General features: G+C 56.8%; 54 protein-coding genes, 1 tRNA gene and 1 other RNA gene (2 of these 56 cut by a window edge). 26 read left to right on the forward strand and 30 right to left on the reverse strand.

Going from position 1 to position 57,092, the window contains the following annotated elements; genetic code table 11:
- On the reverse strand, window positions 1-366 hold the 5' portion of the coding sequence (locus MWU39_RS10695; protein WP_247159977.1) for a VOC family protein. 72 nt of this gene lie to the left of the window's left edge; 366 of the gene's 438 nt are visible here — the first part of the coding sequence; its start codon is at window positions 364-366; its stop codon lies off the left edge, out of view.
- Window positions 367-580: 214 nt separating this feature from the next.
- On the opposite strand from MWU39_RS10695, the gene MWU39_RS10700 reads away from it, so the two are divergent.
- The gene (locus MWU39_RS10700; RefSeq protein WP_247160363.1) at window positions 581-1,231 is read left to right on the forward strand and encodes an SIMPL domain-containing protein; all 651 of its coding nucleotides are present in this window, start codon (window positions 581-583) and stop codon (window positions 1,229-1,231) included.
- Between the two features lie 102 nt (window positions 1,232-1,333).
- Here MWU39_RS10700 and MWU39_RS10705 read toward each other — a convergent pair whose 3' ends face one another.
- Window positions 1,334-2,257: a TorF family putative porin gene (locus MWU39_RS10705; RefSeq protein ID WP_247159978.1), complete on the reverse strand. Its 924-nt coding sequence runs from the start codon at window positions 2,255-2,257 to the stop codon at window positions 1,334-1,336.
- Between the two features lie 312 nt (window positions 2,258-2,569).
- Between MWU39_RS10705 and MWU39_RS10710 the strand changes: the two genes are divergently transcribed.
- Window positions 2,570-3,373, forward strand: a complete 804-nt coding sequence (locus tag MWU39_RS10710; protein WP_247159979.1) for a metallophosphoesterase — start codon at window positions 2,570-2,572, stop codon at window positions 3,371-3,373.
- Between the two features lie 99 nt (window positions 3,374-3,472).
- Window positions 3,473-4,957: an FMN-binding glutamate synthase family protein gene (locus tag MWU39_RS10715; RefSeq protein ID WP_247159981.1), complete on the forward strand. Its 1,485-nt coding sequence runs from the start codon at window positions 3,473-3,475 to the stop codon at window positions 4,955-4,957.
- Here the strand turns inward: MWU39_RS10715 and MWU39_RS10720 are convergent.
- From MWU39_RS10720 to MWU39_RS14595, 6 genes are all read right to left on the reverse strand, one after another.
- Entirely contained in the window at window positions 4,954-5,742 is a 789-nt protein-coding gene (locus MWU39_RS10720) for a hypothetical protein (protein WP_247159982.1), read from the reverse strand. The genes MWU39_RS10715 and MWU39_RS10720 overlap by 4 nt on opposite strands.
- A 65-nt stretch (window positions 5,743-5,807) precedes the next feature.
- An RNA gene (gene rnpB, locus MWU39_RS10725) (RNase P RNA component class A) lies at window positions 5,808-6,221 on the reverse strand.
- 72 nt (window positions 6,222-6,293) lie between these two features.
- On the reverse strand, window positions 6,294-7,007 hold the full coding sequence (gene aqpZ, locus MWU39_RS10730) for an aquaporin Z (protein ID WP_247159983.1): 714 nt from the start codon (window positions 7,005-7,007) through the stop codon (window positions 6,294-6,296).
- 89 nt (window positions 7,008-7,096) lie between these two features.
- A complete protein-coding gene (locus MWU39_RS10735) occupies window positions 7,097-7,807 on the reverse strand; it encodes an N-acetylmuramoyl-L-alanine amidase (RefSeq protein WP_247160364.1) in 711 nt (236 codons plus the stop codon).
- Between the two features lie 5 nt (window positions 7,808-7,812).
- A complete protein-coding gene (locus tag MWU39_RS10740; protein ID WP_247159984.1) occupies window positions 7,813-8,466 on the reverse strand; it encodes a histidine phosphotransferase family protein in 654 nt (217 codons plus the stop codon).
- Between the two features lie 194 nt (window positions 8,467-8,660).
- Window positions 8,661-9,362 (reverse strand): Mov34/MPN/PAD-1 family protein, encoded by a 702-nt coding sequence (locus tag MWU39_RS14595; RefSeq protein WP_348646385.1) that lies wholly within the window; start codon window positions 9,360-9,362, stop codon window positions 8,661-8,663.
- 51 nt (window positions 9,363-9,413) lie between these two features.
- Between MWU39_RS14595 and MWU39_RS10755 the strand changes: the two genes are divergently transcribed.
- Window positions 9,414-10,358 (forward strand): RluA family pseudouridine synthase, encoded by a 945-nt coding sequence (locus MWU39_RS10755; protein WP_247159985.1) that lies wholly within the window; start codon window positions 9,414-9,416, stop codon window positions 10,356-10,358.
- Window positions 10,359-10,488: 130 nt separating this feature from the next.
- Window positions 10,489-11,391 carry an RNA polymerase sigma factor RpoH gene (rpoH, locus tag MWU39_RS10760; protein WP_218404438.1) on the forward strand — a complete coding sequence of 301 codons (903 nt, stop codon included), beginning with the start codon at window positions 10,489-10,491 and terminating at the stop codon, window positions 11,389-11,391.
- Window positions 11,392-11,460: 69 nt separating this feature from the next.
- Here rpoH and MWU39_RS10765 read toward each other — a convergent pair whose 3' ends face one another.
- Window positions 11,461-12,795, reverse strand: a complete 1,335-nt coding sequence (locus tag MWU39_RS10765; protein WP_247159986.1) for an amidohydrolase — start codon at window positions 12,793-12,795, stop codon at window positions 11,461-11,463.
- 77 nt (window positions 12,796-12,872) lie between these two features.
- Window positions 12,873-13,499, reverse strand: a complete 627-nt coding sequence (locus MWU39_RS10770) for a hypothetical protein (protein ID WP_247159987.1) — start codon at window positions 13,497-13,499, stop codon at window positions 12,873-12,875.
- A gap of 81 nt (window positions 13,500-13,580) precedes the next feature.
- On the opposite strand from MWU39_RS10770, the gene mtgA reads away from it, so the two are divergent.
- The 5 genes from mtgA to MWU39_RS10795 all read left to right on the forward strand — a co-directional run bounded on the left by mtgA (window position 13,581) and on the right by MWU39_RS10795 (window position 17,286).
- Window positions 13,581-14,252, forward strand: coding sequence for a monofunctional biosynthetic peptidoglycan transglycosylase (gene mtgA / locus MWU39_RS10775; protein WP_247159988.1), 672 nt, complete (start codon window positions 13,581-13,583; stop codon window positions 14,250-14,252).
- A gap of 5 nt (window positions 14,253-14,257) precedes the next feature.
- Window positions 14,258-15,226 carry a cation diffusion facilitator family transporter gene (locus MWU39_RS10780; RefSeq protein ID WP_247159990.1) on the forward strand — a complete coding sequence of 323 codons (969 nt, stop codon included), beginning with the start codon at window positions 14,258-14,260 and terminating at the stop codon, window positions 15,224-15,226.
- Window positions 15,226-15,807 (forward strand): sigma-70 family RNA polymerase sigma factor, encoded by a 582-nt coding sequence (locus tag MWU39_RS10785; protein WP_247159991.1) that lies wholly within the window; start codon window positions 15,226-15,228, stop codon window positions 15,805-15,807. Before MWU39_RS10780 ends, MWU39_RS10785 begins: the two co-directional genes overlap by 1 nt.
- Window positions 15,804-16,571: an anti-sigma factor gene (locus tag MWU39_RS10790; RefSeq protein ID WP_247159993.1), complete on the forward strand. Its 768-nt coding sequence runs from the start codon at window positions 15,804-15,806 to the stop codon at window positions 16,569-16,571. Before MWU39_RS10785 ends, MWU39_RS10790 begins: the two co-directional genes overlap by 4 nt.
- Before the next feature lie 151 nt (window positions 16,572-16,722).
- Window positions 16,723-17,286, forward strand: a complete 564-nt coding sequence (locus MWU39_RS10795; RefSeq protein WP_247159994.1) for a fasciclin domain-containing protein — start codon at window positions 16,723-16,725, stop codon at window positions 17,284-17,286.
- Between the two features lie 104 nt (window positions 17,287-17,390).
- Here MWU39_RS10795 and MWU39_RS14600 read toward each other — a convergent pair whose 3' ends face one another.
- From MWU39_RS14600 to MWU39_RS10815, 4 genes are all read right to left on the reverse strand, one after another.
- Window positions 17,391-17,594 (reverse strand): hypothetical protein, encoded by a 204-nt coding sequence (locus MWU39_RS14600; RefSeq protein WP_348646386.1) that lies wholly within the window; start codon window positions 17,592-17,594, stop codon window positions 17,391-17,393.
- Window positions 17,595-17,737: 143 nt separating this feature from the next.
- Entirely contained in the window at window positions 17,738-19,015 is a 1,278-nt protein-coding gene (gene clpX, locus MWU39_RS10805; protein ID WP_247159996.1) for an ATP-dependent Clp protease ATP-binding subunit ClpX, read from the reverse strand.
- Window positions 19,016-19,220: 205 nt separating this feature from the next.
- Window positions 19,221-19,925, reverse strand: a complete 705-nt coding sequence (locus MWU39_RS10810) for an ATP-dependent Clp protease proteolytic subunit (protein WP_247159997.1) — start codon at window positions 19,923-19,925, stop codon at window positions 19,221-19,223.
- An 83-nt stretch (window positions 19,926-20,008) separates the two neighbouring features.
- Window positions 20,009-21,343, reverse strand: coding sequence for an acyltransferase family protein (locus tag MWU39_RS10815; RefSeq protein ID WP_247159999.1), 1,335 nt, complete (start codon window positions 21,341-21,343; stop codon window positions 20,009-20,011).
- 71 nt (window positions 21,344-21,414) lie between these two features.
- On the opposite strand from MWU39_RS10815, the gene MWU39_RS10820 reads away from it, so the two are divergent.
- On the forward strand, window positions 21,415-23,016 hold the full coding sequence (locus MWU39_RS10820; protein WP_348646387.1) for an amidase: 1,602 nt from the start codon (window positions 21,415-21,417) through the stop codon (window positions 23,014-23,016).
- Here MWU39_RS10820 and MWU39_RS10825 read toward each other — a convergent pair.
- The 3 genes from MWU39_RS10825 to MWU39_RS10835 all read right to left on the reverse strand — a co-directional run bounded on the left by MWU39_RS10825 (window position 22,982) and on the right by MWU39_RS10835 (window position 26,729).
- Window positions 22,982-24,790: a HAMP domain-containing methyl-accepting chemotaxis protein gene (locus tag MWU39_RS10825; RefSeq protein WP_247160001.1), complete on the reverse strand. Its 1,809-nt coding sequence runs from the start codon at window positions 24,788-24,790 to the stop codon at window positions 22,982-22,984. The two genes, MWU39_RS10820 and MWU39_RS10825, sit on opposite strands and share 35 nt — an antisense overlap.
- Window positions 24,791-24,945: 155 nt before the next feature.
- Window positions 24,946-26,568: a trigger factor gene (gene tig / locus MWU39_RS10830; protein ID WP_247160002.1), complete on the reverse strand. Its 1,623-nt coding sequence runs from the start codon at window positions 26,566-26,568 to the stop codon at window positions 24,946-24,948.
- Between the two features lie 76 nt (window positions 26,569-26,644).
- Window positions 26,645-26,729: transfer RNA gene (locus tag MWU39_RS10835), tRNA-Leu, on the reverse strand.
- Between the two features lie 144 nt (window positions 26,730-26,873).
- Between MWU39_RS10835 and MWU39_RS10840 the strand changes: the two genes are divergently transcribed.
- From MWU39_RS10840 to MWU39_RS10850, 3 genes are read left to right on the forward strand one after another with little or no spacing between them, the layout of a single operon-like run.
- Window positions 26,874-27,185 (forward strand): DUF3297 family protein, encoded by a 312-nt coding sequence (locus MWU39_RS10840; RefSeq protein ID WP_247160003.1) that lies wholly within the window; start codon window positions 26,874-26,876, stop codon window positions 27,183-27,185.
- 51 nt (window positions 27,186-27,236) lie between these two features.
- Window positions 27,237-28,691, forward strand: a complete 1,455-nt coding sequence (gene der / locus MWU39_RS10845; protein WP_247160004.1) for a ribosome biogenesis GTPase Der — start codon at window positions 27,237-27,239, stop codon at window positions 28,689-28,691.
- The gene (locus MWU39_RS10850; RefSeq protein WP_247160005.1) at window positions 28,691-29,173 is read left to right on the forward strand and encodes a DUF2721 domain-containing protein; all 483 of its coding nucleotides are present in this window, start codon (window positions 28,691-28,693) and stop codon (window positions 29,171-29,173) included. Before der ends, MWU39_RS10850 begins: the two co-directional genes overlap by 1 nt.
- 58 nt (window positions 29,174-29,231) lie before the next feature.
- On the opposite strand, the gene bfr is transcribed toward MWU39_RS10850, so the two are convergent.
- The 4 genes from bfr to MWU39_RS10870 all read right to left on the reverse strand — a co-directional run bounded on the left by bfr (window position 29,232) and on the right by MWU39_RS10870 (window position 32,603).
- Window positions 29,232-29,714 (reverse strand): bacterioferritin, encoded by a 483-nt coding sequence (gene bfr, locus MWU39_RS10855; protein WP_247160007.1) that lies wholly within the window; start codon window positions 29,712-29,714, stop codon window positions 29,232-29,234.
- A gap of 160 nt (window positions 29,715-29,874) precedes the next feature.
- The gene (locus MWU39_RS10860; RefSeq protein ID WP_247160008.1) at window positions 29,875-30,078 is read right to left on the reverse strand and encodes a ferredoxin; all 204 of its coding nucleotides are present in this window, start codon (window positions 30,076-30,078) and stop codon (window positions 29,875-29,877) included.
- A gap of 128 nt (window positions 30,079-30,206) precedes the next feature.
- A complete protein-coding gene (locus tag MWU39_RS10865; RefSeq protein ID WP_247160010.1) occupies window positions 30,207-31,502 on the reverse strand; it encodes a DUF418 domain-containing protein in 1,296 nt (431 codons plus the stop codon).
- 105 nt (window positions 31,503-31,607) lie between these two features.
- Complete coding sequence (locus tag MWU39_RS10870) at window positions 31,608-32,603, reverse strand: SPOR domain-containing protein (RefSeq protein WP_247160012.1); 996 nt, start codon at window positions 32,601-32,603, stop codon at window positions 31,608-31,610.
- A 230-nt stretch (window positions 32,604-32,833) separates the two neighbouring features.
- On the opposite strand from MWU39_RS10870, the gene MWU39_RS10875 reads away from it, so the two are divergent.
- Genes MWU39_RS10875 through MWU39_RS10885 form a run of 3 tightly spaced genes read left to right on the forward strand, consistent with a single transcriptional unit; the run spans window position 32,834 to window position 35,590 of the window.
- Window positions 32,834-33,553, forward strand: coding sequence for a ParA family protein (locus tag MWU39_RS10875; RefSeq protein WP_247160013.1), 720 nt, complete (start codon window positions 32,834-32,836; stop codon window positions 33,551-33,553).
- Between the two features lie 15 nt (window positions 33,554-33,568).
- On the forward strand, window positions 33,569-34,159 hold the full coding sequence (locus MWU39_RS10880; RefSeq protein ID WP_247160014.1) for a hypothetical protein: 591 nt from the start codon (window positions 33,569-33,571) through the stop codon (window positions 34,157-34,159).
- Window positions 34,160-34,183: 24 nt separating this feature from the next.
- Window positions 34,184-35,590: an SPOR domain-containing protein gene (locus tag MWU39_RS10885; protein WP_247160015.1), complete on the forward strand. Its 1,407-nt coding sequence runs from the start codon at window positions 34,184-34,186 to the stop codon at window positions 35,588-35,590.
- Between the two features lie 58 nt (window positions 35,591-35,648).
- Here the strand turns inward: MWU39_RS10885 and MWU39_RS10890 are convergent, their stop codons facing one another.
- Complete coding sequence (locus MWU39_RS10890) at window positions 35,649-36,878, reverse strand: dihydroorotase (protein ID WP_247160016.1); 1,230 nt, start codon at window positions 36,876-36,878, stop codon at window positions 35,649-35,651.
- Window positions 36,875-37,891: an aspartate carbamoyltransferase catalytic subunit gene (locus tag MWU39_RS10895; protein WP_247160017.1), complete on the reverse strand. Its 1,017-nt coding sequence runs from the start codon at window positions 37,889-37,891 to the stop codon at window positions 36,875-36,877. The genes MWU39_RS10890 and MWU39_RS10895 overlap by 4 nt, the downstream gene beginning before the upstream one ends.
- 135 nt (window positions 37,892-38,026) lie before the next feature.
- Here MWU39_RS10895 and sppA point away from each other — a divergent pair, with 135 nt between their 5' ends.
- On the forward strand, window positions 38,027-39,907 hold the full coding sequence (sppA, locus tag MWU39_RS10900; protein ID WP_247160018.1) for a signal peptide peptidase SppA: 1,881 nt from the start codon (window positions 38,027-38,029) through the stop codon (window positions 39,905-39,907).
- A gap of 56 nt (window positions 39,908-39,963) precedes the next feature.
- On the opposite strand, the gene MWU39_RS10905 is transcribed toward sppA, so the two are convergent.
- From MWU39_RS10905 to MWU39_RS10925, 5 genes are all read right to left on the reverse strand, one after another.
- Window positions 39,964-41,160 (reverse strand): ABC transporter permease, encoded by a 1,197-nt coding sequence (locus MWU39_RS10905; RefSeq protein ID WP_247160367.1) that lies wholly within the window; start codon window positions 41,158-41,160, stop codon window positions 39,964-39,966.
- Between the two features lie 8 nt (window positions 41,161-41,168).
- Window positions 41,169-41,894, reverse strand: a complete 726-nt coding sequence (locus tag MWU39_RS10910) for an ABC transporter ATP-binding protein (RefSeq protein WP_247160019.1) — start codon at window positions 41,892-41,894, stop codon at window positions 41,169-41,171.
- Window positions 41,891-43,210: an efflux RND transporter periplasmic adaptor subunit gene (locus tag MWU39_RS10915; RefSeq protein ID WP_247160021.1), complete on the reverse strand. Its 1,320-nt coding sequence runs from the start codon at window positions 43,208-43,210 to the stop codon at window positions 41,891-41,893. Before MWU39_RS10915 ends, MWU39_RS10910 begins: the two co-directional genes overlap by 4 nt.
- Window positions 43,207-44,556 (reverse strand): TolC family protein, encoded by a 1,350-nt coding sequence (locus MWU39_RS10920; protein ID WP_247160022.1) that lies wholly within the window; start codon window positions 44,554-44,556, stop codon window positions 43,207-43,209. Before MWU39_RS10920 ends, MWU39_RS10915 begins: the two co-directional genes overlap by 4 nt.
- Before the next feature lie 454 nt (window positions 44,557-45,010).
- Window positions 45,011-45,664, reverse strand: coding sequence for a TetR/AcrR family transcriptional regulator (locus tag MWU39_RS10925; protein ID WP_247160023.1), 654 nt, complete (start codon window positions 45,662-45,664; stop codon window positions 45,011-45,013).
- 124 nt (window positions 45,665-45,788) lie between these two features.
- Here MWU39_RS10925 and MWU39_RS10930 point away from each other — a divergent pair, with 124 nt between their 5' ends.
- From MWU39_RS10930 to MWU39_RS10945, 4 genes are all read left to right on the forward strand, one after another.
- A complete protein-coding gene (locus MWU39_RS10930; protein WP_247160025.1) occupies window positions 45,789-48,134 on the forward strand; it encodes a TonB-dependent receptor in 2,346 nt (781 codons plus the stop codon).
- A gap of 101 nt (window positions 48,135-48,235) precedes the next feature.
- Complete coding sequence (gene serS, locus MWU39_RS10935) at window positions 48,236-49,513, forward strand: serine--tRNA ligase (protein WP_247160026.1); 1,278 nt, start codon at window positions 48,236-48,238, stop codon at window positions 49,511-49,513.
- Window positions 49,513-50,277: a 5'/3'-nucleotidase SurE gene (gene surE / locus MWU39_RS10940; RefSeq protein ID WP_247160027.1), complete on the forward strand. Its 765-nt coding sequence runs from the start codon at window positions 49,513-49,515 to the stop codon at window positions 50,275-50,277. Before serS ends, surE begins: the two co-directional genes overlap by 1 nt.
- A gap of 20 nt (window positions 50,278-50,297) precedes the next feature.
- Window positions 50,298-51,395 carry a potassium channel family protein gene (locus MWU39_RS10945; protein ID WP_247160028.1) on the forward strand — a complete coding sequence of 366 codons (1,098 nt, stop codon included), beginning with the start codon at window positions 50,298-50,300 and terminating at the stop codon, window positions 51,393-51,395.
- An 11-nt stretch (window positions 51,396-51,406) separates the two neighbouring features.
- Here MWU39_RS10945 and MWU39_RS10950 read toward each other — a convergent pair whose 3' ends face one another.
- Window positions 51,407-51,826 carry a DUF1761 domain-containing protein gene (locus MWU39_RS10950; protein WP_247160029.1) on the reverse strand — a complete coding sequence of 140 codons (420 nt, stop codon included), beginning with the start codon at window positions 51,824-51,826 and terminating at the stop codon, window positions 51,407-51,409.
- A gap of 79 nt (window positions 51,827-51,905) precedes the next feature.
- Between MWU39_RS10950 and rimO the strand changes: the two genes are divergently transcribed.
- The gene (gene rimO / locus MWU39_RS10955; RefSeq protein WP_247160030.1) at window positions 51,906-53,282 is read left to right on the forward strand and encodes a 30S ribosomal protein S12 methylthiotransferase RimO; all 1,377 of its coding nucleotides are present in this window, start codon (window positions 51,906-51,908) and stop codon (window positions 53,280-53,282) included.
- A 14-nt stretch (window positions 53,283-53,296) separates the two neighbouring features.
- Window positions 53,297-54,097: a transglutaminase family protein gene (locus tag MWU39_RS10960; protein WP_247160031.1), complete on the forward strand. Its 801-nt coding sequence runs from the start codon at window positions 53,297-53,299 to the stop codon at window positions 54,095-54,097.
- On the opposite strand, the gene MWU39_RS10965 is transcribed toward MWU39_RS10960, so the two are convergent.
- A complete protein-coding gene (locus MWU39_RS10965; RefSeq protein ID WP_247160032.1) occupies window positions 54,094-55,113 on the reverse strand; it encodes a LacI family DNA-binding transcriptional regulator in 1,020 nt (339 codons plus the stop codon). The two genes, MWU39_RS10960 and MWU39_RS10965, sit on opposite strands and share 4 nt — an antisense overlap.
- Before the next feature lie 244 nt (window positions 55,114-55,357).
- Here MWU39_RS10965 and zwf point away from each other — a divergent pair, with 244 nt between their 5' ends.
- Window positions 55,358-56,821: a glucose-6-phosphate dehydrogenase gene (gene zwf / locus MWU39_RS10970; protein WP_247160034.1), complete on the forward strand. Its 1,464-nt coding sequence runs from the start codon at window positions 55,358-55,360 to the stop codon at window positions 56,819-56,821.
- Window positions 56,814-57,092: the start of a phosphogluconate dehydratase gene (gene edd, locus MWU39_RS10975; protein ID WP_247160035.1), read on the forward strand. It continues 1,527 nt past the right edge of the window; only the first 279 of its 1,806 coding nucleotides appear in the window; the start codon lies at window positions 56,814-56,816; its stop codon lies off the right edge, out of view. The genes zwf and edd overlap by 8 nt, the downstream gene beginning before the upstream one ends.

The following is a 57,092-nucleotide window of genomic DNA, read 5'->3' on the forward strand; positions in this document are numbered from 1 at the left end:
AATCGACACACCATCAGGTGATTTGACGAATGCCATATGTCCATCGCGCGGTGGACGGTGAATGGTATGCCCCGCATCGGCAAGCCGCTGACAGGTATCGTAAATATCATCCACGCGATATGCGAGATGCCCGAAATTGCGCCCGCCATCATAGGCTTCAGGCGCGCTGCCATCTTCAGCCGGCCAGTTATAGGTGAGCTCCACCTCGGCCACACCTTCCTGACCAGGGGCTGCGAGAAAGATCAGCGTAAACCGCCCCGCTTCAACATCGAAGCGCCGTACCTCTTCGAGTCCTATCAACTTGAAGAAGTCGACCGTGGCATCTGGATCGGTGACTCGGATCATTGAGTGGAGATATTTGACCATTTCGGCTCCTGCGGGTTCATCTGGCAGCAATTCAAACTCGGTTCATCGACGCAGTAGCACAACTCATCGCAGGCTTAGCGAAGAGGAGGACACGATGAACGGAGCAGACAAGACTACTCAATCAGACATGGAGGCCAATGCGCCCTCGCGCAAGGGCGGCCTTGGCAGGACTACAACGCGCTGGTTTGGAACCGCCGCAATTGCATCAATCGGCATGGTGCTTGGCGGGTACCTTTTGGGTGATGGACTGTTACGCGCAAAAGAAGCCGAACGGTCGGTAACGGTTCGCGGCTTGGCTGAGCGTGACGTCACCGCTGATCTTGCAACCTGGACGATATCCTATTCGGCCAGCGCCACCGATCTTGGCGAAGCTCAAGGCAAAGTGCGAAGCGACACCAATGCAATTGAGAGCTTTTTCGAAGACCTTGGATTTCCCGAAAACGCACTTCAGCCCACTGGCGCCAATGTTTCAAGCTACACCAATCGCGGCGTCACCACCTATACCGTGCGTCAGCGGCTTTCATTGCGAACAAATGACATCGAGCGGGCGCAACAGGCAGTGGCCCAGCAATTTGATCTGGTGAGCCGCGGAGTCTTCCTCGAAGAAGGGTCTGGCATGAGCTACACCTTCACGGGCCTCAACGACATCAAGCCTGAAATGGTGGCAGAGGCGACGAAGAATGCCCGCGATTCGGCACAACAGTTCGCGCAAGATTCAGGAGCCGGTGTCGGCGCGATCAAGGATGCGACCCAAGGATACTTCTCCATCGAGGCGCGTGACGGTGATGGAGGCGGATGGGGTAAGTCTGACAGCCCTTACAAAAAGGTCCGGGTTGTCACGACAGTCAATTTCAGTCTGGACTAAACGAAAAGACGCGGGACCGTTTCCGATCCCGCGTCTCTTTAGAGGTCCCGCTATTCCGCTTATACGCGGATAGGGCGTTCGCTCCTGCGACTGAGCAACTGTTTAGAAGCTGGCGCTGAGCGTAACGACGAAAGCGTCGTCGGTGAACGTGCCGGTCGGATCAACCAGTACATCGCCTTCGACACCGACATAAGCGGCGCTAAGCGTTGCTGGACCGAATGACACGTCGGCGCTGATCGACCAGTCGATCGCTTCGCTGTCTGTGGTGAAGGTCAAGAAACCATCAGTGTAGCCGACATGGCCGTTCAAAGTGATCGGTGTGTCCGGGATACCCACACTGACGTCTGTATAGAGATACAGGTTGTCTGTACCACCGAGCGAATCCTGATCAGGCGCATAAGCAATGCCCCCGGTTAGCGAAGCTGGGCCAATACCGAAGCTAAGCGAGCCGTAGAATTCGTAATAGTCAAAATCACCGGCACCGGCATCGGGATAGAGGTAGAAGATACCACCGACATCGGCTGAGATTCCGTCGGTCAGATCGCCGCTCCAGCCGCCGTAAAGGTCGAGCTCAATTGATCCGTAGCCGACTGTTTGTTCATCAAGGTTCGATGCCCAAGTGCCAACATACAGACCAGATTCGTGCGAAACATCAAAGCCACCTTGCACCGCAAAGTTGCCGTCTGTCAGCGCGACACCGCGAAAACGATACTCGGTCGCCATCGCGATATTGGCAGAGAATGTTAGCGGGCTTTCTTCATCTTCTTCGCCCTGGATGTTGCTGACTTCGAGCTCATCAATCGGCGCATTTGCGCGATCGAAAGCCGGGGTCAGCACCAAGCCAGCTTCGGTTCCGTCGATCTCTACAGAAGCTGCGAGGAGCTCCGCATTGATTTCAACATCACCGGATTCAATTGAAGTGTTTGCCTCTTCCGAAACTGTGTCAGAGGCGAATGCGGGTGCCGCAGAGAGGAGGAAACCCGCAGAGAGAGTAGCGGCCGAGAGACCGCGGATGGACGTGAGCATTACAACTTCCTTAGTTTTGTTGTTGCCTCGTCCCACCTGCACATTCGCCGGTCATCATTTTAGGCGACGATCTCATCCGAATGCGAAACAATCGTGCACAGAATTGATGCAGTGCACAAGAGAAATTGCGCCACCTCACTATGAGCGGAACAAATGTGTGATTTCTGCATCACTCGGCTTGGCATGCTCACAGAGTTTGCGGTTCGGTGACACGATGGCTATGTCGAACGTCCGTATCGCATTGCTAAAGGTCGCACACTGCCGAACGGTCGCGCGATGCGATCGGGACGTTGCAAATTCAAGAACCAAGTCATGCTGAAAAAGCTTAGCAAAATCTTCACGGCCCGGTCCCGCCCACAGCTTCCCAGCGTACCGGAAGGCACACGCTATTACGTGATTGGCGACATTCACGGCCGGCTCGACCTTTATGCAGCGCTCATCAAAGCGATTGAAGAAGACGACAACGCAAGAGAGCAAGCAGACACGCACATAATCCTGCTGGGAGATCTGGTGGATCGCGGACCGGACAGCGCCGGTGTGATCAAACTGACCCGCAAATGGCAGAAAAAGCGCAATGTGCGCGTGCTCGCCGGCAATCACGAGGAAATGTTTCTGCAGTCGTTCGAGAAGCCGGATATTCTCAGGCATTTCCTGAAGCATGGCGGCCGAGAAACAATTCTGAGTTATGGCATTTCCAAGAAGCAATTCAACGCGATGACATTAGAAGAAATGCACGCAATGCTCCCGAAAATCATCCCGCAGTCAGACCGCGACTATATCGAGGCCTTCGAGGAAATGATCATCGCTGGCGACTATGCGTTCGTGCATGCTGGTGTCGATCCGACACAACCATTGAACGCGCAAAAGCGCAGTGACCTGTTCTGGATCCGCGACCGTTTCCTCAACCACGAAGGCCCGCTCGAAAAGGTCGTGGTGCATGGCCATACAATTTTTGACAGTGTGATGGATTGTGGCAACCGTATCGGGGTCGATACTGGCGCATTCCGTTCTGGCGTACTGACTGCCCTCGTTCTCGAAGGAGAGGACCGGCGGATCATCCAGACCGATGACGGTGGCGACACAATCGAAATTCGCTCCGCTGATAGCACGCGCTAACCTGTTTGATAGTGGACAGCCGCTGAGCGGTTCGCAATGTAACCCGAATGCCGTGGCTGGCGAACCACGGGCTGTAAATACTTTTGGGAGGGAAGCACGATGACTGCCATACTTGATGGGCTAACCAGCCTGTTCATCTTTGTTGTAGGATTGGTGGTTCTTTCCCTGATCGTGCTGTTCTTTATCGATCGCTACCAGACCAATGACACGGTGCGCCGGAACTATCCGGTGATTGGGCGGATGCGGCATATTCTGTCCGAGCTTGGCGAGTTTTTTCGCCAGTACTTCTTTGCGATGGACCGCGAAGAAATGCCGTTTAACCGCGCACAGCGGGATTGGGTCGACGACGCATCAAAGGCCAAATCAACCAATGTCGCTTTTGGCTCTACCCGTAATCTTGATCCGGTTGGCACGCCGATTTTTGTCAATTGCCCTTGGCCCACATTGGAGCGGGATGCCGTCAAAGCGCCGCCAATGCGCATTGGTGAGGGCGCAGCCCGTACCCCGTACGATGCACCTTCGATATTCAACATATCGGGGATGAGCTACGGTTCGCTATCCACGCCGGCGGTACGCGCGCTTTCCAGTGGCGCGGCGAAAGCAGGGTGCTGGATGAACACCGGTGAGGGCGGGCTTTCTCCGTATCACCTTGAAGGTGGCTGCGACATTGTATTTCAGATCGGTACAGCAAAATACGGCGTTCGCGATGACGACGGAAACTTGTCCGACGAAAAGCTTCGCGAAGTGGCCGCTCACGAGAAGGTCCGCATGTTCGAATTGAAGCTCTCGCAGGGCGCAAAGCCAGGCAAAGGCGGCATATTACCTGCCGCCAAGGTCAATGCAGAAATCGCCAAAATCCGCGGTATTCCAGAGGGCGAAGCATCGATCTCTCCGAACCGGCACACGGATATCGGCAGCATCGAAGAGCTGCTCGATATGATCGCCCGCATCCGCGAAGTGACCGGGAAGCCGGTGGGCTTCAAGACGGTCATCGGTGCCTATGGCTGGCTGCAAAATCTATTCGAAGAAATCAACAAACGCGGCCCACAAAGCGCGCCAGATTTTATCACTGTAGATAGCGGCGACGGTGGAACAGGCGCTGCCCCCATGCCTTTGATCGACAATGTCGGCCTCACTCTGCGTGAAGCCCTTCCGATGCTAGTCGATTTGCGCGACGAAGCTGGTCTGAAAGATCGAATCCGGATCGTCGCAAGCGGTAAGCTAGTAACTCCCAGCGAGGTCGCATGGGCGATTTGTGCGGGTGCAGACTTCACCATTTCGGCGCGAGGTTTCATGTTTGCACTTGGCTGTATTCAGGCGATGAAATGCAACAAGAACACCTGCCCAACAGGCATCACCACGCACGACCCGAGCCTTCAGCGCGGCCTCGATCCAGCCAACAAGTCTGTGCGGGTCGCGAATTTTGTGAAGCAAATGCGTAAAGAAGTCGGCGTGATCGCCCATTCGGTCGGCGTTACCAACCCCCGCGGGATGAAGCGATACCACGTGCGCCTCGTTTGTGCTGATGGTCGCTCACGTCCGTTGGATGAGCTATATCCTTCGGCCACCAAGCAGGTGGCTTAGAAGCCAAGCCAATGCTTGCGATTTCTGGTCTTAGACAACCCTAGGAACGCAGCAAGCACGACCAGTATACCTGAACCAATACAGGCCCATGCAATTGCTTCGTTCTCTTGCCCCCCGCGAAAATGGATCGCGGTGAGCGCCCAGCAGAACACCGCAGCATACCACGGGTTACCGCGGCTTCTCACAACGGCAAGCGCAGCAATCACACCGCTGATTGCAACCATGCCTGCGGTAACAAGCGGGAATGTCCCCCCATCTGCGAACCCGTAAAATTTGAGCGTCGCCGACACATTCACGATGCTTGCTGCGGTCAGCCAAGCCGCTAGCGCGCTAAAGACGGGAGCCACCAGCCAGCGCTCCTTCGAGGCGAATTCGTCATGCTGCACCAATGTGCGGAGAACGGCGAGCAAGCCGATCAGAGATACAAATATGATGATCGCTGAAATTGCGGTGAGATTGTTGTAGCCTGTATACGCCGCCCAAATGCCCTGCGCGCCAAGAGCAATCGCTGCGGGCCAGCCAATCCGATCAAGCAACGCATTGCTGCGCTCGGCGGGGAGCGCCTGCCAGATTGCGAATACCGCTGAGCCAAGAAACAGCAATCCCCAGATCGAGAAAGCCCAGCCCGATGGCGTGATCATTGTTCGCACCGAATCCGAGCGATCGCCGATTTGTTCGCCAAATCCCAAGGCTGGCAGGAAAGACGACCCGATCTGGCAGACCACGGCAAGAATGATAACGGCGCGCTGAACAGCGCTGCGATTGGCTGACAATGTTGCTTGCATGGAACTTTAACGGCTGGCGCTGCTCGGCGTTCCAGCAATTGCGGGAAACCTTGGCGAAACGAAATATGTCAGGGGGCTTCATAAGCCGGGTTCTGTATCCGCGCGCGGTATCCCCGAGGGGACCGGCCACGCGGTGGCAGCCATTCATCTAGGCCATCCGTTGCCGAACAGCTCAAGCAGCCAACCCGGACCTCTCGGAGCGAAACACTCCTGCCTAAAAGGCGCGAGACCCCTATTTGGCCTTGCTCCAGGTGGGGTTTACCATGCGGACGCTGTTACCAGAGCCCCGGTGCGCTTTTACCGCACCCTTTCACCCTTGCCTGTGACCGTTAGGTCCATCGGCGGTACACTCTCTGTGGCACTTTCCCTAAATGCCTGCCCAAAAGCAGACACTCGGCGGGCGTTACCCGCCACCTTTGCTTCGTGGAGCCCGGACTTTCCTCGCGGTCTTGCGACCCCGCGACTGCCTCGGCCCCCTGACGGATCTGCGCATACAGAAAGGGCCGGCTTTAGGAAAGCCGGCCCTTCACTCTTGCAATATTTGGCGAAGCTTATTCTTGCCCGCCAATGTTATCGATTGGCTCATCTGGCGAAATCAGTTTCCAAATCACCGCGCCAATGGCTGCGCCAATTAGCGGAGCGACCCAGAACAACCAAAGCTGCGGCACGGCTGCCGTATCGGCGTAAAATGCCACGCTGGTTGAACGCGCCGGATTGACCGACGTGTTCGTCACCGGAATGGAAATCAGGTGGATCAGCGTCAGCGCAAGACCGATTGAAATCGGCGCAAAGCCCGCTGGTGCCTTTGACGATGTCGATCCGAGGATCACGATCAGGAAGCCTGCGGTCAGGACAATCTCAATGATCAAAGCGGCCGTCATGGAAAATCCGCCCGGCGACAATTCGCCGTAGCCGTTGGAGGCAAAGCCGCCTGCTTCAAAGTCGGCCACTCCGCTCGCGACAAGAAACAGAACGCCAGCCGCTGTGAATGACCCAAGCAATTGTGCAACCCAATATGGCACCAATTCGCCCCAGCTAAAGCGTCCACCCAATGCGAGGCCGAGCGAAACTGCCGGGTTAAAGTGCCCTCCGGAGATGCCGCCGACCGCGTAAGCCATGGTCAGAACCGTCAAACCAAATGCCAGCGAAACGCCAACAAAACCGATGCCGAGTTCAGGAAAGGCTGCTGCGAGCACTGCGGAACCGCAGCCTCCAAACACCAGCCAAAATGTGCCGATAAATTCGGCTCCCAGTTTTCTCATCATTTCAGATCCCTCCCATTGTTGATGGTCTTTGTGGCAGCAGAGCATATTTCCCCCATGCCTGCTGAAAACCTTTGTAAACTGCTTTCTCTCTACCGCGCGTCTCCCCGGTCTCGCTCCAACAGCAAATGCCACAGGATAGCGCCCAGTTGCGCGTCATAGCGACCTTCGATCTTGTCAGGTCGCCAGCGCCGCTCGAAAGCCTCGATGGTTTTGCGGCCTTCGGTAATGTCGTATCCATACCGTTCCAGACCGAGGATAAATGCGCCTTCATTATGGAATGGATCGACCTGCTCGATCTTCTCGGGTTTTGGCAAACACAGCCCATATTCCGCCAGCCTGTCCCACGGAAACAGCTCGCCCGGATCAATTTTGCGCAACGGCGCAACATCCGAATGGCCGACGACGTTGGCACGAGGAATGTCGTATTGCTTCACGATCCGCGCGGCTAGCGGCAGCAGCGCTTCGAATTGAACGTCCGCAAATTCGCGATATCCACCCGCATGGCCGGGATGATCAAGTTCAATCCCGATGCTGGCAGAATTAACGTCCTTTGTGCCGCGCCAGAATGACGTACCCGCATGCCATGCACGTTTTTCTTCGGGCACCAGCTGGGTAACCACCCCCTCTTCGCTGATCAAATAATGCGCAGAAACACCGGCTTCCGGATCGGTCAGGCGGTCCAATGCTGTCTCGACCGGTTTCATTTCGGTGTAATGCAACACCAGCATCGTGATGGGAGATGTGCGCTCGTTGTAATTCGGTGAGGGCCTCACCGCATGAACCAGCTCATTGATCTCCATTTCGCTCATCCAATCATGCCTTCAGGCTCTGGGAGAACAGCTCCAAGCACAAGCGCTTCGTCAGTGACCGCATATTGCAGCCCTCCTCCTGTCTCCTCGGCCAGCAACGCGATCATATGCGCCGCTGCTGTCCGGCTGGAGATGTCGGCTTCCGAAAGTTCGCCTTGCAGCGCCTTCCCGATTGTCTCGTCGAATGCGATTTTGGGTCCGGTGGCGCGGGCCACAATCTCAACATTGCCGTCCCGCTTCTCCGCTCCGATGTCCAGCGTTCCGCCGCGTACCAGAGCATCAAGTGCGATCTGGGACAGGTTGAGCATCACTTTTACGGCAGGCTTTGGCAGACTGCTTTCGGCAATAGCCCAGTTCAGTTCCACCCGCTTGGCATCAGAAGCGAGCGCGTTCACAACATCCTGCGCTTCTTCGACTGGCACGTTTTCGCCAAACCCTCCGGCGGCACCGAAAGCAAGACGGAAGAATTTGAGTTTGTCTGTGCTGATCTTGGCGCTTTGTTCAAGCAGCTCGACGCAGCGGGCCCGCATTTCCGGGTCTTGCTCGTCAGCGAGAAGTTCCAGCCCGTTGGCCAACGCCCCAACGGGCGAAAGCATATCGTGGCACAGCCGCGAGCATAGCATGGAAGCAAGATCGGTTTGCGAGGTCATTCAGAAATCTCTTGATCAAATGTGTAGGGGAAAGGTGACACAGAACGCAGTCGCCGAATTCTTGCCGATGATTGATAAGCCATTGTTATTGCTCTGATCCCATCAATTCATTCGGTGCCAAGTGTGACTTTAGCGCTGCGAGGGGTGAATAGAGCAAAAAATCGGCCCGCATGCACCCACTGATTTAGCGGACCCTAGCCGCTTCCAACATCGTAGGAAAGCGCATGAAACCCATCCTTGTCGTCCGCCCAGAACATCACATCGTCATCTGCAACGATTGCCCATATTTTTCCGTCATGCGCGGCCATGGCCTTGTCAGTTTCGGAAGGGGACGGGCTGCCCGTCGGATGCGAGTGGAAATATCCCATAACGCGCAAACCGCCTTCGCGCTCTGATCTGTAGGCGTCGATCAAAGCCTGCGGATCAATCTCGAAATGCGTTTCGGGGCTTGGGTGCACATTGCGCGTCTTGAGAGCCGCAGTGATGCAGTCCCCCTCGCCCAGCAATAATCCGCAGGCCTCGCGCGGATGGGCGGTTTGGGCCGCCGATTGCATCGCTTCAAAGGCATCTGCGACGATAGAAACCCGCTCACCCTGAGCCTGTCGAAGGGTGAATTGCGACTGTGAGCGCGCCAATCGGCTTAACTCATCCCAACGTCGGTCAATCAGTGCTTCTTTCTTCGCCCGGCTCCACCCTTTGATTTGTCTTTCAGCGCGCAACGCTTCATATCGCTCACCAAATTCCTGTGACCAAACGAGGCGCACAGGCCGCCGAGATTTGGTATAACCACCGAGATTGCCGGCGTGATGCTGGGAAATTCTCTGTTCGAGATCATCCGTATGACCGGTGTAATATGACCCATCCGAGCAATGCAGCATATAGGTGTAAAACGGCATGGCCGAACCGTAGCGCAGTTTCGTCCTTCGACAAGCTCAGGACGAACGGACATGGCTGAGATTGCAACCATCACTGGCACAATCACCGTCCCTACCCGCCTCGACAAGGCGCTGGCGGATGCCACCAATCTGTCGCGCGCGCGGGTCCAGGCTCTGATTGCGGAGGGACATGTCGAAGTGGGAGGCACAACCGCCTCATCTCCGTCAGCCAAGGTTAGCGAAGGTGATGAGTTTCTGATCTCGATCCCTGCTGCCATCGAAGCCGAAGCGAAGCCGCAGGACATTCCGTTGAATGTCGTATTCGAAGACGAGCATCTGATCGTGGTCGACAAGCCCGCTGGCATGGTGGTCCATCCAGCGGCGGGCAATCCAGACGGGACTCTCGTCAATGCGCTATTGCATCACTGTGCAGGCCAGTTGTCCGGCATTGGCGGCGTTGCCCGGCCCGGTATTGTGCACCGGATTGACAAGGACACTTCCGGGCTGCTGGTCGTGGCCAAGTCCGATGCTGCGCATGAAGGTCTCGCCGCGCAATTCGCGGACCATTCCATCCATCGCCGGTATCTGGCCGTGGTTGGCGGCCATCCGTCCCCGTCCGAAGGCACGATTGATGAGCGAATCGGTCGAAGCGACGCGAACCGAAAGAAAATGGCTGTGCTCGACAAGAATTCCTCGCGCGGGAAGCATGCGGTTACCCATTATAAGGTTTTAGACCGGATGAATGGGTGCGCTCTGATCGAGTGCCGACTCGAAACCGGTCGCACACATCAGGTGCGCGTTCACTGCGCATCAATTGGTCATGCTTTAATAGGAGATCAGACTTACGGAAAAACACCCAAGGGCTTGAAAACTATGATTTCACAGCTCGGATTTGCCCGTCAGGCACTGCACGCAGCCGAATTGGGCTTTTTGCATCCAATCTCGAACGAATCCGTATCTTATTCGAGTGATGTTCCCATCGATATGAGGGAACTAATCGACCAACTTGGGCGTTGAATTAGATGAATGACATGTAATCCGGTTCAAACCGGCGAAAACACGTCTATATGTAACCATGTGGCCCGAAAAGACGGATGCCCATTAGGGGTCCATCAACAGAGGTCGACGCAAGAAAGGTTAGGGAAAAGTGAGTAAAGCAAGAACGACGGTCCCGTCCCTGAGTGGTGAGCAAGGCCTCAACCGCTATCTGTCGGAGATCAAGAAGTACCCGGTGCTTACGGCTGAGAATGAGTACATGCTCGCCAAGCGTTATTCCGAACATGAAGACCCCGATGCCGCAGCGCAGCTGGTGTCGAGCCACCTGCGGCTCGTGGCCAAGATTGCGATGGGCTATCGCGGTTACGGCCTGCCTGTGTCCGATCTCATTTCCGAAGGGAACGTGGGATTGATGCAGGGCGTCAAGAAATTCGAACCCGATCGCGGTTTCCGCCTCGCGACTTACGCGATGTGGTGGATCAAAGCCTCGATTCAGGAATATATCCTTCGCAGCTGGTCGCTCGTCAAAATGGGCACGACCGCGGCGCAGAAAAAGCTGTTCTTCAACCTTCGCCGGATGAAGAAACAACTCGAAGCTTACGAAGATTCCGATCTGCACCCTGAAGACGTGACGAAAATCGCCACTGATCTGGGCGTGCCAGAGCAGGAAGTCGTCAACATGAACCGCCGGATGATGATGGGCGGCGATGGCTCGCTCAACACGCCGATGCGCAATGGCGAAGACGGCTCTGGTGAATGGCAGGATTGGCTGACCGATGACGGTCCGCTGCAGGATGAGCTTGTCGCAGATGCGCAGGAATCCGAAGTGCGTCACGATATGCTGGTCGAAGCGATGGATTCGCTCAATGACCGCGAAAAGCACATCCTGACAGAGCGCCGCCTGACGGAAAAGCCGCAGACACTCGAAGAATTGTCACAGGTTTACGAAGTCAGCCGCGAACGTATCCGCCAGATCGAAGTGCGCGCCTTTGAAAAGCTGCAAAAGGCAATGCAGCGGATCGCGGGAGACCGCTTGCTGCCGGGAATGGCGTAAGCACCTGCGCGATTTGAAATAATAGAAACCGCCGCAAACCTCCCCGGTTTGCGGCGGTTTTTCTATGGGCTACTCTACCGGCGCCAGATCCATCACCGCTGCGACCATCGCGCGGGTGCCGAGCGTTACGCTTTCACGCGGGGCGATTTTGAACAGCGGAGAATGGTGTGAAGGCACCCGGGGGCCGCCATTGTCCGCTGCTTCGAATGCTTCGGCGGGCGTTCCGCCCACAGCGAAATAGTATCCAGGGACGCCGTATTCTTCCGCGACGAAATAGGCGAAGTCCTCCGCGCCCATGCCACCCTGTTCAAATGGCAGGAAGGTTTCCTCGCCGAGATCACGTTTGATGACATTATTCAGTCTGCGGGCGAGCACCGGATCATTGTTCGTCACCGGCGTGCCTTCGCTCACTTTGACTGTCACCGGCAGATCATCGGGGAGGCCGTGTGTTTTGCCCATATTGATCGCAATCCGCTCAATCGCGGCAAGCAGTTGCGCGCGGGTCTCTTCGTCATTGGCGCGAACGGTCAATTGAAGGTCAGCACGGTCAGAAATGATGTTGTGCTTTGTGCCTGAATGGATCGAACCGACTGTAATAACCGCTGGCGAGAGTGGTCCGACTTCGCGGCTAACAATACTTTGCAGCGCGGTGACGATTTGCGAGGCAATGTAGACTGGATCGCGGCCAGTATGCGGGCTGGCTCCATGAGCACCGATGCCGGGCACCATGATGTCGACCGAGTCCGCGCTGGAATACTGGATGCCCTCAGATGCGGTAATTTTGCCAGTCTCTAGCTGCGAGCCGACATGAAATGCCAGCGCATAGTCTGGCTTACCGAACCGGTCATAGAGCCCGTCTTCGAGCATAGCCTTTGCCCCGCCAACACGCTCTTCAGCGGGCTGAACAACGAACATGATCGTGCCGCTCCACTGGTCCTTCATGGCTGCCAAACGCCGCGCGGTGCCGACCATGGACGTGATATGCACATCATGGCCGCAGGCATGCATGACAGGGTATTCCTTGCCATCTTGGCCAACCTGAGTGGCAGTGGAAGCGTAATCGAGGCCCGATTTCTCTGGCACAGGCAGACCGTCCATATCCGCGCGCAGCAGGATCAGAGGGCCATCGCCATTGCGCATCATGCCAACCACACCCGTGCCGCCGACGCCTTCAGTCACTTCCATCCCGACAGCGCGCAATTCCTGCGCCATGCGGGCTGCGGTTTTGGTTTCCAAGAAGGACAGCTCAGGGTTCTTGTGAAAATGCACAAACAGCGGCGCGAGATAGCTGTCGTAATCTGCCTCAATTGCATCCGACGCGCTGTGATCATCAGCGAAAGCCGGAGCCGATAGTGTCGCGCCAGCCAGAGCTATGGCAGCGGCGGCGTTACGGAAAGTGCGCATTGGTAAGTCCCCTCAAAAGTGCTTTGGCCGCACCCAAGCACGGCATCCAGCCGTCCGCAAGGGAATGCCGATCTGTTCTATGCCGGCAAAGCCTCGATCAATCTGTCGAAGGCACCGACGTCAAAGCGATAACGACTGCGCTTTGCACCGCGCTGCTCAGTTTCCTTCAAAAGATCAGCCATATTGGGAAAGCCAAATCGCACGTGCCCCGGCAATGATCGAGACATCGCTGCGAACCAGTCGATCAGATGCGGTTGCAATGCGAGATGCTGATCAAAATTGCTTCGGCGGCGGGTAACATCGCCCTCTTTTTGTGATCGCACCGCAGCCTCGTCTATGCGCTTTACGAGATAGAGATCAGCAAATCCGAGCCTTTCTTCTGAGATGGCTCTCCGCACTTCCTGCGCCGCAAGCTCAAACCGGTCCGGCCAATCAAAGCCCGCACGCTCCATGCACCACGCATAGTGAATCTTGAGAGGGTCCGTATCGCATATGACAAAACCGTGTTCGCGCTCAATCTGAATGGCCATCTGAAACCGCGCGGCGTTGTTATCCGCCCAAAATTTCGCATGCTCCCGAGCGGGGGCATCGTCTGGTGGGCGCTGCGCTTTCACAGGTATTTCAGGGAGCCACCGGCCTTCGCCAAACTGACTGGCGAAAGTGGTCTTGCCTGCGGCGCTGATCCCTTCTGCAACGATAATCATTTCGGCTGTGTGAGAGGCCGAGTGTGTGCAGTCAATCGTGCAGGCAATTGCGCTGCCAATCTGGGATGCTATCGACCAGTCATGGTCATCAAACTTGCTCGCATCCTTGCCAAAATCATATTGTGGTTCGTCGGCCTAAGCCTGCTGCTTGTGATTGCATTCAAATGGATCCCGGTGCCCGTCACCGCGACGATGTTGATGGATGAGAACGGCATCACGAAAGATTGGGAAAGCCTCGACAATATCGATCCCAACCTGGTCGCTGCCGTGATTGCGGCAGAGGATTCGAAGTTTTGCGAGCATTCAGGTTTTGACACCCAAGCAATCGAAAAAGCGATCAAGAACAACGCGCAGGGCGGGAAAATTCGCGGCGCCTCCACGATCAGCCAACAAACCGCCAAAAACGTCTTTCTATGGCAGGGTGGCGGCTATTTCCGCAAAGGATTGGAGGCATGGTTCACGTTCTGGATCGAAAACATCTGGGGCAAAGAGCGGATTATGGAAGTCTACCTCAATGTCGCGGAAACCGGCATCGGCACATACGGCGCAGAGGCAGGTGCACAGCGATATTTCAATAAGTCCGCCGCGCGTCTTTCCGCCGATGAAGCGAGCCGTATGGCGGTCGCGTTGCCCAGCCCCAAGACGCGCTCTGTCACCAATCCCGGCGGCTGGCTATCGCGGTATGGCAACACAATCGAAGCACGGATGAGGGTCGTGAAGGGTGACGGCCTCGATTCCTGCGTCTACGATTGAAGCCGATGGGGCACGCACACTCTCACAGCCAGGATCACGGGCATGATCATTCGCCGGGCCGGGGCGACGGCGATACCGATTGCCATGGCCTGCACGATCACCATGGGCACCATCACGCGCCGGCTGATTTCGGCAATGCGTTTCTGATCGGAATCGCACTGAACACCGTATTCGTTGTGATCGAAGCTGTGTTCGGTTTTCTCTACAACTCGATGGCTTTGGTCGCGGACGCTGGACACAATCTATCCGATGTCTTGGCTCTGCTGCTCGCATGGGCGGCCAGCGTCGCCGCTAAAAGACCGCCCTCCGAACGCTACACTTACGGTTTCAAGAGCTCGACAATTCTGGCGGCAATTGGAAATGCTCTTTTGCTAGCCGTCGCGATTGGAGCGATCCTGTTTGAGACGCTCCACCGCTTGATGGAACCGCAAGAGCCGCAAGGCATGGTTATGGTGATCGTCGCGGGCATCGGCATCGGGATCAATGCCTTTACGGCCTTCCTCTTCATGCGGGGTCAGGAAGACCTCAATATCAAAGGCGCCTACCTCCATATGGCGGCTGATGCGTTGGTTTCGGCCGGTGTTGTTATCGCTGGTCTTGCCATTCTTTTGACGGGTTTCTGGTGGATTGATCCCCTTGTCAGCTTCGGCATTGTTGCAATGATTGCATGGGGGACTTGGGGGCTGGCTAAGGACAGCCTCAAACTTGGATTACTTGCAGTTCCTGCAAGGATTGACGTGGGCGAAGTGCGCGGCCATCTGGCAGGTCTTGAAGGGGTGGAAGCCGTGCACGATTTGCATATCTGGCCAATGTCGACGACCGAAACGGCCTTGACCGCGCATCTGGTGATGCCCGGTGCGCCCTGCAGTGACGAATTCCTTCACAAGATCGCCCATTCGCTTGAGGATAAGTTCGGTATCGGACATGCGACAATTCAGGTTGAGCGCGGCACCGATTGCGAGACGGATTGCTGATGGTAAGCGGCCCAACACCGGCAACCACGGAAGCGCGCGAAGCGCTTCGCGATGCGATGGTTCGACTTGCGGATGGGGACAGCGCGGCGCTCGAACAGATTTACTCCGCCACTCGCGTGAAACTTTACGGGATTTGCTTCCGTATATTGGGGGACACAAAAGAGGCAGAAGACGCGTTGCAAGACGTATACGTAAATCTATGGCAGCGGGCTGACCGCTACGATCCGGAGCGCGCAAGCCCCATTTCGTGGCTGGCGACGTTTGCGCGCAACCGCGCGATTGACCGGCTGCGCACTGGCAAAGTTCGCGGCGGCGCGGTGCCAGTTGAAGAGGCCGCTCCTCTGCCAGACGCCGCGCCGCTTGCCGATCAGTTGATGATTGACGGTGAACGTGCAGCGCGCGTTCACACCTGTCTTGAGACATTGGAAGACCCCGCGCGCAGCAATATCCGCTCGGCATTCTTCGACGGATTGACCTATGCCGAATTGGCAGAGGCCGCTGATGTGCCGCTCGGCACGATGAAAAGCTGGATACGCCGCGGCATGATGAAGCTGCGCACCTGCCTGGAGGCGGGCGAATGACTGATAAGAGTGAAATCAAACGCGACGATGCGATGATCGCACTGGAGTACGGCCTTGGCCTGCTCGACGGTGAAGAATTGATGACGGCGCGCGGCCGTGTGGCGACTGATCCTGCTTTCGCAGCCGAGGTTGCTCTGTGGGAAGAGCGTTGTGCGCCGCTGCTTGATGAGATTCCTCCGATGGAGCCGAGCAGCGATCTGTGGCCGCAAATCGCAGCGAGTATTGAAGCCAAGACGGAGGCACAAGCAAGCGAAGGCACCGAAGCGGCATCCAATGTTATCGACCTGCAATCGCGCTTGCACCGCTGGCAGTGGACCGCTGGCCTGACATCTGCAGCCGCAGCGATCGCCCTCGCCTTTGCCGCATTCGGCCCGGGCGCAACCGAAGCGCCTAATGACATTCCGTCGACCCAACTCGCATCTGCCGATCCGCTGGTCGCTCAGGTCCCGATTGGCGACACTGGGCTCCGTCTGGATGTGACCTACATTCCCGAAAGCGAAAAAATGCTGGTCGGGGCTATCGGTCTAACCGCCGACGGCGTGCATGATCATGAACTGTGGCTAGTTCCCGCCGATGGCAGTGATCTGCAATCGCTTGGCGTGGTCGTTCCGGGCGAAGTGCTTTCAATGGAACTGCCAGAGACGATTGCGCGCAACGTTGATGACGGTGTGCAACTGGTGCTTACCCGCGAACCTATCGGCGGAAAGCCGGAAGGTGTCGATGCGGGCCCGGTTGTTGCCGAGGGCGCATTTTCTCAGGTTTGACCGGATTCTCTCAGCGACCATTTTCCGCTGAGAAATCAATCAATTCAGCAATTTTTTCAAATATTTGTGATTTTTTCGCATCCGCAGTTACAGGCGATGCGTAGCTCCACATGCAAGATCCGGGAGGGGCTTGCAGACAAAGGAGAAACCAATGCCTGTGACCCCGAAGACACTTAAAGCTGCAGCATTTGCTGCGATTGCTGCAACCACTGGAATCGCCGCAGTAGCGACCACACCAGTAGCTGCGCATCATCACAACAAGAAAGCCGCGCCAAACATCGTTGAAACCGCTCAAAGCACTGGCGTGCATAACACGCTCGTCGCAGCTGTGACTGCTGCCGGGCTTGGCGAGACGCTGTCGAGCCCCGGCCCGTTCACCGTCTTCGCACCGACCGACACCGCATTCGCAAAGCTGCCCGACGGCACTGTTGCAACGCTGATCAAGCCAGAGAACAAAGGCACGCTGACGAACATTCTCACCTACCACGCCGTCGCGGGCAAAGTGACCGCCGGTGATCTGGTCGCGCTGATCAAAAAGCACGGCGGCAGCGCCACAATCGACACAATTTCCGGCGGCAAGCTGACCGCGCGCCTTTCCGGTGACACCGTTGTAATCACCGACGGCGCAGGCCGCGCAACAGCTGTCACCACAACAGACGTCATGACATCAAACGGCGTGATCCACGTGACCGACGGAGTATTCCTCCCGGCATAACGCCTTACCCCCCACCGCGTCGCTCCATCGTTCCCCCCTCCCATCGGGGCGACGCATTTCACGACCCCGTCTGGCCATTCCTCCGGCCAGGCGGGGTTTTGTGTTTAGGTATCGGGAAGCCAGCGCCGCATTTTCGTTTCAAGGATGTGAATCAGAGCAGGGTCCATAAACCTGTATTCGTCAGGAATACCCAGGACGGCGATGCGTGTGTCTTTCAAGGCAACACGGTGCTTGCTCTGTATTTTGGCGCGATGGGCGCGCTCCATCACAAAGATGTGATCCGCCCATTCTATCAGTTCATCTGTCAAAGGCTCTTCGGCATCGCGGCTGATACCAGCCGAAAACGCCTCGATGCCTTCGATTTGTGAGAATACCTGCTCCGCAGTCGGACTGCGGAGCTTATTTTTGGTGCATACGAACAGAAAGCGGCGCGGGCCGCGCGGCGGCTCTATCAGGCCGCTTCTTCTTTCTCGCCCTTATCGTCATCGTTGGAAACGACACGGATAGGGTCTTTCTTGCCTGATACGACGTCTTCATCGATCACGATTTCAGAAACATCGTCCATATCCGGCAGATCGAACATCGTATCGAGCAGGATGCCTTCGACGATTGAACGAAGCCCGCGAGCGCCAGTTTTGCGCAGAATTGCGCGTTCGGCGATGGCGACCAGTGCTTCGTCGGTGAAGGTCAGTTCGACATCTTCGAGTTCGAACAGCTTGCCATACTGCTTCACGAGAGCATTTTTCGGCTCTTGCAGGATTGTAACCAGCGCATCGACATCAAGGTCATGCAAAGTCGCAATCACTGGCAGACGGCCAACGAATTCCGGAATCAGGCCGAATTTCAGCAGATCTTCCGGCTCGCTCTTTTCGAGGAGTTCGCCAACCTTGCGCTTGTCCGGGTCGGCAACATGCGCACCGAAACCGATTGAGCGTTTCTGAAGACGGTCAGCAATAATCTTGTCGAGACCCGCAAACGCGCCGCCACAGATAAACAGGATGTTCGTCGTGTCGACCTGCAGGAATTCCTGCTGCGGATGCTTGCGCCCGCCCTGCGGCGGAACAGAGGCGGTCGTGCCTTCCATCAGTTTCAGCAGAGCCTGCTGAACACCCTCACCCGATACGTCGCGCGTGATCGATGGGTTTTCCGCCTTGCGGGTGATCTTGTCGATCTCGTCGATGTAGACGATGCCGTGCTGCGCCTTTTCGACATTGTAGTCGGAGGATTGCAGCAGTTTCAGAATAATATTCTCGACGTCTTCACCGACATAACCGGCTTCGGTCAGGGTCGTGGCATCAGCCATCGTGAACGGCACGTCGAACGTGCGCGCCAAAGTCTGAGCCAGCAATGTTTTACCCGTACCAGTCGGGCCTACGAGCAGGATATTGGATTTCGCAAGCTCCACATCGCCGCCAGATTTGCCGGAATGCTTCAGTCGCTTGTAGTGGTTGTGAACCGCGACGGAGAGGTTCCGTTTCGCGCTGTTCTGGCCGATCACGTAATCGTTGAGCGTTTCGAAAATCTCGCGCGGCGAAGGCACTTCGCCTTCTTTTTTGCCCGCGATGCCCGCCTTCGTTTCTTCGCGGATAATGTCATTGCACAGCTCAACGCATTCATCGCAGATGAAAACGGTAGGGCCGGCAATAAGCTTGCGCACTTCGTGCTGCGACTTCCCACAGAAGCTGCAATAGAGTGTGCTTTTGCTGTCAGATCCGCTCAATTTGGTCATCCTGTAATCCTCGAATCCCTCGCTCCGACACGCCAGCCAGCCCAAGGGGATTCGTCAACATTATCTCCCATGCCGAATGAATCAACTCAAAGGCATGGTTTTTCGGTCCGCATGGGAGGGGAAATCGCTACCCATGTGGCCGAATTGTCTACTTCAATTGCCGATTGTCCCGCCATGGGGCGGAACCGACCGGAACGTAACCGACTTACTCGGGTGCGCCGCCGGAACCTTCTTTATCATCGCCCTCTTCATTTTCAGGACGAGTCTCGAAAACCTTGTCGACGAGACCGAATTCCTTGGCCTCATCCGCTTCGAGGAAGGTGTCGCGGTCCATCGCTTTTTCAATCACATCGAGCTTTTGCCCGGTATATTTGACGTAAAGATCGTTCATGCGCTTCTTAATCCGCAGGATCTCATTCGCCTGAATTTCAATGTCTGAGGCCATGCCGCGCGCACCGCCTGAAGGCTGGTGGATCATGATGCGGGCATTTGGCAACGCGACGCGCATGCCCGGCTCGCCAGCGGCGAGGAGGAAACTGCCCATCGATGCAGCCTGGCCCATGCACACGGTCGAAACGCGCGGCTTGATGTATTGCATCGTGTCATGGATCGCCATGCCAGCGGTCACAACGCCGCCGGGTGAATTGATATACATCGAAATCGGCTTGGAAGGGTTTTCGCTTTCAAGGAACAACAGCTGCGCAGTGATAAGCGAGGCCATGCCGTCTTCGACCTGACCGGTCACAAAAACGATGCGCTCGCGCAGCAAGCGCGAGAAAATGTCGAAGCTGCGCTCGCCCCGGCTGGTCTGCTCGACCACGACCGGCACCAATGCGCCGGTAAGTGGATCGCGCGTGAATTGGCCTTGCGAGCCGTATGTTTCGCCGGAATTGCCGAGCAGATCGATCATATGGAAAACCCTCTTGAATATCGGACAAACAATGTCGGGTCAGGCCGCTTGGGATTCAAGGGCTTTAACCTTTCAGATGGCAATCATCTGGGGGAAAGAGACGCGCCGGAGCCAGTTGCGCCGGATTGAGCGGGTGATTTTACCGGTTGCGCGCTTGCGCTGAAAGCCGCGATCAGACCGGGCTGTTTCTTCACAGCCGCGATGTCGGTCTTGCCGTTGAACAACAGCCGTATAATTGCAAAACGGCGGACCAATCCTTCGTGGATGGCAATCACAGTACCCGCCGCTGCGATGGTCAGCACGCTGAATTCAACCGCGATGGGCCATTCCACCTCTGTCAGCATCTGTCCGTAAATGTACACGAAGCAGTGGTGGAACAGATACATCGAAAGCGCGCAATCGGCGAGCCACTGGGTGCGAGGTCCGCCCTCGCTGAAGAAGCGGTGGAAAAACTGAAGAATGAACAGCACAATCGTCCAGATCGCGAGCTGATTGAGGAACAGCATAGTGATGCTGACTTCAAAGCTCTGTGCAGCGTCAGGATAAGGCTGGAAGAACAGCGCCGCCGCCGCCGCGTAAGGCATCCACCAGCGCCACTCAAACAGAGCGCTGAGAAGGCGCGGTGAAAGCGCCGCCATGACGCCAATGACAAAGAACGGGAATTCCGAAACGAGTTTGTACCAGCTTTGGAAACCCGGGAAGATCAGGTCATAGCTGCCCGGCACCAGCGCCGCTGCGGAATAGTTTGCTGTGTTGGCGAGCGCGAACACCAGCAGCGCGACGGCAAAGGCGGCGCTTCCTGAAATCCAACCGGCAAGCTTGTCAGAAAACGCCACTGCGAGGCTGCGCAGGCGCGATTCTTTCGGCAGTAATGAATGGACGACCACCGCCAGCAGGAACATCGGCAGCAGACTCACAAGAAACCAAAGATGCAGTTGCCACGTACCGTCGGCCCAGATTGCTACAAAAGCGGGACTGCCGATCCAATCGAGCATCGATCCTTGGCCGCCGCTATCAGTCCAACGCAGATAGTGCTCGATCATGTTAAATGTCAGCGCGATCGCGACTAGCGGCACCGCCGTACGCAGCAAGCGGTTGGAGATGAAATCGCCTGCGGCGCGCCGTGTCAGCAGCAGCACAGCGAAGAACCCTCCAACGAAGAAAAACGTCGGGGTCACAAACAGGTGAAAACCAAAAATCAGCCAGTCAAAAAAATCTGCACGGTCTGTGTTGCCAGTTATCCAAGGCCGCGCGGGAGCGTAAACAGTCCCTGCATGGAGAGCTACTGAAAGAAACATCAGAACCGAACGCGCGCCATCAATATCATGATAGTGTTTGCGTGCAGGTGGTGCTTGCATTGAATTTGACATGTCGATCCAGATGAAGGGGTGGCTGGAAGATGCCGACTTACGCGGCATGAGGCGAGCGACAATGGCACGAATTCATGCGTCCATTATTGAGACGTGAGCCTTCCAAATGGTTACCAAGCGTGTCTGCGGTCCTCTTGCGCGCTAGCCATAAAACCGCGATCAATGCTTCCATGAAAAGCACACTCGCAACCATCGCCGCCCTCCTCGCCAGCACATCAGCGCTCGCTCAAGACCAAACTGCGAAAGGCGACTATGACGCCGCCCAAGCGATTGCCGAGCAAGTCGAACGCATCGAGACCCTCGATTATGGCGAGAATGGTATTCAGGCAGTGCTCGTGCATTCGCTTACGGCAGGCTTCAAAGCGCGCGCAGCGCAAGAAACAGGTATCCTCAAAGGGCGCTCGGTCCTGGTGAAGGACAATATCGAGACCGAGGAATGGGCCACGACTGCAGGTAGTCTTGCCTTGCGTTACAACTTCACGAAACGCGACGCCCCCCTGATTGCCAATATCCGGCGCAGTGGCGGGGTAATCCTCGGCAAGACCAACCTGTCTGAATGGGCCAATATCCGTTCGAACGATTCAACGAGCGGCTGGAGCGCCGTCGGCGGGCTGACCCGCAATCCGCATGCCATTGATCGCAACTCATGCGGTTCTTCTTCAGGCAGCGGTGCTGCGGTCGCAGCGGGTTTCGCTTGGGGCGCAATCGGGACAGAGACGAACGGATCGATCACTTGCCCTGCTTCGGTCAACGGAGTGGTCGGTTTCAAGCCCAGCGTCGGAGTGGTCAGCCGAACCCACATTGTGCCTATTTCCAGCACACAGGACACGGCCGGGCCAATGACGCAAACGGTGCACGATGCGGCACTGCTTCTAACCGCGATGGCCGGAGAAGACCCATCCGACAGCGTTACCTTAACGGCACAGAACCGAACCAATTATGCCGAAGGTCTGCGCGATTACTCGCTGCAAGGCGTTCGTATCGGCGTGATGCGCAATCAAATTGGCAACAGGGATGATGTGCGCGCCGTCTTCGAACAATCCCTTACCGATCTGGAGCGCGCAGGCGCCGTCCTGGTCGACATCGAATTTGATCTCAACACTCAAGTTTTCGAAGACAGCTTCACCGTCCTGCTGTTCGAACTCCGCGAAGAGATGGGCGAATACCTATCCTCAATTCCAGAGATACAAGGACAGGCAACGCCGCGCAGCCTTGCCGATCTGATCGCGTTCAACGAAGCGAATGCGGACGCGGAAATGCGTTGGTTTGATCAAGGGATATTCGAGGTTGCCGAGCGGACCACTGACCGCGAAGCTTATGAGAAGGCGCGAGAGAGTGCGGTGCGGATTGCAGGTGAGGAAACACTCGATGCCCTGCTCGCCGACAACCAAGTTGAATTCCTAGTCGCCCCGACGCGAGGTCCGGCATGGGTCAGTGACTTGGTGATTGGTGACAATTTCAACGGTTCTATCGGCTTCGGATCACCCGCAGCGATTGCGGGCTATCCGCACCTCACCGTGCCAATGGGAGCGATTGAAGGCTTACCTGTTGGCATCAGCTTTTTTGGAGCAAAGTGGGATGACCACAAAGTCCTAAAGCTGGGCGCAGCCTATGAGAAAGCCCGAACCGCAAAACTGCCGGTGCCTTCTTTCAAGCGATGGGAACCGGCGCAGCGCCCGAGTGCTCTTACGCTGCGCGAACCTGTTTCAGAAAATCGCTGACCTGCTCGCGTAGCAATTCTGCCTGATCGTTCAGTCCGGACGCGCTTTCCAAAACCTGCGTAGCAGTCGAACCCGATTGATTCGTGACTTTGCTGACTTCGTCGATGGTCGCGCTCACATTTTCAGTGTTGCGGGCCGCAATGTCGATGCTGCGGGCGAGATCCTGGCTGGCGACAGCCTGTTGATCGACCGCTGTCGCAATAGCAGAGGCTGCAGACTCGAGTTCGACCACCTCTTCGGAAATTTGCGACAACGCCGATGCGCTCTCGGCAGTAACAGATTGCATTTCACGGATCAGTGTTTCGACCTCTTCGGTCGCCCGTCCAGTTCGCATCGCAAGCTCTTTGACTTCCGATGCGACAACGGCAAATCCGCGACCAGCCTCACCGCCGCGTGCGGCTTCGATGGACGCGTTCAATGCAAGCAGGTTGGTGCGTTGAGCAATGCCTGCAATCACTTCCACGATCTGGCTAATCTTCCCAGCGGAATCGGTTAGGCCGGCGATTGTCTTATCCGCTTGTTTGGCGGCTTTGGTCGCGCGTTGAGCCCTTTCAGAGGATGAACCCGCCTGCCGGCTGACCTCGTTGATCGACAAAGAAAACTCGTCTGTTGCTGATGCTGCACCGGTGATTCCGGCAGACGATTGCTTAAGGTTGGAATTGGCGTTCTCGACCGACGTTGACGAGCTTTCGACGTTTTCGGCGAGAGTATTGGCAGCGAGATGCATTTCGCTGGATGCTGCTGCAACCTGGCTGGCTACGCCGCCGACAGTCTCTTCAAACTGGTCTGCGAGAGATTGAAGCAACTGGCTATGCGCTTCACGTTGGTTCTCGCGTTCCTGTTGGAGCTCGCGTTCACGTTCCAATTCTTGATCGTGGTCTAGCTTGGCTTGTTCCGCAGACCGTTCCTGCACTTTGCGGAGAATGGTCAATGAATCAGCAAGTTTACCGATTTCATCGTCCCGATCCGCCTCTGGCATCGCAAGCGCGGTTTCGCCCGCTGCGATCCGCTCACTTGCATCGGCAATATTCACAATCGGTGACACAATTCTGCGCGCCACGAGCCGCTTGCCAAAGAAGACAAGGCCCAACGCCACCAAAGCGCCAAGGGCCAGTGCAGCAATAAGGAACTGAATTTCATACAGTCCTTCGCCCGAATATTGCTCGGTCCGGGTCGCTGCAATGTCGCGCAATTCAACGATCTGCAGCGCAGTCGTATCAATCTCATCATAGCGTGGGCCAAGGAAAGATTCTTCTACAACAATCGCGCGCGGTGCATCCCGCACTTCTTCCAAAATCGTAACGATGCGTTGGAGACTGTTTTCGAGATCGTCGACCCGTGCAACAAATGCCGGGTCAATTGATCCAGCGGAGTCGCGCAGTTCGCCATTCATTGCAATCGCATCGCGAGCGTGCTGAATCGAGGCTTCAATAAGCTCAGGCTCATACCCACGAGCGCGATATGCCCCCATATCGTCCTTGGACAGCGCCACACTACGGGTCATGTTGGCAGTAAGAAATGCAACATTTGTAAGGTCAGCAAGGGTCGTAGAGCGTTGCTCGATCCTTATAGCGCCGACGGTCGCAATTGCGCCCAGCGCCAATACGAGGATCGCAAACAGGTTGAAAACTTTGCCAACTTGCTGGGTGATTGAACCCTGCTGAAGCCAGCCCAGAATCCGTCCCTCGGACCCGCCATTACCATCGACACCCATTTCCATCACATTTCCCCAGTCCGACAACGTAACGTTCCGGACTTTGTCTGACGTTGTCATTGCCAGTTTGTTAGGATCACAAGGTTAATTTTGAGTAACACTGTTCCGACGCGCAATGCGTCCAGCTAATGAATCAAAAAGAGCTGCGTCTCGAATGAGACGCAGCTCTGATTTTGTTAGCATTTCGGGGCTCGGTACAGCCCTGAACAGCCTGCTTAGTCAGCTTTCTTGGCTGCAGCCTTCTTCGCAGGTGCTTTCTTCGCTGCTGGCTTCTTGGCGGGCGCTTTCTTCGCAGCGGCTGGCTTGGCTGCTGGCTTTTTGGCCGGAGCCTTCTTAGCCGGGGCCTTTTTCGCAGGTGCTTTTTTGGCAGCTGGCTTTTCCTCGGCCGCAGCTTTCTTCGCCGGCGCTTTTTTAGCGGCTGGCTTCTTGGCTGGCGCCTTCTTCGCCGCTGGCTTCTTGGCCGCAGCTTTTTTCTTCGGCGCAGCTTTGGCCTTGTCGACTTCTGCCTCGTCGTCTACCTCGATCGCCGCTTGCAGTTCTTCCTGCGTCACTTCGCGCTCGGTTACGTCGGCTTTGTCGAACAGGAAGTCGACAACTTTGTCTTCGTAAAGAGGTGCGCGCAGCTGAGCCGCAGCCATCGGGTCTTGTTGCACGTACTGGACAAAGCGTTCGCGATCTTCTTCGCGATATTGCTGCGCAGACTGCTGGATCAGCATCTGCATTTCCTGCGCACTTACCTCAACGCCATTGGCCTGACCGATTTCCGATAGAAGCAGCCCAAGACGCACGCGGCGCTCGGCAATTGCACGGTAATCGTCTTTTTCGTCTTCGATCTGCTTGAGAGCCTCTTCAGGGCTCTCTTCGCCAGCAGCTTCCTGTTGAAGCTGCTGCCAGATCTGTTCGAATTCAGCATCGACCATAGTGGCAGGAACATCAAAATCGTGACCTGCTGCCAATTGATCGAGCAGTGCGCGCTTCATTTGTGTGCGCGTGAGGCCAGCGGTCTGCTGTTCGAGCTGGCCTTTCATGATCTCTTTCAGCTTATCGATGCTGTCGAGACCGAGCTGTTTCGCAAACTCATCGTCGATCTTGGTTTCGGTTTCGACCTTCACCGCTTTCACGGTCACATCGAAAGTCGCTACTTTGCCAGCGAGGTGATCGGCCTGATAATCTTTCGGGAAGGTCACAGTGATGGTTTTCTCATCACCAGTCTTCACACCGACCAACTGCTCTTCAAAGCCCGGGATGAATGTGCCCGATCCGATAACCAGCGCAGCATCTTCGGCTTTGCCGCCTTCGAACTCTTCGTCACCCAGCTTGCCGACAAAGTCGATGATCAACTGGTTGCCGTCGGCAGCCTTTTTGGTTTTGGCGGCGTCTTTATAGCTCTTGCTCTGGCCCGCGATGTTCTGGATCGCTTCGTCGATCTGCTCGTCTGCAACCGGAACAACCAGCTTTTCAAGCTTCAGACCATCAGTGCTTGGCGTTTCAATCGCAGGAAGCACTTCCAGCTCGACCGTGATTTCAGCGTCTTTGCCTTCCTCATAGTCTTCGCTCAGCGCGATCGATGGCTGCATCGCCGGACGCAATTCTTCGTCCTTCATCAGCTGGTCGACCGATTCGCGGATCACGTCATTGACGGTTTGCGCGTGGATTTGTTCGCCGTGCATCTTTTTGACGAGATTGGCAGGCACTTTGCCCGGGCGGAAACCCGGCATCTGCACCTGCGGAGCAATCCGTTTGATCTCGGCATCGATCTTATCGCTCAATTCCTTGGCGGTAATGGTGATCGTGTAGGCGCGCTTGAGGCCTTCGTTTGTTGTCTGCTTGGTTTGCATGGGGTTTTAACTACAGCCTTCTTGAGCAAAAATTCGTTTGTGTGTCTTCGTTTATCCGGAGTCCGGGGCGAGGCATTGGTGCGGGCGAAGGGACTCGAACCCCCACATCTTACGATACTGGTACCTAAAACCAGCGCGTCTACCAATTCCGCCACGCCCGCATGCCCAGACGAAGCCGCGCGGAAGACTTAAGGTCCCCCGCGCGCATCTGCGCTGGGCCTGTATCGCCGCTTGAGCAAAAGGGCAAGCTTAGCTGTGATATTGGATGCTTGTTTAGGACAGCCTTGCAGACTAATGGGCGGGTCATGTCTGAAGAAAACACACCTACACCGTCACCGGCACCGTCTGCAAACGACGTCCCGCCCAATCACCTTTCGGTAAATCCGCGCAGCTCCGCCTTTGATGCGGACGCTTTGCAACGCGGCGTCGGCATTCGGTTCAAAGACCGCGTGCGCACCGATATCGAGGAATATTCGATCACCGAAGGTTGGGTCCGCGTTCAGGCCGGGAAGACTGTCGACCGCAAAGGCCAACCGCTGACAATCAAGCTGACTGGCCCTGTAGAGGCGTGGTTCGAAGATCTCGGCGACAATCCACCGGTTGCTAAGAAGGACTAAGAGCGCCCATTTCTTGCCAAGTGGCAGGATAGGGGCCACTTGATTGGCGCTATGAAACCTCAGGTCATCATCATCGGTCGTCCCAATGTGGGTAAGTCGACGCTGTTCAATCGGCTCGTCGGCAAAAAGCTCGCGCTGGTTGATGATCAGCCGGGTGTGACCCGTGACCGGCGCATGGGCGATGCCGAGATTGCTGGTCTGCAATTCACCATCGTCGATACAGCCGGCTGGGAAGACGAAGATGAGCTAACTCTGCCCGGTCGGATGCGCAAGCAGACCGAGGCAAGTCTTGAGGGAGCAGATGCAGCGCTTTTCGTGGTCGATGCGCGCGCAGGCCTAACCCCGCTCGACGAAGAGATTGCGCGGTATCTGCGCGAGAATGAAGTGCCGATTGTGCTCGTGGCCAATAAAGCGGAAGGCTCCGCTGGCGAATCGGGCGTGTTGGAAAGTTATTCGCTGGGCCTTGGCGAGCCCGTCGCACTGTCTGCCGAACATGGAGAAGGCATCGCCGACTTGTTTGGCGGTCTATGGCCGATTATTGGCGAAAAAGCCGACGCAGCTGAGCAAGCTGCCGAGTATGACGCCGAGTTCGATGAAGACGCTCCGATGGGCCCATTGAAGCTGGCCATTGTCGGGCGCCCGAATGCAGGCAAATCGACTTTGATCAATCGACTGCTCGGTGAAGACCGTTTGCTGACCGGCCCGGAAGCCGGGATTACACGCGATTCGATCGCAATCGATTGGAAATGGACCGATCCCAAAGCCGGGCCAGATGATGATGGCGAGCGGGAAATCCGCCTTATCGACACCGCCGGTATGCGCAAAAAGCGCAATGTGACCGAAAAGCTGGAAAAGCTATCTGTCGCCGATGCACGGCGCGCGGTGGATTTTGCCGAAGTTGTCGTGCTTCTGCTCGACGCCACTCAAGGGTTGGAGCACCAAGACCTTAAGATCGCGAGCCTTGCGCTCGAAGAAGGCCGCGCTCTGATGATTGCCATCAACAAGTGGGATATCGCGGGTCAAGGCGGCCACGACACGCCAAGCGGCCTGTTCAACGGTATCAAAGCCGCACTGCACGATGGCCTTGCGCAAGTCCGCGGCGTTCCGCTGTTCGCGGTGAGTGCGAAGACTGGCAAAGGGCTCGACACGATGCTCAGCGCAGCATTTGAGCTGCGCGAAAACTGGTCAAAGCGTGTCCCTACAGCGGCTCTTAACCGTTGGTTTGACGATGCGATGGAGGCCAACCCGCCTCCCGCGCCAGGCGGACGCCGGATCAAGCTGCGCTACATCACTCAGGTTGGCACACGCCCGCCGCGCTTCGTTATTTTCGGCACACGGCTCGATGATCTTCCCAAGAGCTATGAGCGGTATCTGGTCAATGGCATCCGCGCGAAGCTGGGCTTTGACGCCGTGCCGGTTCGCGTGAGCCTGAAGAGCCCGAAAAACCCCTACAACGCCAATAAAGGCGGAGGCGGAAACTACAGCGGCGGATCGGACAAGACGTGATGCTGGATCTGTTTGCAGCCTCCGATATCGCCGCAGAAATTCTGGAACGGACATCGAGCACGCCGGATACGCTGAGCGCGGTTCAGCTGAGCCTCGCCCCTGCATTCCTGTTGGTCGGTATTGGCAGCATCATGAACGTGATGGTGACCCGTCTGAACTGGATCGCGGGCCGGATCGAACGGCTTTCTGAAGCCGTTGAAAAGCAGCAGAGCGAAAAGACCGAGGCCGAGATCGATTGGCTCTGTTCGCGCCGCTTATTGGCGCGGCGGGCAATCATGCTTGCGACGGCTGCAGCGGTTGTGATCAGTGTTGTGATCGCCGTGTTGTTCAGCTCGGTCTATATCGACACAAAGATCGGCACTGTCGTTGCGGTGCTTTGGATTGTGACGATGGGCTTGCTCATCACCGCGCTATTCCACTTCTTGCGCGAGACTTGGCTGGCTGCGCGCGGTCCGGATCACACCCAGCGTGAGGGCAAATAGAAAAGGCGAGACATCACTGTCTCGCCTTCCCATAATTTTCGCGATGCGCTGAGGCGGATTATTCCTCGCCAGCGGCCTTGCTCTGCAACTGCACGTAATTCTGCAGACCCATATTCTTGATCATATCAAACTGGGTTTCGAGAAAGTCGACATGCTCTTCTTCGTTATCGAGGATGTGCGCGAACAGATCGCGGCTGACATAATCGCGCACGCTCTCACAATACTCGACGGCATCACGCAGCAGAGGGATAGCGTCTTCTTCCAGAGCCATATCGGCTTTCAGGATTTCTTCGACGTTCTCGCCAACACGCAGATTATGAATGGCTTGGAAGTTCGGCAATCCGTTGAGGAATAGCACTCGCTCAGCAAGCTTGTCGGCGTGCTCCATCTCTTCGATGGATTCCTTGCGTTCATATGCTGCAAGTTTGGTCACACCCCAATCGTCGAGCACGCGGTAGTGCAGCCAATATTGGTTGATAGCAGTCAGCTCGTTGGTGAGCGCCTTATTCAAAAATTCGATAACCTTGGCATCGCCCTTCATGGCGTTGTTTTCCTTGAATTATGGCTGCGATAGACGCAGCGAATGGTGTGATTGAGCACACTCTATATGCGCGCTCAAACCCCATTCCGCAAGGTCGTGTTCAAAATTTCTCGTTAGAAATCAGGTGCTTGCGATCAATTCGCAATAACGCTTCGCTAACTTATACTGCGACTTTTTCGCAAGAAGCAGCGACACCTGCGAGAGCCCGTTCTTGATCGATGATTTCGCCCGCTTTTCCAAGGCATTGGCCGCAATTGGGCCGTTTTCCCAAGCACGCATAGGTCGCCTCTGCATCGCCGCCGCTCGTCAAAGCCGCCTTACGAAGGTCCGTTTCACGGATTGCGTTGCAAATGCAGATATACATTGGGCTTAAGAATCACTCCTGCGAAGCGTTTGCAAAAGCAATTTATGAGAATTATTCTCAATAGCAAGGGGCATGTGCAGTTTTTTTGGTTACAACACCGCCTCTGCTCCCACGCGAAAGAAGCGACTTTACCGCTTTAACGGAAAGATCTTGCCATAGGTCAGGCATCGCCACAGCCATTCAAGCGGACCATAACGATACCGATCAAGCCACGGCTTTGACCAAACGAGCATCAGTCCGCAGGTAAACAGCATCACGATGTAAAGCTGCGGGCGGGTAAGCTCACCGAATAGCCCCAGCGCCCAGCCCTGAAACACAAACAGCAAGACGATCGATGTCCCGATATAATTTGTGAAAGCGGCGCGGCCCGCCGCCCTGACCCGTTCAGCAAACCAGCCGTTCCAACCAGATGAATATTCAACCATCAACGCCGCCATTCCCAGCATCATCAGGAATTGCGGAACAGCGGTCCATCCAACGAATGCCGCCAGCATCGCATAGTAGGTAAAGCCCACGGATTTCAGCCAGAGTCCAAGGCCAAGATACCAAGCAGCGCCAACCGCCAATCCGATCCAGCCCCAGAGCCGCATTTTTCGCGACGAGAAACCGCCACTGAAAAAGCCCATCCGATACAGCGCCACGCCCAGCAACATCAGAGGCAGCGTTTCCAAGGCAAACAGCAGCACATTCCCAATCGGGTCAGCCCAGTGTTCAGAGACCCGGTGAGCGACCTGCGCTCCATAGTCCCCCGACTGGATGAGCTCGGCTTCAACCGCGCTATCCTTCAACGCGACATCCTTTGCCGCATTCATGCCGTCTCTCATTTCTAGAAACGGTGCTGTTTCCCCCATGCTCGTATCGGCGGCCAGATACGGCATCGAAAGCATCGCTGCATACAGAATGGCGCCCGAGATATAACCAAGGAGACCCATCACAAACTGGGTCTTTGCCGCCCATTTCAGGCATGGAACCACCACGAACCCGATCAGCGCATAATACATCAGAATATCGCCGTACCAGATCAGGAAAAAGTGGATCAGGCCGAAAAGCAGGAGAGCGAAAAGGCGCCACATCTGGCGCCAGCGGGTTCCGCCCCGCGCCCATGTCCGCTCCATGAACAGATACATTCCCGCGCCGAAGAGCAACGTGAACAGCGCACGCATCTTGCCATCAATCAGCACGAATTGGGCAATCAAGAGCCACTCGGACGTTTCACCGTGCGGGGTGAGAAAAGCCTCGGGGAACATATAGGCCGCAGTCGGCTGTCCAAACGCGACGATGTTTGCCGCGAGGATACCCATCACCGCGATCCCACGGATGAAATCTAGGCTGGATATACGTTCCTGAATAGAAACAGGCGCGATTTCCGCTACTGCGTCTTCCGCAATATCTTCTGCGGCTGCCACGGCTGGAGCGTCGCTCATGATATATTCCCCAAATGATCCCTGCCTCTAATCTAGCAGGGCCTCACATGAGGGAAAGCGATATATCAAAGCGCCACGATCATGCCGCTAAATCAAAGCGATAAATTAGGGCTTGGCGACGATGCAGCCCTGCCCTTGCCGCTTGAGCGAGGCGCAAGCAGCGGTGGCTTCGGCGCGCGAGGCAAATCCGACAGCCTGTAGGCGGGTTACTTTACCGCCGGGCACAAGGACTTTGCGCGTGCCCGATAGAGCAGGATTGCCGGAGAGCTTTGTCCAAAGGCGATCTGCATTGCTGGACACACCGAATGCGCCGAGCTGAACTTTCCACTTGCCCCCAGAATGCGAACGCTGAGTTGCTGGCAGAGGTGCAGGAGCGCTTGGCCGCGCGACTGGCACCGGCATTGAAACGGCAGCGATGCGTGTGGGCTGAGCCACGGGTGCTGGCGACGAAGCAGGCGTGCGCGTTGCAAGGTCAACTGCTGCCAATTCGGCTGAACGGCGCTTTCCTGCCTCGATTTCAATCTCGCGCGCGACAATTTGCGCCTTCTGGCGATCTTCGTCAGGCACATACTGATCCATCTGCGACAACGCCGCCCGTGCTTGCGGCAGATCTGCGGACTGAGCCAGGGTTAGAAACGCATACGCCCTGACCCAATCTTTATCGGCATAATCGCCGTTGAAATGGGCAAGGCCCAAAACATATTGCGCACGCGGATCCCCGCGTTCAGCAGCGGCCGTGATAAGCGGCATGGCGTTTCGTTGCTCGCCCTGCTGGAACAGCAGCAGGCCATAATTGTCGGCAGCTTTCACATGCCCTTTTTCAGCAGCCTCAGCGTAGAGCTGTTTCGCACGTGACACATCTGCTGCAACACCGCGGCCAAGACGGTATGCCTGGGCCATATTGAACAAAGCATCGGGGTCACCTGCACGCGCAGGCTCCTGCCATTCGGCAACAGCGCGGTTAAAGTCTCCGGCGCTCCATGCATCCACGCCCGCTTTTACATCAGCCAGCGCCGGGCCAGCGATCAAAGCCAAGCCAGCTGCACCGATTAATGCGGTACTGCGGATCAATCCGGATGAGTCTTTGATGCGTTTTGCCATGTGCAGTGCGCTCCTGAATATAAAGCCAACCCTTAGGTCGCGTGGCGATTATCTCGCGTTGTCCGCACTATAGTGAACAAACAGTTAGGATTTCGTTGCCGCCTTTTTTGCCTCGGGAAGCGCCGATTGCAGCCGCGTCGTTAACCTAAAATTAGGGGTAGTCTGCGATCTCAAGGTCACTCAGTCGCAATTGAGCGGCACAAATGGTCACAATTAGGGGGACCCTGGCGTTGCGTGTACTCGCTTTGGCATCACAGAAAGGTGGATCGGGTAAAACGACCCTTTCCGGACATCTGGCCGTACAGGCTCAGCGCGCAGGCGCTGGCCCGGTCGTACTCATTGACATTGACCCTCAAGGTTCATTGGCTGATTGGTGGAATGAACGCGAAGCGGAATATCCCGCTTTTGCGCAAACCACCGTTTCACGCCTCGCAAATGACCTTGCTGTTCTGCGTCAACAAGGTTTCAAACTGGCGGTCATTGATACGCCGCCCGCGATCACAATGGCTATTCAGTCGGTGATCAGCGTTGCGGAACTTATCGTAGTACCGACCCGCCCAAGTCCTCACGATTTGCGCGCTGTTGGTGCAACTGTTGATCTTTGCGAACGCGCTGGCAAACCGCTGGTCTTCGTAGTCAACGGTGCAACGCCAAAGGCGAAAATCACATCGGAAGCCGCCGTCGCGCTGTCGCAGCACGGCACTGTTGCTCCGATCACTCTTCACCATCGCACAGATTTCGCAGCCTCTATGATTGATGGCCGCACAGTGATGGAAGTCGAACCGGAAGGCCGCAGCGCCGCCGAACTGACTGCGCTCTGGAAGTATATTTCAGACCGTCTTGAAAAGAATTTCCGACGCACTGTCTTCGCCGCACCTCCGGGTGGTGGTCAGCCGCAAGCTGCCGCCGCGCGTCAGGGTGGTGGTTTCGGCCGCCGGGTCGCTCAGTAAAAGGCTGTTCGAACCATGTCCGAAGCCAGCTTTGCCTCTCTAAACCCGGCTCTGCTCGCTCGTAAGGGCGGGGCGAAGCCTGCCATGCGTCCACAACTTGCCCCGCTTCCGGAAGATCCGGCGGCGATGGCGGCTATGGCAGACGAACAGCTCGAAGATCTCGGCTGGAACGACATGGGTAGCGAAAACGCAGAGAACGAGAATTCGGATGCCGAAACCGGCGCCGATGTTGTCTCGATCACGGCGAGCGCAGCCAATGAAGACGTCATCGAGGCGCCTAGTCCGATTGTGCGTCGCCAGCAAAAAGACCTGTCCGAACGCGTGCTTGCCGATGCGGCAATGCCAGCGAACGAAGAGGTCACGGCCGAGCCAGTCAAACCGGTCAAACGCAAAGCCAAGAAGGCAGCGAAGGCCAAGAAATCAAAGGCATCCGGCAAACGTGCGGCGTTCACGCTGCGACTTGACGCCGACCGTCATCTCAAACTGCGTCTGGCATCGACCATGAAAGGTGTGAGCGCACAAGCGTTCGTCACCGATGCGCTGGACGCAATGCTTACCGAATTTGAAGAACTTGATGCGCTCGCCGAGCGTATGAAACGCACCTAAGCGATACGATAGGGAACCAAGACAATGGCCATGACAAAGCAAAGCAGCACCAAGAGCCGCATTAGCACGCCGAAAATCGGCCTTGTCGTCACGACAGCGCTCGCAAGCGTCGTTCTTTCGGGCTGCACCACGTCTGCCGCAGCTCCAGCTGCGACTTCCTTTAACAAAGCGCAGGTCGCGCTTGAAAAGGGTCAGGTTGATAAGGCCATCGCTTTTGCGGAAGAGGCTGTTTACGCCGAACCTCGCAATTCCGGTTTCCGCGCCATGCTTGGCGCTGCCTATCTTGAATCGGGTCGCTTCCAATCGGCAGCGACCAGCTTCGAAGACGCGCTTGAACTCGGTGACGAAGATCCTCGTACTGTTCTCAGCTATTCGCTTGCAAAAGTGGCACTGGGTCAGAACAAGGCCGCACTGGCCAAGCTCAGCGATTGGGAACGCGCAATCAATCCAGCAGATTACGGTCTGGCCGTTGCGCTTGCCGGCAATCCAGAGCGCGGCATTCACGTGCTGACGAACACTCTCCGCGAAGGTCAGAACACCGCTAAGGTGCGTCAGAACCTAGCCTATACTTATGCACTTGCCGGAAACTGGCGTGCTGCCCGTGTTATGGCTGCAGAAGATGTGCCGGTCGACCAGCTCGATGGCCGCCTTTCAGATTGGGCTTCCAATGCCCGTCCAGAAGACTACCAGGTCCGCGTTGCGAACCTGCTCAATGTCACTCCGGTTTCAGACGGCGGTCAGCCGCAGCGTCTTGCGCTAGCAAATTTCCCAAGCCAGCAAATGATGGTCGCAGAATCCGAAGCGCAAGCTCCGGTTAAAACTGCTCAGGCCGCTCCAGCATTGGCAACGGTTCCGAATTCGGCAGCAACGTTGACTGATACCTCGGCAGGCCTCAAACGTGCAGCGCCAAGCCGTCCTGTACGCGTCGCCGCAGCAACTCCCGTTCCCGCTCCCAAAGCAAAGCCTGCTCCAGCAGCAGTCGCCAAACCAGTGAGCAAGCCTGCACCGCGCTTTGTTTCAAAAGCGGTCGTGCAAGACGTTTCAAAGTCATTCGCGGCACCGGCAGCTGACGCTCCGACACGCGTCGAAAAGAAATCGTCGCAGCGCCGCATGGCCGTCGCAGCCAAACCAGCTGGCACACACCTCGTCCAACTTGGCAGCTTTAGCAAGCGCTCTGTTGCCGAAGCAAAATGGGACGAAATTCAGCGTAAGCACCCTGAGCTGAAGGGTCACGATGTTGTCATCACCGAAGCTCGCGTGAACGGAAAAACATACTTCCGTGTAGCAGCGGCTGGCTTCACATCGAAAAGCGCGCGCAGCATGTGCGGCTCTGTCAAATCTGCCGGTCGCGGTTGCTTTGCCTATGCCGCATCAAGTCCACCAAAAGGCGCGGTTGATCGCGGTGTCCGCATCGCAGCGCGTACACGCTAAACCAGATTTACAGTTTTCAGCGAGACTGCCCTCGGAGCGCGAGCTCCGGGGGCATTTTTTATATCTGAACGCCGCCTTTGAAGAGAGCCTTCACCCGGCCCTGAACGCCTTGGCGATCAAACGGGGTATTATCGGAATTCGCCTCCATTTTGGTCCGGTCGACGAACCAGGGGGCGTCAGGGTCAATGATCGCGATGTCTGCTTCAAACCCTTCAATCAACGCGCCAGCTTTCACTCCCAGCAATCCGGCCGGATTGGCTGCGAGCAGTTTGAGAGCGCGAGCCGTACCGATCACATCATCTCGGACCAGCCCGAGCGTCATCGCCAGAAGAGTTGCTGCGCCGGCCATTCCCGGATCGGCATCGGCGAATGGCAAACGCTTGCCCTCTGGACCGCGAGGATCATGGCCGCTGCAAATGACATCGACGACGCCATCGGCAATCGCCTCGCGTGCAGCCAGGCGATCCGCTTCGCTGCGTAGTGGCGGAGACAAGCGGGTGAATGTGCGGAAGTCGGCGCTGGCGAGATCGGACAGCATGAAATGCGCCGGAGTGATCCCGCAGGTCACGTTCACCCCGCGAGCTTTCGCATCTCGTACCAGTTCAAACCCCCGCGCGGTCGTAACCTGACGGAAATGCACCCTCGCCCCGCTCATTTCTGCCAGCGCGATGTCGCGGGCAAGAGCGAGAGTTTCGGCCTCTGCTGGGGCGCTTGGAAGACCAAGCCTTGTGGCGATCTCTCCGGCGGTCGCCGCCGCTGCGCCTGTCAGATTGCCATCTTCGGGATGGGATACGACAACCAGATCGAGCATTGCCGCATATTGCAGCAGCCTCAGCATCACACCGCTATCTGCGATCCAGCTGCGCCCCGTCGCGACGCCGCGCGCGCCGGCATCTTTCATAAGAGCAATTTCGGCGAGCGCCTTGCCTTCTAGGCCGGACGTTGCCGCTCCCAATGGATGAACCCAAAGATCGGGCTTCCCGCTTTTGGCGATAAAGTTCACGCGGCTTGGATAATCGAGAGGCGGCGATTGATCGGGCATCAATGCCGCACGGGTGATCCCGCCGAAATGAAAAGCAGGTTTGTCGATTGCAAACACACCAAGATCGACAAGGCCCGGTGCGATCAGCTTACCTCTTGCGTCGTAGGTTTCGTCGCCATCTTGCGCGCTGACATCCGCGCCCAAAGCGGCAATCGTGCCATCAACAATGCGGAGAGCACCTTTGATAATCCCCTCTGGCGTGACAAGCTGGCCATTGGCGATGGTGAGAGGCTTAGCCTGTTTCATGCCCAGCCCTCCACCTTGCGCGCGCTGCGCGTGAGAATATCGAGACAGGCCATCCGGATTGCGACGCCCATTTCAACCTGCTGTGTGATGATTGACCGGTCGAGCAAGTCGGCGACTTCGCTGTCGATCTCGACGCCGCGGTTCATAGGGCCCGGATGCATAACAATCGCTTCGGGTGCAGCTTTCTGAAGCCGCGCTTTCGTAAGCCCGTAGAGGTGATGATATTCGCGCTCAGACGGGATGAATTGACCAGACATTCGCTCCGATTGAAGTCGCAACATCATAACAACATCCGCGCCCGACAATGCTGCGTCAAAGTCGTAGAATGGCTCCGCGCCGACCGCTTCGATCCCTGCAGGCATTAAAGCAGGCGGAGCGCATACTCGCACTCTCGCACCCAGCGCTTGAAGGCAGAGAATGTTGGAGCGCGCGACCCGGCTGTGAAGAATATCCCCGCAGATCGTGATCGTCATGCCGGTAAAGTCTTCGCCGCTCTCCCCGCGCTCTTTCAGCTTATGTCGTAGTGCAAGTGCGTCGAGCAGCGCCTGTGTAGGATGTTCGTGCTGGCCATCGCCTGCATTGAGAACCGGGCAGTCAACTTTGTCCGCGATCAGCTGGGTTGCGCCGCTTGATCCGTGGCGGATGACAATGGCATCCGCGCGCATCGCATTCAACGTGATCGCGGTATCGATCAGCGTCTCCCCCTTTTTCACCGAACTTTGCGCGGCATGCATATTGACCACATCCGCGCCCAATCGCTTGCCCGCGATCTCAAAACTCAGCAGCGTTCTGGTGGAGTTTTCGAAGAAGGCGTTGATGATTGTCATCCCGCTCAGCAGCCCGGCATGCTTGGCGCTTTGGCGGTTCAGATCCACCCATTGCTCTGCCTGATCGAGCAGATAGAAGATTTCATGTCGCTCTAGCTGACCGATGCCGGTGAGATCGCGATGCGGGAATGCCAGACGACCCGCTGGAAAGCGGTTTTGCGCCTGTGAAGAATCCGAAGCTGTCATTAAAGCCATGCCTTTAGTCGAGCCGTATCTGTCACTCAACCCATTGCGCGAAGCCTATGGCATGGAATTTCATGCAAATGGTGGTTAGGTGGGGTGAACAAGCGCGGCTAAGGTGCCGCCAAAGGGGCTAAATCTATGAGTTTTGTCGGCAAAGTCTGGAAAGTTTTGGTCGGAGTGAAGGACGGTCTTGTCCTGATCTTTATGCTGCTTTTTTTCCTCGCTCTCTTTAGCCTTCTTTCCGCCAGCCCGAACCCCGGCCAGGTCCGCGACGGTGCGCTGTACATCGATATGTCTGGCTACGTTGTCGAAGAACGGTCTCAAGTAGATCCGATCGCGACCTTGCTCAGCGGCCAAGCCCCGCCAATTGAGCATCAGGCCCGCGATCTTGTCCGCGCATTGGACGCCGCCGCAGGCGATGACCGGATCAAAGCCGTTGTGATGGATCTCACCACTTTTATCGGTGGTGGTCAGGTTCACATGCAAGAAATTGGCGAAGCGATGGACCGCGTTCGCAAAACCGAAAAGCCGGTTTTCACATACGCCCTCGCTTACGGTGATGATCACATGCACCTCGCCGCCCATGCCAGCGAAGTCTGGGCCGACCCGCTTGGCGGCGCGATGATTGCCGGCCCCGGCGGCAGCAACCTGTATTACGCCGACCTTCTCGAGCGACTGAATATCAACGCTCGCATCTACCGCGTCGGCACATTCAAGGCGGCTGTAGAGCCCTATTCGCGCAGCTCCATGTCTGATGAAGCTCGCGAAAATATTGGCGCGCTCTACGGAGCGCTGTGGGAAGAATGGCAAGCCAATGTCAAGAAAGCGCGCCCGTCAATTGATCTGGACCGTGTCACGAAAGACCCGGTCGCCTGGGTCGAAGAAAGCAGCGGCGATCTGGCCAAGGCCGCGCTCGCTGCGGGATTGGTGGACAAGCTCGGCGACAAAGTCGAATTTGGAACACGTGTCGCCGAAGTCGCTGGCGAAGATGATTGGAGCAAGAAGCCGGGCGCCTATGCCAAAAGCGATCTGACACCGTTTCTCGCCGACACAGCACCTTCCAAAAGTGGCAAAGCAATCGCGGTGGTGACTGTCGCCGGCGTGATCGTTGATGGAGAGGCTGGACCAGGAACTGCTGGCGGCACCCGCATCGCGAATTTGCTTGATGACGCTCTTGATGATGACATCGCCGGGCTAGTGGTTCGCGTAAATTCGCCGGGTGGTTCGGTTCTCGCATCTGAAGAAATCCTGCGCGCCATCGACAGACACCGTGCCAAGGACATCCCAGTCGCGGTTTCCTTTGCCAATGTCGCGGCGAGCGGCGGATACTGGGTCGCCACATCGAGCGACCGCATTTTCGCCCAGCCGGAAACAATCACCGGTTCGATTGGTGTGTTTGCCGTGCTGCCAACCTTCGAAGACGCGGCTGGCGAAATCGGGGTGAACGCCGATGGTTTCCGCACAACTCCACTATCGGGTCAGCCCGATTTGGTCGCGGGTTTGACGCCGGAAGTCGATGCTATCCTTCAAGCCTCGGTCACTGACACGTATAGCGATTTTCTGGACCGCGTGTCTAAGGCGCGCGGCAAGACCAATGCAGAAGTGGACACGATCGCACAGGGCCGCGTCTGGGACGGCGGCTCGGCGCGTCAATTGGGACTTGTCGATCAATTCGGCGGTCTTGACGATGCGCTCGCATGGGTAGCTGGCCAAGCCGAACTCGAAGAGGGAGACTGGCATCCCGTTTTCCTTGGTGAACAAGTTGCCGACTACAATTCGCTCATCCGCCAGCTCGTTTCAGCCGATGCGGCTCCAGCGGCCCGCTCCACTGACCTGTTCGCCCGTGCGGCAATCAATCGCGAAATGATGCTTTCGCGCATTGCGGCGGACGTCGAACGCCTCACCGATGCGAGGGGAATTCAGGCCTATTGCCTCGAATGCCCGACAGATCTTCGGCCCAAATCTGGCAAAACTGCAGCGGGAATGATCGAAGTTTTTCGCGCTCTGGTGGCCAACTAAAGAGCCTTAGTTCGTTCGGAGTTTCGCGCTGCTTTCGCTCCGCTTACTCCGGACGGCTACTCGTGACGCAATGCGTCGATAGGATCGAGCTTTGAGGCTCGTCTGGCAGGATAATATCCGAAGACAATTCCCATTGCAGACGCGAAAACAAAGCTCAGAATGTTGATGGTCGGATCGAAGACGAACGGCACGTCGATCACTCCCGCCAGAGAGACCGATGCGACAAACGCAAGCAACAGCCCGACGAGGCCCCCAAGCGCACAAAGCACAACCGCCTCGGTCAAGAATTGCAGCCGGACCTCGCGGGCGAGCGCACCGATAGCCAATCGTATGCCGATCTCGCGAGTTCTCTCTGTTACCGAAACCAGCATGATGTTCATGATCCCGATGCCGCCAACGAGCAGGCTGATCGATGCAATCACCGCGACCATCGCAGTAAGGGCGCCGGTCACTGCGCCCAGAGCATCATTGACCTGCGCCGTATCGATCACGTTGAAATCATTGGCCTCTTCCGCCTGCAGCAATCGTCGCTCGCGTAGCAAATCAACCAATGATTTTTGGATAGCAGACGAGAGATAGGCGCTGTCATATTTCACCACGAAATAGTCGACTGTGTCCGTCCCACGGAATCGCCGCTGCACAGTTTTCATGGGCATCATGACGGTATCATCGTCATCAGCCCCGTTGCCGCCTTGGCCTCGCTCTTCGAGAACACCGACGACCGTACAAGACACCCCGCTCAGGCGCATCCTCTCACCGACCGGGCTAACATCGGGTAGGAATATCTCCTCGCGGACTTTCGGGCCGAGCAAGCACACATTCTTGCCCGACGTTTCTTCATCGCTCGTGAACGCGCGCCCTTCAACCACTTCGATAGCTTGCGCCTGAAGGAATGCGCGATCCGCTCCGGTTATGCGCGTGTCCCAATCCTGACCGTTAAAAAAGGCCGTGGCGTTCGTGCTTACATTACCGGCAGCAACCTCCACTCCAGCAATCTGTTGCTCCACTGCGTCGACATCATCCTGATCGAAAGGCCGAACAGTCCCGCGATCGGTTCTGACCGGGAAAACGATGAAATTGCTGGCGCCAAGCGACGAGATTTCGTCTTGCACCGATGCCGTCACACCATTCCCGAGTGTCACCATCGTTACGACCGCCGCGACACCAATGATGATACCCAAGGTTGTCAGGATCGAACGCAGCAAATGCCTTCGGATTTCACGAAGAGCCAATAAGAGGGTTGCGCCGAATATGCCAAACATCAGGCGTGATCCCCGATTGCGCCTTCGACACTGCGCGTGCCGCGTTCTGTCCGTTCAACCAGACCATCGCGGAAATGGATGATGGTTTTGGCAAATGCAGCCATCTCTTGCTCATGCGTCACCATGATAACCGTGATACCGCCGGAGTTAAGCCGGGCCAGCAGCTCCATAATCTCAACAGACCTCTCAGTGTCCAGATTTCCGGTTGGCTCATCCGCCAGCAAGACGCTTGGGTCAGAAACCAACGCGCGGGCAATGGCTACGCGCTGTTGCTGCCCACCCGATAACTCGGCCGGAGTATGCGTCGCCCATGGCGCGAGACCAACCTGATCCAGAGCGTGCATTGCTGCATCCCGCCGAACCGATTTCTTCTCACCGCGATAGAGTAACGGCAATTCAACGTTTTCGAGCGCGGTTGTCCGCGAGAGCAGATTGAACCCTTGAAATACAAATCCAAGGTAGCGCCTGCGCAAGAGACTGCGTTGATCGCGATCAAGCCGCTGAACTTCGACGCCGCGAAAACGGAATATGCCATCGGTTGGCACGTCGAGACAGCCAAGAATATTCATCGTTGTCGACTTGCCCGAGCCCGAAGGTCCCATGATCGCGACAAACTGACCTTCATCGATCGTCAGATCCACGCCCTTTAAAGCTTGAAAGGCCGCAGCGCCCGATCCGAACACCTTGGTAATTCCTTCTAGCGCGATGAGCGGGGCTTCACTCATTCAGCTTGCGCTTTCACGCCGGTTACGACCTTTGCTCCGACTTCAAGTTCGTTCGATGTGACGGCGGTCAGCCGTCCGTCACTTCTGCCGGTCACAACCTGAACTGCGCGCAAGGTGCCGTCTTCCTGCAATATCTGCACTTGTTGTTTGCTGCCGACACCGATGCCCGCTTCCTGCTCTTGTTCTTCCAGCCCCACGCTCACCGAGAGCACACCTCCTTCTTCCTCATCTTCACGATCAGGGCGGAACCGCAGCGCAGCGTTGGGGACGAGCAAAGTTTTGCCCGTGGAATCGATCGCCACAGTTGCGGTTGCTGTCATTCCCGGACGGAGCAAACCTTCCGGATTCTGGACGATCAAGCGCGCTTCATAGCTCACCACCGCTCCTCCAGCCGCCGCAGCGCCCGGCGTTTCAACCGTATTGGCAGATGCGAGGTCGACACGCTGAACCTGCGCTGGAAACCGGCGCCCCGGATAAGCATCGACTGTAAACGTTGCCTCCTGACCCGCTTCGACTTGACCGACATCAGCCTCATCAATCGAAACCCGTAGCTGCATCGCAGCGAGATCTTCCGCGATCACAAACAGCGTCACAGTGTTGAAGCTGGCGACAACAGTCTGACCGGGTTCAATTTGGCGTGCGAGGACAACCCCGGTGACGGGCGCGCGGATAACCGCCCGGCTTCGCGTAGTCAGGTTGGCCCGCAAAGTCGCTTGAGCGGCTTGTATGTTGGCTTGAGCGGACCTGACGGCCGCCTGATCCCGCGCAACGGCCGCCTCTGCCTGTTCGAACTCAATCTGCGAAGGCACGCGCCCGCCGGAGAGTTCCCGAACTTCCTTGAGCCGGGTCAACTGAGCCTTATTCACATCAAGCGTAGCTTTCGCCTGAAGAAGACCGGCCTGTGCCGCATTAAGGTTAGCCCGCGCTTGCGCGATCTGCTGATCAATAATCTCGGTATTGATCACCGCAATCACCTGACCGCGCGTCACTTGATCGTTTACATCGACCAATACCCGTTCCACCGGGCCGTTCACTTCTGAGCCGACGGTTACTTGGTTGGTCGGCCGCAAATTGCCAGTTGCCGTGACTGTCAGGTCCAGCGAACCTTCAGTCAATTCCTCGGTGATGTAAGACACGCCGGCATCGCCGCCGGAACATCGCGAAATCGCTAAAAGCAGCAACACAATGATGAGCGCAGGCAGCCAGAATTTCATCCAACGGCGCCAACGCGGGCGTTCTTTCTGACCCAAAAACTCGTCGACACTTTCAGGTTCGTCGTTTTCGATCGGTTCAGAATTATCCGATGCCATGCTCATTGCCCACTGTTCCCTTCAAGGATCATGTTTTCGGCTGGCAGACGCCAACCTCCGCCCATCGAACGCGCCAATCGAATGTACGCTGCCGCGCGAGCGGCTTTGGCCGAAACTTCGGCCGTACGTGCGTTCAACAGCTGACTTTCGGCGCTAAGCAAAACCTGAAAGTCGATAAGTCCGGCTTGATACTGGCTACGACCCAGCAGCGCCGCGTTGCGCGCGCCTTCGCTCGCTTCACCCAAGCTGATCACCCGCTCGTTACTCGCTTTGAGGTCAAACGATGCAGTCTCGACATCCTCCAACGCGACCAGAATGGATTGACGCCATGCCGCCAGCGATCCATCCGCGACAGCCTCTGCCGTTTCGATCTGCGCCCGTGTGCGCCCGCCATCGAACAACAATTGCGTAACGCCCGCCAATACATTGCCCGTGATGACATCAAACAGATCACCGACGCCGAATGACGTACTACCAATAGACCCCGTTAAGCGGACAAGCGGATACAATTGTGCCCGAGCGACCCCGATACGCTCCATATCAGCAGCAAGCTGCAATTCCGCAGCTCTGACATCTGGCCGCATCCGCAATGTGTCTGCGGGAGCACTAAGCGCGACAGAACTGATCGCCGAGGGAACGCCGCGTTGATCAGAAAGCAGCGCGTTGTAGACATCACCGGGCGCTTCACCAATCAGAGTTGAGATCGCGTTGGCTGTCGCGACAAGATCGCTTTCAAGCAAAGGAATGGATGCTGCGGTCTGCGCTCTTTGGGTCCGTGCCTGTTCGACATCCAGGCTGGAAACCAGCCCTGCCTGATTGCGCCATTGCGCGATCATCAGATTGTCGTCCTGATTGGCGAGCGAGGCGCGAGAAATCTCAAGCTGCGCCGCAATCGACCGTGCCGTGACAACTTGGGTCGCAACCGTGGCGATGATCACGCGCTCGGCATCAGCAGCAGTGTACCCCGCGGCGCGAAAATTCGCACGGGAAGCATCAATCGATCCGCTGATCCTGCCAAACAGATCTGCATCCCACGAGACGTCGGCATTGACTGAGAATTGAGCTTCGTCGCGCGCAAAGTCACCGATTTCACGCCCAATACCGCCACCTGCCGAAGCGGACGGTAGACGCGCCGATCGCGCGTCGCGCAACCCGGCCTTCGCAGCTCGCAAACGCGCCAATGCTTGGGCAATGTCGAGATTGCCCGTTCGGGCGCGAGCCACGTATTCGTCTATGAGCGGGTCATCAAGCCGATGCCAGTAAGCAGCAAGTTCAATCTGCTCCCCTGCGACATCCGGAAATGCCCATTGCTCCGGAATTGGCAAAGCTTGCTCAAGCGTCGGAGCGTCCATTCTCGGGAGCGAGCAAGCCTGCAACGACGAAAAGAGCAAAAGCGAAACGGTGAAAGCAGTGACACGCGAAGTGTGATTGCGGCGTATTCCCGTCAATTCTCTTACCCCCTCAGACCAGCATGCATCGTGGCACCTATTGTCGGATAAGCAAGCCCTTGCAACGCATCGCGGGAAATTCTGTCGAAGGCAATTCTCAAAGCTAGCCCTACTTAGTAACCCAAGGTACCAGCACAAAGGCGCAAGGTGGTCTGCGAGTTGTATGCGTAGATGGTGCAAGAAAACGCGCCTTGCACTTAGCGGCGGCGTTGCTCGGTGGTCCATAGACTCCGCCGTTATCGAGCCGCTCGGACAGCGAGCATGACATCGCGTGGCTGCAGCCACTGCAGATATACCTCCAAAAACCTAGCCCCATCTATCGCGACCAAAACAAGGCGCGCTTGCCAGCGCCGTTCAGCTATTTCCGCACAACACCTTGGGAAAGGAGGCGATTGACCACGCCAGCAATGTCTTCGGCCGAATGCTGCGCCCCCTTATCGTTATCGCCCCAAACCGCGAAGCGGAGGCCGACGAAGACGTTCATGCCCATAATCGCCCAAGCTTCGATTTCGCCAAGGTCATCGCGGAACTCACCCGTCTTTGAGGCGATAGCCAGGCGCCCTTTGATCCGCTCAGCGATCGTTTCATAATGCGTGCGATAACTCTCCGGGTCGACGAATTCAGACTCATCGATGATTCGGTAGATTTCCTTGTGCTCGCGGGCAAAATCCAGAAATGCCGCCAGCGCTGCACGCTCAATCTCTAACGCATCCATATCGTCCGACAACGCAGCCCGAGCGCTGCTTTTCACAGTGGCGCTCATGTCGGCGACAAGCGCGCGGAACAGCGCGTCCTTGCTATCGAAATAGGTGTAGAAACTGCCAAGCGCGACGCCAGCGCGCCGCGTGATGGAGCTCACGGAAGCTTCGTGAAAGCCTTTCTCACCAAACTCGATCGCCGAGGCATCGAGCAGTTTCCGCAATGTCTTGCGCCCACGCTCCGTCCGCGGGGCCTTGCCTACGCTTGCGCTCTGACCGTCGCTGTCCGCTTTGGTCTTTGTCTGACTGCTCATGCGCACTCCCGCCCGCTTTCTTTCCTGACGCCTAGGCAGGTTCTTCGCTTCACACAAGTCTGAACTTGAAAGTTGGTTCAACTTTCAATATTGGGCACGATACAGGTTTGGAGAGGACCCCGAAATGATCAATACGACTATGACGCGCGCTTTGCTTTTGGTTGGATGCGCGGGTGTGGCTTCGATGGCCGCGCCAGCAATCGCTCAGGACAATTCGGATGGTTCCGGCGACGAAGCTACTGAGGCGCAAGGCCCGGGTATCATCGTTACCGCGCGCCGCCGCGAAGAGGCATTGCTGGATGTTCCGCTCTCGGTAACGGCATTGACCGGAGAAGCTTTGGAACAGCAGGGTATCCAAGACATCACTCAGGTCGCCCAGCAGGTGCCGAATATCACACTGGAGGTGAGCCGCGGCACCAACACCACCTTAACCGCGTTTATTCGCGGGGTCGGTCAGCAGGATCCTGTCGCGGGTTTTGAAGCGGGCGTCGGCCTCTATGTCGATGACGTATATATCAACCGTCCGCAGGCCGCCGTCCTCGATGTCTATGATGTCGAACGGATCGAGGTTCTGCGGGGTCCGCAAGGCACGCTTTACGGACGGAACACCATTGGCGGAGCGATCAAATACGTCACGGCAGAACTTCCTGACGATCCAAGCCTTTCCGTTCGCGGGACCTACGGCTCCTACGACCAAGCCGATCTCATCATAACCGCTTCCACGCCGATCAGCGATAGCCTGAAGATCGGTGCCAGCGGGGCACGCCTTTCTCGCGGCGGATTTGGTGAAAACCTCAATCTAGGCACGGAGAACTACAACAAGGATGTGTGGGCCGCGCGCGGCACCATAGAGTTCGACAACGGCCCGATTTTCGTACGTCTATCGGGCGACTACGTGCTCGACCAAAGCGAAGCGCGGCAAGGTTCGCGGCTCATCACCAGCCTGTTCACCGGGGCGCCCGTTCTCGACAGCGTCTTTGACACGCGTGCGGGGCTGGACGTGGTCGATCAGGAAGTCGAAGCCTATGGCGGCGCGCTTAACATCGCGATCGAGCTGTCCGACACGCTGACGCTCAAATCGATCACTGGCTACCGCGAGGATAGCTCTACTACTCCAATCGATTTCGATAGCCTTCCCGGCGCCGATCTCGACGTTCCGGCAATTTACGAAAACGACCAGTTCAGTCAGGAACTGCAGCTGCTTTACGAAGGGGACAGGCTGTCCGGGGTTTTCGGTGCCTATTACCTAAGTGCCAATGCGTTCACTGCGTTTGACGTGGCTTTGTTCAACACTGGCACATTGATTAACCTGCCGGGACTTAACGCCCAAACACTGGGTGACGTGGGTACAGAGACTTGGTCGGTCTTCGGTGACTTCACCTATGACCTGACGGACAGTCTGAGCATCTCGGTGGGCGGTCGCTACACCAACGACAAACGCACCAGCCGTGTGCTTCGTACGACCTTTATCGGCGGGTTTTCTGATCTGTTCGTCCCTAACAGCCCGGCGATCCCGATTGCTGTCACCAGCGATTTTCAAGGCAGCGAGACGTTCGAGGATTTCAATCCACGCGCCTCGATCAGCTGGAAACCTGACGCAAATCACAATCTCTACTTTACCTATTCTCAGGGCTTCAAAGGCGGCGGATTCGACCCGCGCGGCCAGACGACCGCAGCCCCTGATCTTGATGGCGATGGCGACATTGACTTCGACGATCAGTTTGAATTTCTCCGCTTCGCGCCGGAAACGGTCGACAGTTATGAGCTCGGCTGGAAAGCGTCCTTGCTCGATAATCGTCTAAATATCTCGCTCGCGGCGTTCCTTGGGCAATATGACAACGTGCAAATCCCCGGTTCGATCGGATTCGACTCAACCGGTGATGGGGTAAATGACAGCTTTATCGGCATCACATCTAACGCAGCATCGGCGGACGTGAATGGCTTTGAATTCGAAGGCAGCGCACTTGTGGGCCGCGATTTCGCCGGCGATGGCAGCCGTTTCAATGTGAACTGGTCGCTCGGTGTGCTTGATGCCAATTTCAACACCTTCATCGATGCTTTTGGCGTCGATGTGGCCGACAGCCGCGTTTTCCAGAACACGCCAGAGATCACCGGTCATATGGGCTTTGTCCTTGGCCTACCAGTGGCGAGCGGTATGGTCGATTTCCTCGGCAGCGCCTCGCTCCGTTCGGATGCCAGCCAATTTGAAACGCCTAATCCGTTTCTGGATCAGGATGGTTTTGTTCTGGTCGATGCAAGCGTGGTTTACACCCTCGACAGCGGCCTGTTCTCCATCGGCGTTCACGGCAAGAACTTGCTGGACAAGGAATACATCGTCGCGGGCTACAACTTTGTAACTGGCGGCACAGGCGGCGTTCCGTTTGCGCCGACACTCGGCCTCGAAGGTACGCTTACCGGCTTCTACGGCGACCCGCGCAGGATCTTTGTGACGGCTGAAATCAACTTCTAACCTGTCTCTCGAAGGGGCCGGAAACCTTCCCGAAAAAACTCTCCGGCCCCGCCCCTACGAACTCTTTCAATCGTCAAGCGAAGCGGGCATAGGCTCAAACTATGCACGACATTCGATTTATCCGAGAGAACCCCGAAGCATTTGACGCAGCAATGGCACGGCGCGGGCTTGCCCCTGTATCGCCGGAGATTCTGGCGCTGGACGAGGAACGTCGCGCGATTGCGACCAAGCTGCAGGAAGCACAAAGCCGCCGCAACGAGGCCTCCAAAGCCATCGGCAAAGCCATGGGTCAAGGCGACACCGAACAAGCCGAAAAGCTGAAAGCCGAAGTAAGCGAACTCAAGCATTCGATGCCCGCGCTTGAAGAAGAAGAGCGCGAAGTCGCAACGAAGCTCGAAACGGTGATGCTGAATCTTCCCAATATGCTTGCTGCAAGTGTTCCTGACGGTGAGGGCGAAGAAGACAACGTCTATCTCCGTGAATGGGGCGAAAAGCCGAACTTCGCCTTCGAACCGAAAGAACATGCCGATATCGCGCCAGCGCTGGGCATGGACTTTGAAACCGGCACGAAAATTTCCGGAGCGCGTTTCACATTTTTGCGCGGAGCGATGTCACGTCTGCACCGCGCGCTTGGCCAGTTCATGCTCGACACGAACACGAGCGAGCACGGCTATACAGAGTGCAATCCGCCGCTGTTGATCAATGAAGAAGCGGGATATGGCACAGGTCAGCTTCCCAAATTTGCCGAAGATCTTTTCCGCACAACGGACGGCCGCCTACTGATCTCCACTTCGGAAATGACACTGGGTAATTCCTTCCGCGAGCAAATCTTCGCGGAAAGCGATTTCCCAATGCGGATTACCGCGCTCACGCCTTGTTTTCGCTCTGAAGCGGGCGCAGCTGGTAGAGACACGCGCGGGTTTATTCGTCAGCATCAGTTTGAGAAGGTTGAGCTAATCAGCGCGGCATTGCCCGAACAAGCGGCGGAAGAACACGAACGGATTACCGGCATTGCCGAAGGCCTGCTGCGTTCGCTTGGTCTGCATTACCGCGTCATGGAGCTGTGTTCTGGCGATATGGGCAACATGATGAAGACCTATGACTTGGAAGTCTGGCTTCCGGGACAAGGCGCCTATCGCGAGATCAGCTCTTGTTCCGATGGCGGAACATTCCAGCCGCGCAGGATGAATGCGCGTTACCGCCCAGAAGGTTCGAAAAAGAGCGAGTATTTTCATTTGCTCAACGGCTCCGGCCTTGCGGTGGGTCGTACGTTGGTGGCGATTATCGAGAATTACCAGCAGGCCGATGGAAGCGTGCTCGTACCGGAGGCCTTGCATCCCTATATGGGCGGTGTGACGAAGCTGGAACCTATCGCCTGATGCGCATTTTGCTAACCAATGACGATGGCTATCATGCGCCCGGTTTTGAGGTGCTCGAAAAGATCGCCCGGCAATTCTCTGACGACATCTGGATTTGCGCACCGTCGGAGGAGCAATCGGGTGCAGGCCACTCACTGACACTGAACAGACCCGTACGGCTACAGCAATTCGCCGAGCGCCGGTTTGCGGTGACAGGCACGCCGACAGACAGCGTGATGATGGCATTGCGCGAAGTTATGGACGGACCACCCGATCTGGTCCTGTCCGGCGTCAATCGCGGGGCCAATCTGGGCGATGACATCACCTATTCCGGCACTGTTTCTGCGGCCATCGAAGGCGCGCTGGCGGGCATTCGTTCGATTGCACTCAGTCAGGTTTATGCCCGCGAAGGCATGGCGGACACGGTGCCTTTCGGCGCCGCCTTGGAGTTGGGCGCGAAAGTGATCGAACCGCTGCTCGATGCACCGTTCGAACCGCGTACTCTGGTGAATGTGAATTTCCCGCCGCTTCCCGCCAGCGAAGTAAAAGGCATTCGCGTCGTGCGCCAAGGGTTCCATGATTATTCGCGCGGCAGCGTGGTTGAGGGCAAAGACCCTCGCGGTTATCGCTATTTCTGGTTCGGCCTCCACGCGATCGAGCACACGCTGGACCATGGCACCGATCTTGAAGCAATTGACGATGGATATGTGTCTGTCACCCCGCTTCAGCTTGACCTGACCCACCATGCATCGCTTAATGCGATGGCAGAGCGGTTTGAGGGGTAAGCCGCGAGGCTAGGGCATTCATGGCAAAAAAGAAGATCGACAGGATTGGGTCCGGCAAATCAGACCGGGTGGTTGCTGCTAGCAAGTTTAAGCCGCTGCGGCGGGCCGTCAAAATTCCTGTCTGGGGCGATTTGAGCATTCGCCTGGGCTTGGCGCTGTTTCTCATTGGTATTGTGGTGTTCATCCACTGGCTCGACCGCGATGGCTTGGTGGATAGCGTCGATGGCGAAGTAAGTTTCCTCGACATCGTCTATTTCACGATGATCTCAATCACGACGACCGGTTTTGGCGATATCGCCCCGGTCACCGACAGTGCGCGATTGATCGAAGCCGTAATCGTCACACCGATCCGCTTTGCGGTCTTTTTCATTTTCGTGGGCACCGCCTACAATTTCATTATCAAGCGTAGCTGGGAGAAATGGCGCATGGCCCGTATCCAGGAAAAACTAAGCGATCACGTGGTCGTGCTCGGCTATGGCATCTCAGGATCGCAAAGTGTCGAAGAATTGATCGAGCGCGGCACTGACCCAAACCAGATCGTGGTTGTCGACCCAAGCGAAGAGCGCTTGGCCTCTGCCGAAAAACTTGGCGTCAACATCATGGGCGCGGATGCGACACGCGACGAGACGCTCAAAGCTGTTCGCATTCAGGAAGCGAGCAACGTGCTTGTCTCCGCCGGACGAGACGATACGTCGATCCTTATCGTGCTGACGGTGCGCCACCTCGCTCCAAAAGTCCCGATCAGCGTGGTTGTGCGCGCTGACGATAACGAACTTCTCGCGCGGCAGGCGGGCGCGAACAATGTCATAAACCCGGTCCGCTTTACCGGCTTGCTGTTAGCCGGATCGGCCAAGGGTGAGCACATCGCCGATTATCTCGCTGATCTCGCATCGGTGAATGGCCGCGTTCAGCTGGTAGAACGGGTCGTGACCAAAGAGGAATGCGGTTGCTCGATTGCCGATCTCAGCAGCGGCGGGCGCGGGCTACGCATCTACCGCAATGGCCGCGCAATCGGCTATTGGGAAGAAGAGTGTCAGAACCTTCAGCCCGGTGATGTGATTGTCGAAATCGTACCGAGCGAAAACGGTACCACTCAGGGTGACGGGCACCCTGAGTAGCTAGGCCGTTGTTAAGGCAGATAGGCGTGAACCAGGCCCATCGCGGTGTAGAATAGCAGCCAATATCCGGCGTCGATGAAGAACAGCGTCTTATTCTTTTGAGAGAACAGATAGTTCGTCCCGATCGCCGGCACGATAAAGCCCAATGCCACGCCGAACGATGTCATCACTTTCGCGAATACTGACAAGTCTGCGCCCAGATCCGCATAGCTTTGAAATGTGTGGGCCAGCGTCCAACTGGCGACGAGCGAAAATGCGAAGGCCCCGCCGTAGATCAGGCCCATGGAGCCTTCTTTGATCTGTTCCTCGGTTAATCCGACAGCTCCCATCCATTTCTTGCCCATGACCGGCCCATACCAGATGCCGCCGACAACAAATCCGCCGAGCGCAGCCAGCACCACGCCGATCCAATTCACATCAAATAGATTCATTGATCCCTCCCATTTGTTTTTGCGTCCCCGTGAAGTGATCTAGCGCAATTGCCCGCCTACGTGTAGGGGCGCGGCCAAGATGAACACTGCAACCACCTCTCTCCCTGACCAGAAACGTGTCGGCATGGTCTCGCTTGGCTGTCCCAAGGCTTTGGTCGATTCCGAACGGATCCTCACGCGCCTTCGCGCCGATGGCTATGCGATGAGCCCCGATTATGCGGGCGCCGATGTCGTGCTCGTCAACACTTGCGGCTTCCTCGACAGCGCGAAGGAAGAAAGCCTTGCCGCGATTGGCGAGGCCATCTCTGAGAATGGCCGCGTGATTGTGACCGGCTGTATGGGCGAAGAGGCCGATGCGATCCGCGCTGCCCATCCTCAGGTTCTCGCCGTCACTGGCGCGCATCAATACGAGCAAGTTGTCGAGGCGGTCCACACCCACGCCCCGCCCTCGCAAGGGCCATATGTCGATCTGATCCCGCAGCCGGACGTCAAGCTGACCCCGCGCCATTACAGCTATCTGAAGATCTCAGAAGGCTGCAATCACTCCTGTTCGTTCTGCATCATCCCCGATCTTCGCGGGAAGCTGGCGAGCCGCCGAATTGATGCCGTGCTGCGCGAAGCAGAAAAGCTGGTCGCAGCGGGCACTAAAGAACTGCTTGTTATCAGCCAGGACACATCGGCCTATGGCGTCGACACAAAACATGATCCGCGCCAATGGAAAGGCCGCGAAGTTCGCGCCCATATGACCGATCTCGCCCGCGAGCTTGGTCAATTTCGCACATCGGATGATGCCGCCCCATGGGTGCGGCTACACTACGTTTATCCCTATCCGCATGTCGACAAGGTCATCCCGCTCATGGCGGAAGGCCTGCTGACGCCGTATCTCGATATCCCGTTTCAGCATGCCGCGCCGAGCGTTCTCAAACGCATGCGCCGCCCGGCGAACGAGGCGAAAGTGCTGGAACGTCTCAAGGGCTGGCGCGACATTTGCCCGGACATCGCCGTGCGATCCTCCTTTGTCGTCGGCTTTCCCGGTGAGACAGAAGATGATTTCAAATACCTGATCGACTGGCTCGAAGAAGCTCAGCTCGACCGCGTCGGCGCGTTCCGGTTCGAACCTGTTGAAGGCGCGAAGGCGAATGACCTGCCCGATCCCGTTCCGGAAGAAATCAAAGAAGAGCGCTACGCTCGATTGATGGAAGTCACCGAGCGGATCAGCGCGGCAAAGCTCACAGCCAAAGTGGGCCGGTCCATTCCAGTCATCATCGATGAAGTTGGCGAGCCCGACGAAGACGGGGACATTGGCGCGACAGGGCGTTCACAAGCCGATGCTCCCGAAATCGATGGAGCGGTCTATCTACGCAATGTCCCGCAGACGCTCACACCTGGAGACATTGTAGACGCGCATATTGAAGAGGCCGACGCACACGATCTCTACGGCGTAATCGCGCCATAGCGGCCGCGTGTCAGATGCCGATTACCATCGATGCCTCGTTCGCTTTCGAAGTGGATTCTCCAACTGATGCACTGCTTCAATTCGAAGCTGTAGCGTCGGATGGACAAACAATTCTTGCTTCCAAGACACATCTGAATGGGGCCGAAACCTTCAATCGTGTGCCAGCACATGATGCCATCGGCGAACGCATATGGCTGCACGCCAATCGACGGATTGAAGTCACGTACTCTGCAGAAATCGAAATCTCGCGTGAGTTTGCGAACCTTGAGAAACTTTCGGCCCTCGCCCTGCATCAATTGCCCGGTGAAGCGGTGCAATACCTGCTCGAATCCCGTTACTGCGCAGCGGAGAAATTCCACGACTTCGCCGATAGAGAGTTTGCAGGCACTATGGGCGGCGCTCGGGTTTCAGCCATCCGCGACTGGATTGAACAACACCTGACCTATGCTCCCGGCGCAAGCGGCCCTTACACCGATGCTGGCGACACTTTCATCGCGCGTCAGGGGGTGTGCCGTGACTATGCTCACGTTCTTATCACCCTCGCCCGCGCGTCAGGCATTCCGGCGCGTTATGTCGCTTGCTACTCACCGGGTGTAAGCCCACCCGATTTCCACGCTGTTGCCGAGGTCTTTCTTGCTGATCCCGAACACGAAGAAGGCGGCAAATGGCATTTGGTTGACGGGACCGGCATGGCCAGCCCTCGCGACATTGTGAAGATCGGTGTGGGCCGCGATGCAGCGGACGTGAGCTTCCTGACAAGTTTCGGACCGAGCAGTTTTGAATATTCTTCGGTTCGAGTGGAAGAAACCGCTTAAGAACTGCCGCGAACAAGCAGTTTGACAGGGACCCGGCGCGTGCTTGGTTCTTCGCTGCCATCTGCGATTGCCTCGACCAGCAATCGTCCTGCCTGATCAAGGTCAGGCTCAATTGTGGTTAGCGGCGGCGTAGTCAGTTCGCTTGCGGGAATGCCATCGAACCCAACCAGCTTGATATCGTCTGGGACGCTGAGATCTGCGGATTGCAAAGCATCCATGACGCCGAATGCCAGCGCGTCGCAAACTGCGAATATCCCGTCAAATTCTTCGCCGCTTTCAAGCAAAGCCTCAGTCGCCATTCTTCCTTGCGCGCGCCTTGCGCCACCGGGCTCAATCGTTGCTAGACTGGCTGAGACACCAAGCTCTTTTGCCCGGGCGACGAATGCATCGACCCGCTCCGCAAATTGGCGCTGAGTGCTCGTATGAGAACCGACCACAACCAGTTGTTTGCAACCCCGCTCAATCAGATGTTCGGCCGCCAAACGCGCGCCCGCCTCATTGTCCGAAGACACCCAATCAAGATCACCCAGCGGCGATCCCCAATAGGCGACAGGCTGAGTGTTCTCCCCCACTTTGCGGAAATAATCCCAAGCCACGCGATTGGCGGTGGTTCCTATCACGATCATGCCTTCGGCTTGGCCGCGCTCGACATAGTGGCCGAACAAGCGATCTTCCTCCGCTTGGAGCGAGACGAGGACCTCTAATCCTCTTTCAGCTGCTGCGGCGCAGATACCACCTAGCAATGCATATGAGAACGGATTCACATCGCGCGCACCGCCACCGGGTTTGCAGATCACGACGGTTGAGATTGTGCCCGTATGCCCGCGGCGAAGCCGCGCTGCGCGTTCATCGACGAAATATCCGAGTTCTTGCGCCGCACCTAGGACCTTTTCGCGGGTAGCCTCACTGATCACAGCCGACCCCGACAGGGCACGGCTGACGGTCGACTGACTTACGCCAGCATGTTCAGCGACATCGAAACTGGTAACCCGCGCTGGTTTGCGGACATTTTCCATCAGGCGCCCCTCCAAAGGGCATTGCATAGCTATGCATATGGCTATGCCGAACAATCGCAGCGTATGCCAGCGTTCTCAATCGGGATGCACACACCTAATCGCTCGCGGGTACACCGGGCAGAACAAGCAAACGGTTATTGGCCCAATATTTGAATAGCTATGCAGCGCTATGGAGGTTGGCGGCACGGCGCGCTAAACCCTCAGGGCAAACTAGGCTACGGCCGTACCGAGGGATATCAGACACATGGAAGCACCGGCGATTTCTGCGGACCGACTGCTGCTGTTCGGGGCAACCGGAGACCTTGCTCGTCGCATGCTCTTGCCAAGTCTCTGCGCGCTTGATGCCGACGGGCTGTTGCCAGAGAATTTGCGTATTATTGGCACCGCCCGAAGCGATATCGACGATGGCGAATTTCGCAATATGGCGCGCGAAGCATTGGAGCAATTCTTACCAGCCGAACGCCGGGGCGGGATGGCACATTTCCTCAACCGGCTAAGCTATCAGGCACTCGATGCGACAACGCTCGATGGATTTGTGGAACTGGCCGAGAAAGTCGGGCCTTCCACAAGCGAAGATAGCGATGGCGGTCTGGCGATATTTCTTTCAACGGCACCAAGTCTGTTCGGCCCTACGATAGGCGGATTGGAGCATGCCGGACTGACCGGTGATCATGTGCGGATCGGCCTGGAAAAACCGCTTGGCACTGACCTCGAAAGCAGCTGCGCGATCAACGACGCCGTTGCCGAGGCATTTGCAGAAGACCGGATTTTCCGGATCGATCACTATCTTGGCAAAGAAACCGTCCAGAACCTGCTCGCGCTTCGCTTTGGCAATATCCTGTTCGAACCGATTTGGAATTCGAACTATATCGATCACGTCCAAATCACTGTCGGTGAAACGGTCGGTCTCGAATCCCGCGTCGGCTATTACGACGGCAGCGGCGCGATGCGCGATATGGTTCAGAACCACATGCTGCAATTGCTGGCGCTGGTTGCGATGGAGCCGCCGACAAGTTTCGATGCAACGGCCGTGCGCGACGAAAAGGTCAAAGCGCTCCGTGCACTGCGCAAAGTTGGCGCTGACGAGACAGTCACCGGTCAATACCGCAAAGGCGCGGTCGATGGGACAACCGTGCCCGGATATGACGAAGAGCTAGGGAAAGACAGCAACACCGAAACATTCGTCGCGATCAAGGCGCATGTCGACAATTGGCGCTGGAAAGGCGTTCCGTTTTATCTGCGCACGGGCAAACGCTTGCCAGAGCGCGTCACGGAAATCGTCGTCAAGTTTCGCAGCGTGCCGCATTCGATTTTCGAAGGCATGGGCGCAGGAATGCAACCCAATCAGCTGCTGATCGGGATTCAGCCGGAAGAGAACATCACGCTCTCGTTAATGGCCAAAGTGCCCGGCCTTGGCGTTGATGGTGTGAAACTGCGTCAGGTTCCGTTGGAAATCACGATGCCGGACGCTTTTGTAGGGCAGCACCGCAGGATTGCGTATGAGCGGCTATTGCTTGATCTGATCCAGGGTGATCAGACGCTTTTTGTACGCCGCGACGAAGTCGAGGCTCAGTGGCAGTGGATCGACGCAATTCGCGCAGTCTGGGAAGAGGCAGGCATCACGCCCAAAACCTACAGCGCGGGCACATGGGGGCCGAGCGCCGCCATAGCATTGACCGAACGCGACGGAGTAAGCTGGCATGACTAAGCTCAACGACACGATCCATCGCGTTACACAGCGCGTCATCGAGAATTCGCGCGGATCCCGCTCGGCCTATCTTGAGCTCATGCAGCGCGAGGCCGACCGAAAGCCCGAGCATAAGGATGTGGCCTGTTCAAACCTTGCCCATGCCTTTGCAGGCGCGCTGGAAGATCAGGACGCGATGAAGGCTGGTCGCGGGCCGAATATCGGTATCGTGACCGCCTACAACGATATGCTGTCTGCGCACCAACCCTATGGCCGCTATCCCGACCGCATG

The organism is Erythrobacter sp. F6033, assembly GCF_023016005.1.
Classification (GTDB): domain Bacteria; phylum Pseudomonadota; class Alphaproteobacteria; order Sphingomonadales; family Sphingomonadaceae; genus Erythrobacter.

Coding starts and splice junctions, on each gene's coding strand:
- MWU39_RS10700 (WP_247160363.1), top strand. CDS start 581: ATGGTGCTTGGCGGGTACCTTTTGGGTGATGGACTGTTACGCGCAAAA.
- MWU39_RS10705 (WP_247159978.1), bottom strand. CDS start 2,257: ATGCTCACGTCCATCCGCGGTCTCTCGGCCGCTACTCTCTCTGCGGGT.
- MWU39_RS10710 (WP_247159979.1), top strand. CDS start 2,570: ATGCTGAAAAAGCTTAGCAAAATCTTCACGGCCCGGTCCCGCCCACAG.
- MWU39_RS10715 (WP_247159981.1), top strand. CDS start 3,473: ATGACTGCCATACTTGATGGGCTAACCAGCCTGTTCATCTTTGTTGTA.
- MWU39_RS10720 (WP_247159982.1), bottom strand. CDS start 5,742: ATGCAAGCAACATTGTCAGCCAATCGCAGCGCTGTTCAGCGCGCCGTT.
- aqpZ (WP_247159983.1), bottom strand. CDS start 7,007: ATGATGAGAAAACTGGGAGCCGAATTTATCGGCACATTTTGGCTGGTG.
- MWU39_RS10735 (WP_247160364.1), bottom strand. CDS start 7,807: ATGGAGATCAATGAGCTGGTTCATGCGGTGAGGCCCTCACCGAATTAC.
- MWU39_RS10740 (WP_247159984.1), bottom strand. CDS start 8,466: ATGACCTCGCAAACCGATCTTGCTTCCATGCTATGCTCGCGGCTGTGC.
- MWU39_RS14595 (WP_348646385.1), bottom strand. CDS start 9,362: ATGCCGTTTTACACCTATATGCTGCATTGCTCGGATGGGTCATATTAC.
- MWU39_RS10755 (WP_247159985.1), top strand. CDS start 9,414: ATGGCTGAGATTGCAACCATCACTGGCACAATCACCGTCCCTACCCGC.
- MWU39_RS10765 (WP_247159986.1), bottom strand. CDS start 12,795: ATGCGCACTTTCCGTAACGCCGCCGCTGCCATAGCTCTGGCTGGCGCG.
- MWU39_RS10770 (WP_247159987.1), bottom strand. CDS start 13,499: ATGATTATCGTTGCAGAAGGGATCAGCGCCGCAGGCAAGACCACTTTC.
- mtgA (WP_247159988.1), top strand. CDS start 13,581: ATGGTCATCAAACTTGCTCGCATCCTTGCCAAAATCATATTGTGGTTC.
- MWU39_RS10780 (WP_247159990.1), top strand. CDS start 14,258: ATGGGGCACGCACACTCTCACAGCCAGGATCACGGGCATGATCATTCG.
- MWU39_RS10785 (WP_247159991.1), top strand. CDS start 15,226: ATGGTAAGCGGCCCAACACCGGCAACCACGGAAGCGCGCGAAGCGCTT.
- MWU39_RS10790 (WP_247159993.1), top strand. CDS start 15,804: ATGACTGATAAGAGTGAAATCAAACGCGACGATGCGATGATCGCACTG.
- MWU39_RS10795 (WP_247159994.1), top strand. CDS start 16,723: ATGCCTGTGACCCCGAAGACACTTAAAGCTGCAGCATTTGCTGCGATT.
- clpX (WP_247159996.1), bottom strand. CDS start 19,015: ATGACCAAATTGAGCGGATCTGACAGCAAAAGCACACTCTATTGCAGC.
- MWU39_RS10810 (WP_247159997.1), bottom strand. CDS start 19,925: ATGATCGATCTGCTCGGCAATTCCGGCGAAACATACGGCTCGCAAGGC.
- MWU39_RS10815 (WP_247159999.1), bottom strand. CDS start 21,343: ATGCCGCGTAAGTCGGCATCTTCCAGCCACCCCTTCATCTGGATCGAC.
- MWU39_RS10825 (WP_247160001.1), bottom strand. CDS start 24,790: ATGACAACGTCAGACAAAGTCCGGAACGTTACGTTGTCGGACTGGGGA.
- tig (WP_247160002.1), bottom strand. CDS start 26,568: ATGCAAACCAAGCAGACAACAAACGAAGGCCTCAAGCGCGCCTACACG.
- MWU39_RS10840 (WP_247160003.1), top strand. CDS start 26,874: ATGTCTGAAGAAAACACACCTACACCGTCACCGGCACCGTCTGCAAAC.
- der (WP_247160004.1), top strand. CDS start 27,237: ATGAAACCTCAGGTCATCATCATCGGTCGTCCCAATGTGGGTAAGTCG.
- MWU39_RS10850 (WP_247160005.1), top strand. CDS start 28,691: ATGCTGGATCTGTTTGCAGCCTCCGATATCGCCGCAGAAATTCTGGAA.
- bfr (WP_247160007.1), bottom strand. CDS start 29,714: ATGAAGGGCGATGCCAAGGTTATCGAATTTTTGAATAAGGCGCTCACC.
- MWU39_RS10860 (WP_247160008.1), bottom strand. CDS start 30,078: ATGTATATCTGCATTTGCAACGCAATCCGTGAAACGGACCTTCGTAAG.
- MWU39_RS10865 (WP_247160010.1), bottom strand. CDS start 31,502: ATGAGCGACGCTCCAGCCGTGGCAGCCGCAGAAGATATTGCGGAAGAC.
- MWU39_RS10870 (WP_247160012.1), bottom strand. CDS start 32,603: ATGGCAAAACGCATCAAAGACTCATCCGGATTGATCCGCAGTACCGCA.
- MWU39_RS10880 (WP_247160014.1), top strand. CDS start 33,569: ATGTCCGAAGCCAGCTTTGCCTCTCTAAACCCGGCTCTGCTCGCTCGT.
- MWU39_RS10885 (WP_247160015.1), top strand. CDS start 34,184: ATGGCCATGACAAAGCAAAGCAGCACCAAGAGCCGCATTAGCACGCCG.
- MWU39_RS10890 (WP_247160016.1), bottom strand. CDS start 36,878: ATGAAACAGGCTAAGCCTCTCACCATCGCCAATGGCCAGCTTGTCACG.
- MWU39_RS10895 (WP_247160017.1), bottom strand. CDS start 37,891: ATGACAGCTTCGGATTCTTCACAGGCGCAAAACCGCTTTCCAGCGGGT.
- sppA (WP_247160018.1), top strand. CDS start 38,027: ATGAGTTTTGTCGGCAAAGTCTGGAAAGTTTTGGTCGGAGTGAAGGAC.
- MWU39_RS10910 (WP_247160019.1), bottom strand. CDS start 41,894: ATGAGTGAAGCCCCGCTCATCGCGCTAGAAGGAATTACCAAGGTGTTC.
- MWU39_RS10915 (WP_247160021.1), bottom strand. CDS start 43,210: ATGAGCATGGCATCGGATAATTCTGAACCGATCGAAAACGACGAACCT.
- MWU39_RS10920 (WP_247160022.1), bottom strand. CDS start 44,556: ATGGACGCTCCGACGCTTGAGCAAGCTTTGCCAATTCCGGAGCAATGG.
- MWU39_RS10925 (WP_247160023.1), bottom strand. CDS start 45,664: ATGAGCAGTCAGACAAAGACCAAAGCGGACAGCGACGGTCAGAGCGCA.
- MWU39_RS10930 (WP_247160025.1), top strand. CDS start 45,789: ATGATCAATACGACTATGACGCGCGCTTTGCTTTTGGTTGGATGCGCG.
- serS (WP_247160026.1), top strand. CDS start 48,236: ATGCACGACATTCGATTTATCCGAGAGAACCCCGAAGCATTTGACGCA.
- surE (WP_247160027.1), top strand. CDS start 49,513: ATGCGCATTTTGCTAACCAATGACGATGGCTATCATGCGCCCGGTTTT.
- MWU39_RS10945 (WP_247160028.1), top strand. CDS start 50,298: ATGGCAAAAAAGAAGATCGACAGGATTGGGTCCGGCAAATCAGACCGG.
- MWU39_RS10950 (WP_247160029.1), bottom strand. CDS start 51,826: ATGAATCTATTTGATGTGAATTGGATCGGCGTGGTGCTGGCTGCGCTC.
- rimO (WP_247160030.1), top strand. CDS start 51,906: ATGAACACTGCAACCACCTCTCTCCCTGACCAGAAACGTGTCGGCATG.
- MWU39_RS10960 (WP_247160031.1), top strand. CDS start 53,297: ATGCCGATTACCATCGATGCCTCGTTCGCTTTCGAAGTGGATTCTCCA.
- MWU39_RS10965 (WP_247160032.1), bottom strand. CDS start 55,113: ATGGAAAATGTCCGCAAACCAGCGCGGGTTACCAGTTTCGATGTCGCT.
- zwf (WP_247160034.1), top strand. CDS start 55,358: ATGGAAGCACCGGCGATTTCTGCGGACCGACTGCTGCTGTTCGGGGCA.